At 69.6% G+C, this 45,849-nt stretch carries 42 protein-coding genes and 7 pseudogenes; 19 read left to right on the top strand and 30 right to left on the bottom strand.

All coding sequences use genetic code 11. The features are described from left to right. Nucleotides 1-11: 11 nt before the first annotated feature. Complete coding sequence (locus ACZ7OO_RS37150; RefSeq protein WP_471511886.1) at nt 12-296, top strand: hypothetical protein; 285 nt, start codon at nt 12-14, stop codon at nt 294-296. A gap of 17 nt (nt 297-313) precedes the next feature. Here ACZ7OO_RS37150 and cynS read toward each other — a convergent pair. Beyond that, nucleotides 314-693 (bottom strand): annotated as a pseudogene (cynS, locus tag ACZ7OO_RS37155) (cyanase); the annotation flags it as partial. A 42-nt stretch (nt 694-735) separates the two neighbouring features. Here cynS and ACZ7OO_RS37160 point away from each other — a divergent pair. After that, nucleotides 736-1,404, top strand: coding sequence for a LysR substrate-binding domain-containing protein (locus ACZ7OO_RS37160; protein ID WP_471511925.1), 669 nt, complete (start codon nt 736-738; stop codon nt 1,402-1,404). On the opposite strand, the gene ACZ7OO_RS37165 is transcribed toward ACZ7OO_RS37160, so the two are convergent. The 3 genes from ACZ7OO_RS37165 to ACZ7OO_RS37175 all read right to left on the bottom strand — a co-directional run bounded on the left by ACZ7OO_RS37165 (nt 1,295) and on the right by ACZ7OO_RS37175 (nt 2,989). Next, nucleotides 1,295-1,996 carry a DUF6924 domain-containing protein gene (locus ACZ7OO_RS37165; RefSeq protein ID WP_471511887.1) on the bottom strand — a complete coding sequence of 234 codons (702 nt, stop codon included), beginning with the start codon at nt 1,994-1,996 and terminating at the stop codon, nt 1,295-1,297. The genes ACZ7OO_RS37160 and ACZ7OO_RS37165 overlap by 110 nt on opposite strands. A gap of 28 nt (nt 1,997-2,024) precedes the next feature. Further along, on the bottom strand, nt 2,025-2,255 hold the full coding sequence (locus ACZ7OO_RS37170; RefSeq protein WP_471511888.1) for a hypothetical protein: 231 nt from the start codon (nt 2,253-2,255) through the stop codon (nt 2,025-2,027). 110 nt (nt 2,256-2,365) lie between these two features. After that, the gene (locus ACZ7OO_RS37175) at nt 2,366-2,989 is read right to left on the bottom strand and encodes a TetR/AcrR family transcriptional regulator (protein WP_471511926.1); all 624 of its coding nucleotides are present in this window, start codon (nt 2,987-2,989) and stop codon (nt 2,366-2,368) included. 418 nt (nt 2,990-3,407) lie between these two features. Here ACZ7OO_RS37175 and ACZ7OO_RS37180 point away from each other — a divergent pair, with 418 nt between their 5' ends. Together ACZ7OO_RS37180 and ACZ7OO_RS37185 are read left to right on the top strand one after the other, a co-directional pair. Further along, a complete protein-coding gene (locus tag ACZ7OO_RS37180; protein WP_471511889.1) occupies nt 3,408-4,031 on the top strand; it encodes an ester cyclase in 624 nt (207 codons plus the stop codon). Nucleotides 4,032-4,172: 141 nt separating this feature from the next. Continuing rightward, nucleotides 4,173-4,940 (top strand): SDR family NAD(P)-dependent oxidoreductase, encoded by a 768-nt coding sequence (locus ACZ7OO_RS37185; RefSeq protein WP_471511890.1) that lies wholly within the window; start codon nt 4,173-4,175, stop codon nt 4,938-4,940. Nucleotides 4,941-5,192: 252 nt separating this feature from the next. On the opposite strand, the pseudogene ACZ7OO_RS37190 reads toward ACZ7OO_RS37185, so the two are convergent. Together ACZ7OO_RS37190 and ACZ7OO_RS37195 are read right to left on the bottom strand one after the other, a co-directional pair. Further along, nucleotides 5,193-5,306: pseudogene (locus ACZ7OO_RS37190) on the bottom strand (IS5/IS1182 family transposase); the annotation flags it as partial. A 180-nt stretch (nt 5,307-5,486) separates the two neighbouring features. Then, nucleotides 5,487-6,032 carry a TetR/AcrR family transcriptional regulator gene (locus ACZ7OO_RS37195; protein ID WP_471511891.1) on the bottom strand — a complete coding sequence of 182 codons (546 nt, stop codon included), beginning with the start codon at nt 6,030-6,032 and terminating at the stop codon, nt 5,487-5,489. Between the two features lie 254 nt (nt 6,033-6,286). On the opposite strand from ACZ7OO_RS37195, the gene ACZ7OO_RS37200 reads away from it, so the two are divergent. Both ACZ7OO_RS37200 and ACZ7OO_RS37205 read left to right on the top strand, forming a co-directional pair. Then, nucleotides 6,287-7,036 (top strand): SDR family NAD(P)-dependent oxidoreductase, encoded by a 750-nt coding sequence (locus ACZ7OO_RS37200; RefSeq protein WP_471511892.1) that lies wholly within the window; start codon nt 6,287-6,289, stop codon nt 7,034-7,036. Nucleotides 7,037-7,318: 282 nt separating this feature from the next. Continuing rightward, nucleotides 7,319-8,770 carry an aldehyde dehydrogenase gene (locus ACZ7OO_RS37205; RefSeq protein WP_471511893.1) on the top strand — a complete coding sequence of 484 codons (1,452 nt, stop codon included), beginning with the start codon at nt 7,319-7,321 and terminating at the stop codon, nt 8,768-8,770. Nucleotides 8,771-9,223: 453 nt separating this feature from the next. Here the strand turns inward: ACZ7OO_RS37205 and ACZ7OO_RS37210 are convergent, their stop codons facing one another. Beyond that, nucleotides 9,224-9,466: a hypothetical protein gene (locus ACZ7OO_RS37210; protein WP_471511894.1), complete on the bottom strand. Its 243-nt coding sequence runs from the start codon at nt 9,464-9,466 to the stop codon at nt 9,224-9,226. Between the two features lie 78 nt (nt 9,467-9,544). On the opposite strand from ACZ7OO_RS37210, the gene ACZ7OO_RS37215 reads away from it, so the two are divergent. The 4 genes and pseudogenes from ACZ7OO_RS37215 to ACZ7OO_RS37230 form a co-directional block, all read left to right on the top strand. After that, a complete protein-coding gene (locus tag ACZ7OO_RS37215; RefSeq protein ID WP_471511895.1) occupies nt 9,545-9,826 on the top strand; it encodes a hypothetical protein in 282 nt (93 codons plus the stop codon). Between the two features lie 113 nt (nt 9,827-9,939). Further along, nucleotides 9,940-10,101: a hypothetical protein gene (locus ACZ7OO_RS37220; RefSeq protein WP_471511896.1), complete on the top strand. Its 162-nt coding sequence runs from the start codon at nt 9,940-9,942 to the stop codon at nt 10,099-10,101. Between the two features lie 679 nt (nt 10,102-10,780). Then, nucleotides 10,781-11,194 carry an ATP-binding protein gene (locus tag ACZ7OO_RS37225; protein ID WP_471511897.1) on the top strand — a complete coding sequence of 138 codons (414 nt, stop codon included), beginning with the start codon at nt 10,781-10,783 and terminating at the stop codon, nt 11,192-11,194. 907 nt (nt 11,195-12,101) lie between these two features. Next, nucleotides 12,102-12,814 (top strand): annotated as a pseudogene (locus ACZ7OO_RS37230) (IS3 family transposase); the annotation flags it as partial. A gap of 66 nt (nt 12,815-12,880) precedes the next feature. Here the strand turns inward: ACZ7OO_RS37230 and ACZ7OO_RS37235 are convergent. Both ACZ7OO_RS37235 and ACZ7OO_RS37240 read right to left on the bottom strand, forming a co-directional pair. Beyond that, nucleotides 12,881-14,164 carry a PP2C family protein-serine/threonine phosphatase gene (locus tag ACZ7OO_RS37235; RefSeq protein WP_471511898.1) on the bottom strand — a complete coding sequence of 428 codons (1,284 nt, stop codon included), beginning with the start codon at nt 14,162-14,164 and terminating at the stop codon, nt 12,881-12,883. Between the two features lie 110 nt (nt 14,165-14,274). Then, a protein-coding gene (locus ACZ7OO_RS37240; RefSeq protein ID WP_471511927.1) for an IS5 family transposase occupies nt 14,275-15,074 on the bottom strand; the annotation gives its coding sequence in 2 pieces (ribosomal slippage) (nt 14,275-14,735 and nt 14,735-15,074; 801 coding nt in all). 185 nt (nt 15,075-15,259) lie between these two features. On the opposite strand from ACZ7OO_RS37240, the gene ACZ7OO_RS37245 reads away from it, so the two are divergent. Continuing rightward, entirely contained in the window at nt 15,260-19,123 is a 3,864-nt protein-coding gene (locus ACZ7OO_RS37245) for a S8 family serine peptidase (RefSeq protein ID WP_471511899.1), read from the top strand. A 149-nt stretch (nt 19,124-19,272) separates the two neighbouring features. Continuing rightward, complete coding sequence (locus ACZ7OO_RS37250; RefSeq protein WP_471511900.1) at nt 19,273-20,274, top strand: helix-turn-helix domain-containing protein; 1,002 nt, start codon at nt 19,273-19,275, stop codon at nt 20,272-20,274. Nucleotides 20,275-20,810: 536 nt separating this feature from the next. On the opposite strand, the gene ACZ7OO_RS37255 is transcribed toward ACZ7OO_RS37250, so the two are convergent. Further along, a complete protein-coding gene (locus tag ACZ7OO_RS37255) occupies nt 20,811-21,080 on the bottom strand; it encodes a hypothetical protein (RefSeq protein ID WP_471511901.1) in 270 nt (89 codons plus the stop codon). A gap of 266 nt (nt 21,081-21,346) precedes the next feature. Between ACZ7OO_RS37255 and ACZ7OO_RS37260 the strand changes: the two are divergent. After that, nucleotides 21,347-21,472: pseudogene (locus tag ACZ7OO_RS37260) on the top strand (transposase); the annotation flags it as partial. Between the two features lie 66 nt (nt 21,473-21,538). Here ACZ7OO_RS37260 and ACZ7OO_RS37265 read toward each other — a convergent pair. The 3 genes from ACZ7OO_RS37265 to ACZ7OO_RS37275 all read right to left on the bottom strand — a co-directional run bounded on the left by ACZ7OO_RS37265 (nt 21,539) and on the right by ACZ7OO_RS37275 (nt 23,169). After that, nucleotides 21,539-22,378: a nuclear transport factor 2 family protein gene (locus tag ACZ7OO_RS37265; protein ID WP_471511902.1), complete on the bottom strand. Its 840-nt coding sequence runs from the start codon at nt 22,376-22,378 to the stop codon at nt 21,539-21,541. Between the two features lie 375 nt (nt 22,379-22,753). Beyond that, nucleotides 22,754-22,930: a hypothetical protein gene (locus ACZ7OO_RS37270; RefSeq protein WP_471511903.1), complete on the bottom strand. Its 177-nt coding sequence runs from the start codon at nt 22,928-22,930 to the stop codon at nt 22,754-22,756. 11 nt (nt 22,931-22,941) lie between these two features. Then, complete coding sequence (locus ACZ7OO_RS37275; protein WP_471511904.1) at nt 22,942-23,169, bottom strand: hypothetical protein; 228 nt, start codon at nt 23,167-23,169, stop codon at nt 22,942-22,944. A gap of 167 nt (nt 23,170-23,336) precedes the next feature. Here ACZ7OO_RS37275 and ACZ7OO_RS37280 point away from each other — a divergent pair, with 167 nt between their 5' ends. Together ACZ7OO_RS37280 and ACZ7OO_RS37285 are read left to right on the top strand one after the other, a co-directional pair. After that, on the top strand, nt 23,337-23,549 hold the full coding sequence (locus tag ACZ7OO_RS37280) for a hypothetical protein (protein WP_471511905.1): 213 nt from the start codon (nt 23,337-23,339) through the stop codon (nt 23,547-23,549). After that, nucleotides 23,510-23,776 (top strand): annotated as a pseudogene (locus ACZ7OO_RS37285) (IS3-like element IS987 family transposase); the annotation flags it as partial. The gene ACZ7OO_RS37280 and the pseudogene ACZ7OO_RS37285, both read left to right, overlap by 40 nt. A gap of 40 nt (nt 23,777-23,816) precedes the next feature. Here ACZ7OO_RS37285 and ACZ7OO_RS37290 read toward each other — a convergent pair. From ACZ7OO_RS37290 to ACZ7OO_RS37330, 9 genes and pseudogenes are all read right to left on the bottom strand, one after another. Next, nucleotides 23,817-25,136, bottom strand: a complete 1,320-nt coding sequence (locus tag ACZ7OO_RS37290; RefSeq protein ID WP_471511906.1) for a replication-relaxation family protein — start codon at nt 25,134-25,136, stop codon at nt 23,817-23,819. A gap of 812 nt (nt 25,137-25,948) precedes the next feature. Further along, nucleotides 25,949-26,725 carry a polysaccharide deacetylase family protein gene (locus ACZ7OO_RS37295; RefSeq protein ID WP_471511907.1) on the bottom strand — a complete coding sequence of 259 codons (777 nt, stop codon included), beginning with the start codon at nt 26,723-26,725 and terminating at the stop codon, nt 25,949-25,951. Nucleotides 26,726-27,236: 511 nt separating this feature from the next. Continuing rightward, nucleotides 27,237-27,425: pseudogene (locus ACZ7OO_RS37300) on the bottom strand (helix-turn-helix domain-containing protein); the annotation flags it as partial. A gap of 212 nt (nt 27,426-27,637) precedes the next feature. Next, on the bottom strand, nt 27,638-29,434 hold the full coding sequence (gene uppS / locus ACZ7OO_RS37305) for a polyprenyl diphosphate synthase (protein WP_471511908.1): 1,797 nt from the start codon (nt 29,432-29,434) through the stop codon (nt 27,638-27,640). Next, nucleotides 29,419-29,898, bottom strand: a complete 480-nt coding sequence (locus tag ACZ7OO_RS37310; RefSeq protein ID WP_471511909.1) for a DUF6114 domain-containing protein — start codon at nt 29,896-29,898, stop codon at nt 29,419-29,421. The genes uppS and ACZ7OO_RS37310 overlap by 16 nt, the downstream gene beginning before the upstream one ends. Beyond that, nucleotides 29,889-30,485, bottom strand: a complete 597-nt coding sequence (locus ACZ7OO_RS37315) for a DUF6230 family protein (RefSeq protein WP_471511910.1) — start codon at nt 30,483-30,485, stop codon at nt 29,889-29,891. Before ACZ7OO_RS37315 ends, ACZ7OO_RS37310 begins: the two co-directional genes overlap by 10 nt. A 50-nt stretch (nt 30,486-30,535) precedes the next feature. Next, nucleotides 30,536-31,267 (bottom strand): hypothetical protein, encoded by a 732-nt coding sequence (locus ACZ7OO_RS37320; RefSeq protein ID WP_471511911.1) that lies wholly within the window; start codon nt 31,265-31,267, stop codon nt 30,536-30,538. A gap of 404 nt (nt 31,268-31,671) precedes the next feature. Then, nucleotides 31,672-32,034: a nitroreductase/quinone reductase family protein gene (locus tag ACZ7OO_RS37325; RefSeq protein ID WP_471511912.1), complete on the bottom strand. Its 363-nt coding sequence runs from the start codon at nt 32,032-32,034 to the stop codon at nt 31,672-31,674. A 128-nt stretch (nt 32,035-32,162) separates the two neighbouring features. Beyond that, nucleotides 32,163-33,650: an FAD-dependent oxidoreductase gene (locus ACZ7OO_RS37330; protein ID WP_471511913.1), complete on the bottom strand. Its 1,488-nt coding sequence runs from the start codon at nt 33,648-33,650 to the stop codon at nt 32,163-32,165. Nucleotides 33,651-33,709: 59 nt separating this feature from the next. Here ACZ7OO_RS37330 and ACZ7OO_RS37335 point away from each other — a divergent pair, with 59 nt between their 5' ends. Continuing rightward, nucleotides 33,710-35,092, top strand: coding sequence for a cytochrome P450 (locus tag ACZ7OO_RS37335; RefSeq protein ID WP_471511914.1), 1,383 nt, complete (start codon nt 33,710-33,712; stop codon nt 35,090-35,092). Nucleotides 35,093-35,188: 96 nt separating this feature from the next. Here ACZ7OO_RS37335 and ACZ7OO_RS37340 read toward each other — a convergent pair. The 3 genes and pseudogenes from ACZ7OO_RS37340 to ACZ7OO_RS37350 all read right to left on the bottom strand — a co-directional run. Then, nucleotides 35,189-35,917, bottom strand: a pseudogene (locus ACZ7OO_RS37340) (NF041680 family putative transposase); the annotation flags it as partial. A 20-nt stretch (nt 35,918-35,937) separates the two neighbouring features. Further along, on the bottom strand, nt 35,938-36,111 hold the full coding sequence (locus ACZ7OO_RS37345; RefSeq protein WP_471511915.1) for an ATP-dependent DNA ligase: 174 nt from the start codon (nt 36,109-36,111) through the stop codon (nt 35,938-35,940). A 221-nt stretch (nt 36,112-36,332) separates the two neighbouring features. Next, complete coding sequence (locus ACZ7OO_RS37350; protein WP_471511916.1) at nt 36,333-37,016, bottom strand: ATP-dependent DNA ligase; 684 nt, start codon at nt 37,014-37,016, stop codon at nt 36,333-36,335. Between ACZ7OO_RS37350 and ACZ7OO_RS37355 the strand changes: the two genes are divergently transcribed. After that, nucleotides 36,945-37,505, top strand: coding sequence for a site-specific integrase (locus ACZ7OO_RS37355; RefSeq protein WP_471511928.1), 561 nt, complete (start codon nt 36,945-36,947; stop codon nt 37,503-37,505). The genes ACZ7OO_RS37350 and ACZ7OO_RS37355 overlap by 72 nt on opposite strands. Before the next feature lie 53 nt (nt 37,506-37,558). Then, entirely contained in the window at nt 37,559-37,993 is a 435-nt protein-coding gene (locus ACZ7OO_RS37360; protein WP_471511917.1) for a hypothetical protein, read from the top strand. A 127-nt stretch (nt 37,994-38,120) separates the two neighbouring features. On the opposite strand, the gene ACZ7OO_RS37365 is transcribed toward ACZ7OO_RS37360, so the two are convergent. Continuing rightward, nucleotides 38,121-38,966: a hypothetical protein gene (locus ACZ7OO_RS37365; RefSeq protein ID WP_471511918.1), complete on the bottom strand. Its 846-nt coding sequence runs from the start codon at nt 38,964-38,966 to the stop codon at nt 38,121-38,123. Here ACZ7OO_RS37365 and ACZ7OO_RS37370 point away from each other — a divergent pair. Then, on the top strand, nt 38,950-39,297 hold the full coding sequence (locus ACZ7OO_RS37370) for a hypothetical protein (RefSeq protein WP_471511919.1): 348 nt from the start codon (nt 38,950-38,952) through the stop codon (nt 39,295-39,297). The two genes, ACZ7OO_RS37365 and ACZ7OO_RS37370, sit on opposite strands and share 17 nt — an antisense overlap. 1,200 nt (nt 39,298-40,497) lie before the next feature. Here the strand turns inward: ACZ7OO_RS37370 and ACZ7OO_RS37375 are convergent. From ACZ7OO_RS37375 to ACZ7OO_RS37390, 4 genes are all read right to left on the bottom strand, one after another. After that, nucleotides 40,498-41,475, bottom strand: a complete 978-nt coding sequence (locus ACZ7OO_RS37375; RefSeq protein ID WP_471511920.1) for a helicase associated domain-containing protein — start codon at nt 41,473-41,475, stop codon at nt 40,498-40,500. Beyond that, nucleotides 41,472-42,326, bottom strand: coding sequence for a helicase-related protein (locus tag ACZ7OO_RS37380; RefSeq protein WP_471511921.1), 855 nt, complete (start codon nt 42,324-42,326; stop codon nt 41,472-41,474). Before ACZ7OO_RS37380 ends, ACZ7OO_RS37375 begins: the two co-directional genes overlap by 4 nt. A gap of 159 nt (nt 42,327-42,485) precedes the next feature. Continuing rightward, nucleotides 42,486-42,770 (bottom strand): hypothetical protein, encoded by a 285-nt coding sequence (locus ACZ7OO_RS37385; RefSeq protein ID WP_471511922.1) that lies wholly within the window; start codon nt 42,768-42,770, stop codon nt 42,486-42,488. Nucleotides 42,771-42,850: 80 nt separating this feature from the next. Next, nucleotides 42,851-45,766, bottom strand: coding sequence for an RHS repeat domain-containing protein (locus tag ACZ7OO_RS37390; protein ID WP_471511923.1), 2,916 nt, complete (start codon nt 45,764-45,766; stop codon nt 42,851-42,853). Nucleotides 45,767-45,849: the final 83 nt, after the last annotated feature.

Genomic DNA, 45,849 nt, shown 5'->3' on the forward strand with positions numbered 1-45,849 from the left:
GGATGAGGCGGGTGGCCACCAGCACGACCGATCTCTGGCATCACCACGGCCGCGCCCGCGCCGCCCGTGACCGCGCCGTCTCTCGGACCTCTTACGGGAACTGGAGCCAGAACGCCGGGCCCGGTCCGGAGAGCCGCCGGCAGCCCGAGACAGGGCAGACCGGCCGCCGTACGCGCAGGTGGACGACGACCTGGCGGCCGCCGACCGGAAACGGGCGGGGCGGGGCGGGACTGGACGGGCGGGGCGGGGCGGGGCGGAGGACTGTTTCCGGCCCGCTCGTCGCCGTCCATGTGTGACGCCGTATCGGCGCCGGTCAGAAGGGCTTGGTCGGCAGGTACTTGCCGTCCAGGGTGATGACGGCGCGCTCGCCGCCGTCAGGGTCGGCGACCTTCTTCACGTCGAGCTTGAAGTTGATTGCGGAGATGATGCCGTCACCGAACTGCTCGTGGACCAGAGCCTTGAGGGTCGTGCCGTAGACCTGGAGCATCTCGTAGAAGCGGTACATGGTCGGGTCGGTCGGGATCCGGTTCGGCATCGAACCGCGGACCGGGATGGTCTGCAGCAGCAGCGCCGCGTCGTCGTCCAGGCCAAGCAGCTCGGCAACCGCCGTGGCGGACTTCTCCGGCAGGGGGTGCTGGCCGAGAACGGCGGCGGTGGTGAAGGCCACCGACACCCGGAGGCGTCGGCGATCTGCACATCGACGCCTACCTCACCCGTCACCGGACCGCACCCCGCATCACGGTCGAGGCCAACTCCGTCCAGGCCCTCACCGAAATCGTCCAGCGCACCCAGCTGGCCACCGTCCTGCCCGACGCCATCACCCACGACCACCCCCGCCTCACCCCCGTCCCGCTCGACCCGCCCCTGCCCACCCGGACCGTCACCCTCCTGCACCGCGAGAACGCCTACCGCAGCGCCGCCACCCGCGCCTTCACCGACATCACCCACGGCCTCGTCCGGACCGCGGCTACACCCCGCCCCGGTAGACCGCCCGCCCCCGGGGGCGGTCCCCGCAACGGACCTCCGCCGACACGCAGCATGACGCCCGATGGACGTCGAACCTCGCCGTCGTACGCCAGTTCCACGCTCGCGAGGGACCGCGAACTGCGCAAGCACCGCGAGTCAGCCGTCATGCCCCCGTCGCCGAGACCGCGGCCGGCCAATGGGTGTGGCCGAGACCGCGTCGCGCAGCCTCGGCCGGGCCCAGGGCGACGTCTTTCCGGTGGGCGACGAGTGATCTCAGGCTTCCGCTTCGCTGGGCTCGTGATCCGTAGCGAACAGCTGTCGCCTGGGATCAGAAGCCTCGGAAGACACCGTCGTCATCGGCGGCATCGACGAAATCCTCCCAGTCCATGTTGCCGAGGGAGATGTTGCTCTGGATCGACCACAGTTCTTCGGCTATGACGCGCAGCTCGCCCTGGTCCTCCTCCGTTTCGTCGTCATCCTCCTCGTACGGCAGGACAGCGAGCAACGGCATCTTCGGAGCGGTGAGAGCGGTCTTGTCAGCCACGATCATCAGGAAGCCCCTGTCAGGAGCCAGCGACACGACCTGTTCGGTCGTCAGACCGTCGTAGACGGGATCGTCCACGATGTGAACGTACGCGAGGAAGCCGTCCTCGTTCGGCGTCGTGATCGCCGTGTGGAGGGCCTGCCAAGCCGCGTGGTCGGAAAAGTCGGTGCGGATCAGCAAGGTGTCGTCCGTCTGCGGCAGTCCCTTCAAGGGAATCGCAGTCCCGCGTGGCCTCATGCCAGCCGCAACAGTATGCGGGACAAGGCTCTGGAGGAGTTTTCGGGTGCCCCGGTGGGCGACGGAGGCGGCGAGCCGGGCCAGTTCGGCCGATGCCGCCTCGCCGTCCATACGCGACAGCGCTCTGACGCACGCGTGGGCGATCTTGGGATCGCCTCTCGCCGTGCGCAGAGACGCCTCGGTCAAGGTGCCCAGGCAGGCGGCCGCCCCGGGGTGTTGGGGCACCACGAACGCCGCCTCGACCACCACGCCCAGATGGTGTGGTGGGCCGCCGTGATCAGGCTGTCCCGGCGACTGGCCGGAGACGCTCCGCGCTGGCCGGAGAAACGCCCCGGCCGACGGCTGCGGGCGCGGGCATGAACCGTCCGTCCTCCGCCCGCACCAGCCAGCCCCGCTTCTCCAGCACGTAGGCACGGTGACGGATCTTCTCCACCTCGTTCTTGATCTCCGCTTCCCGGCCCACCGCCCGCGTCAGCTCCACCCCGTTCACCGGCCCCGAAGCAGCCACCGCAGCGGCGAACGCCTCCCGATACAGGCCGCTGAAGACCTCCTCCGAGAGCCCCGCTCAACTGTGGAACGCAGGTCAGGCAACGGCATTGTCTGCGCAGCCCCACGTGTTCAGCCGTCTTCAGAGTTCGGAGTCTCGCTGTGCGGTGGGGGGAGCAGGCCTCGCATGACGAGGCTGGAGAGCTGGTCGGCCAGTTCGTTCCGGTCGTGCCCGGCCGCCGGGGAGGCGGCGGGGTTCAACCGGTCCGCGATGGGGTCTTGCGCCAGAGCCAGCGCCGGACCGGTGACGGCGAAGTACAGGATGTGCGCCGGCACACGCGGAATGCGGCCGGCTGTCATGAGGCCGTCGACGATCGGCTCGATCCTGTCCCAGAAAGGCTGGACGAACCGCTGGTGGAGGTAGTCCAGGCGGGCGGAGTCGCGCGTTGACTCGTCACTGACCAACCGGTTCGCGTCCGAGGCATTTGCGGCCAGCCGGTAGAGCTCGACGATGACCCTCCTCAGGCGTTCACTGTCGTCACGGCACTCTGTCAGCAACCGGTCGAGTGCGGGCCCGGCGTCCCCGAGTGCGAAATCCACGACCGCGCGCCAGTAGTCCCACTTCGACCCGTAGCGCTCGTTGATGAAGTTGTGGCTGACGTCGAGCCGCCTGGCCAGCTCCCTCACGGTGGTCGCGGCGTAGCCGAGTTCGGCGAAGGTGTGCAGGCCCCGGCGGAGGATCTCGCTTTCGTCCATGCGCACGGGTGCGTACTTCCCGCGCGTTGTCTCCGGCGGTTCTTCCGCTGGTGTTCGCTCCGCCACAGCGGCATCGCTCCGTTCGGTACTGCTGCGCCCTGGGCGGATCGTTCGCACGACCCGCCGCACGTCGCACTCCTCGTTTCCTGCGCCGCCTGCCGCTCGCCGACGGATCGACGAGGCGCCCCGGGGGGGCCGCCGTCCAGATGCGCCACCCCGTGATCGCCGTGCCGGTTCGTCGCAGGTCACCAGGCTTTGCGAGCCCCCAGTCTTTCACGCCGGCCACAACCCGGGGCGGGACGTGGCGCACTCCACCAAACGAGACGCTTGACGGATGTCAAGCAGGGCATTAATCATTGACACGTCAAGTACATCGGTGTCATCAGGCACCGACAGATACGTCTTTGAGGAGCGCCCCATGTTCTTCAGTAGGACCCGTGAGCCCGCAGGCGCCCCTGCTGCCTCTGCCGCCACCTCCGCGTCCGCACGGCGCAGGAAGGTGATCGGCACTGTGGCCGGCATCGCCGCCGTTGCCCTGACCGCCGTCGCTGTACCGGCCTCGGCACAGAGCCAGGGATCGCACACCGGCTCGTCCAGTCACTCCCGTCACCACTACCTGTCGCCGCTGCAGGTCACCTCGGCGTACTACGCCAGCTACAACGGCGACCTGGCGGCCGGTTTCGACCGCTACATCTCCAAGGACCTGGTGCTCCACGGCTTCAACGGTCCGGAGAACCGTGAGGACTGGATCAACGGCGATCTGAACATCAAGGCGGGGCTGACCGGCTTCAAGATGACCGTCCTGGACCAGATCGTGGAGGGTGACAAGGTTGTCACACGGTGGAGCTTCGCGGGGCGCCACACCGGGACGATCTTCGGCATCCCGGCCTCTGGCCAGGACGTCCAGCTCAGCGGCATCTCCATCGACCGGGTGATCAACGGCCAGTCCGTGGAGCACTGGTCGGAGGGGAACTTCGGGGTGTTCCTGGACACGCTCCGCGGTAAGACGCCTCCCGGCAGCGCCCACCCCAGCTCCAAATAACCCGGCGCCGGCCTTGGCACGGGGTTGTGCCAGGGCCAGGTGACCGAGACACCCGGGCGCACCGTGCTCACGGTGCGCCCGGGGACCGGCTGCCGACACCGGCCGGGCTACTTGCACCATCGATTCGCAGGAGAACGTTCCATGACATCCCTTCTTGACGGCAAGGTCGTACTGATCACAGGCACCGGCGTAGGAATGGGTCGCGTCGCGGCGCAGGTGTTCGCCAGAGAGGGCGCGAAGATCGTCGGAGCCGACATCAGGGCCGACCCCAACGAGGAGACCGTCGCACTCGTCCGCCGCGCGGGCGGTGAGATGACCGGTATCGCGCCGGTCGACCTCACCGACCCCGACCAGGTGCGGCGCCTGGTCGAGGACGCGGCAGCGGCCTACGGCGGGCTGGACGTCGTCTACAACAACGCCGCCTCCATGCGCTTCGGCGCGATGCACGATTTCCCCGTCGAGGACTGGCGGGCGACCATCACCGGCGAGCTCGACATCCCCTTCTTCGTTTCGAAGTTCGCCTGGTCCCACCTCGTACAGCGCGGTGGCGGCGTCATCATCAACGTCGCGTCCATGGCGGGCATGATCGCCGGCGAGAACCCCCCGATGGTCGGGCACGCCGCGGCAAACGCCGGCGTCATCGGCATGACCCGGCAACTCGCTCTCGAAGGGGCACGCCACGGGATACGCAGCGTCGCGATCAGCCCCGGCCCCGTCCTGACCCCCGCCAGCGATCGCGACCTCGGCGACAACCAGGCCGTCCGTGACGCGATCACCAGCAAGACGCTGCTCAAGCGCTTCGCGCAGCCCGAGGAGATCGTCGAGTTGGCTGCCTTTCTCGCTTCCGACCGAGCCTCGTACATCACGGGCGCGAACTACGCGGTCGACGGCGGCGCGAGCGCCTGGTAGCGCCGAACACCGAGTAACGCACGGTTCCGAGAGGGTCTTCCTGGGCGGGACCGGGATCATCGGCGCGGAGCAGGAAAGCACATCGCCGTACGCCCTGCGTTCCACAGTTGAGCGGGGTTCTCGGGGTGCGGCATGGCATCGGTGCAGGTCAGGCGGTTGCACCTAGCGCGAAAGACCCAAAACGCCTAAAGCTGTCCCGCAATGGTCAATTGGCTCTGGCGGGTCGGGCTGGGGCGTCCACGTTCGGCCTGGCTATCCCGCGAGGGCAAGGTTGTGGAGGCGGGCGATGCCGAACATGGCGTGATGTACGCCGTCGCCTTTCGAGCGGCAGTCGCGAAGGATCTTCCAGCTCTTCATCCGTGCGAAGGGGTTTGCATCCACTCCGCCGTCGACGACCACCCCCGCCTGGCCTGCAGCGAGATCCACAGCGACGAGAAAGCCGCCGTCTGCGCCGCTTTCCTTGGCTGTGTCGGATGAAGGCGCCGCTTGGGCCGTGCCAGGGCGAGCGCCATCGGTGTGGAGGCGGCGGGACCGCCGGCGGGAGCTTCAGGCCGTGCCGACGCCCTCGAGGAAGGTACGCGCGACGACGTCGGCAGCGTGTGGTGCCTCCAGTTCGGGAAACCGGTGTGCCGCGGTGTCGACCAGTTCGTCCAGGACCGCACGCGCCCAGGCCGCGCCGACGTCGACGCGCAGATGCCCCTCGTCGATGGCTCGCTGGATGAACGCGTCCAGGCGCCTGCTCTGCTCCGTCCGGCGGGCGTTCGCCTCGGGGTCCTTCCGCATCATGCGGCGCGTGTCGACGGGCCACGTACGGCTGACGGGGATGATTCCCTCCAGGTAGCGGTGCAGGGCGACCGGAACGGGGGCCTCGGTGAGCCGGGCCTCGTCCAGAACGCGTTCCGCGGAGTCGAGCTTGGCCTGAAAGACGGCGCTGAGCAGGGCCTCACGGTTGGCGAAGCGGCGGTGGACGGTGGTGCGGTCCACCCCGGCGGCCACGGCGATGGCCGCCATGGAGGTGCCCGGATCCTCGGCGAGGAGCCGGGCTCCCGCGTGCAGGACGGCGTTCAGGTTGCGTGCGGCGTCGGCTCTCATGGTCCTCAGAATCTATCCCTGTGCTCCATTTACGCCATCGTCCGAGCGCTGTGAGATGCATTACAGATCATTAGTGCGACATTGATGATGCGTTTCTTGCAATTGTGTCTACATTGGTGTTGCTGTCCTGTGAGGCGTTGCAAGGATCGACGAGACGAGGAACGCACGATGTCACGCACTTGGCTGATCCCCGGCGGTTCGCAGGGGCTGGGCAAGGCCCTGGTGCTCGCGGTTTTGAGGCCGGGGACCAGGTCGTGGTCACCTCGCGCAAGCCGGAGGCACTCGCCTCGCTGCAGGCGGAGTACCCCGAGCGCCTGTCGGCCGTGGCTCTGGACGTCACCTCCCCGTCCGAGGCGCGCGAGGTCGTGGCCGCCGCGGTCGAGCGCTTCGGCTCGATCGACGTGGTCGTCAACAACGCCGGCTACGCCACCAGCGGCTCGATCGAGGACTTCCCCGAGGACGAGTTCCGCGCCCAGATCGAGGCCAACCTCTACGGCGTGGTCAACGTGACCCGTGCCGCGCTGCCGGTGCTGCGCGGTCAGCGGTCGGGCCACTTCGTGCAGATCTCCTCCATCGGCGGCCGCGTCGGCGGCACCCCGGGTCTGAGCGCCTACCAGACCGCCAAGTTCGCCGTCGAGGGCTTCTCCGAGGTCCTGGCGAACGAGGTCGCCCCCTTCGGCGTCAGGGTCACCATCGTCGAGCCGGGTGGCATCCGCACCGGCTGGGCCGCGGGTGCCGCCGAGCCGTCCGGCCCCGTCACTCCCGGCTACGAGGAGACGGTGGGCGCCTGGCTCGGCCGTTTCGCCGAGTACGCCGGCCACGAGCCCGGCGACCCCGCCCGCATGGCCCGCGCCATCATCGGCGCCGTCGACGCACCGCAGCCGCCGCGTCGCCTGCTTCTCGGCAGCGACGCGCTCGGCATCGCCATCAGCTCGGAGGAAAACCGTCTCGCCGAGGCCAAGGAGTGGGCCCAGGTCAGCCGTTCCACCGACTTCCCCGCCTGAACCCCGGGCTTGCCGAACTCGGGCCGTCCGCCTGACCCCACGGGCACTGACCCGGATGATCGCACTTCTCGCCTGATCGAACGAGGTCCCGCCCGATCCGCGCATCGCGGGTGACGTGCCCCGAGCATGCCACCACCGACCCGGTGGCGCCGCAGACGACGGCCGCACGGGCGGACACCCCCCGTCCGCCGGAGCGGCACCACACGCCACGCGCCGTCCCATCGGCGTGCCCCGGGACATCCCGGTCCCGCCACTTCCCCGCACGAAAGGACCCCTGGAACCATGACTGTCCGCGACAAGCTCTACATCGGCGGCGCCTGGGTCGCCCCCAGCGACCCCTCCCTGCAGCTCGACATCCACTCCCCGCACGACCAGTCGGTGCTGGGCAGCGTGGCCCAGGCTGCGCCCGCCGACGTCGACGCGGCCGTCGCCGCCGCCCGTAAGGCCTTCGACCAGGGCCCCTGGCCGCACACCACCCCCCAGGCGCGTCAGGCTGTCGTCCGCCGCTACGACGAACTGCGCGCCGCCCGCGCCGACGAGGTCGCCCACGCCATCTCCGTGGAGAACGGCTCGGCCGGCTGGTTCACCAAGGCCGGTCAGCCCTTCCTGACCCGCCAGGTGAAGGCGTACCTCAGGGCCGCCGAGGAATTCAGCTGGGAAGAGATCATCGAGCCCTCCGACGAGTCGGTCGCCTTCGACACCATCGTGCGCCGCGAGGCGATCGGCGTCGTGGCCGCGGTCATCCCGTGGAACTCGCCGTTCTCCGCCGCCACGGCGAAGCTGGTCCCGGCCCTGCTGGCCGGCAACACCGTCGTGCTGAAGGTGTCCCCGGAGAACTCCCTGAGCATGGCGCTCCTCGCCGACCTGTGGCACGAGGCCGGTCTGCCCGAGGGCGTCCTGTCCGTCCTGCCCGCCGACCGCGAGACCAGCGAGTACCTCGTCTCCCATCCCGGCATCGACAAGATCTCCTTCACCGGCTCCACCGGCGCCGGCCGCCGCATCGGCTCCATCGCCGGTGACCACCTCAAGCGCGTCGGCCTGGAGCTGGGCGGCAAGTCCGCCGCCGTCATCCTCGACGACGCCGACCTGGATATCGTCATGCAGGGCCTGCGCTTCGGCTCGCTCGGCAACAACGGCGAGGCCTGCATCCTGCAGACGCGTATCCTCGCCCCGCGCAGCCGGTACGAGGAGGTCGTCGAGGCCGTCAAGACGATGGTCGAGTCACTCAAGGTCGGCGATCCGGCCGCACCGGACACCTTCATCGGCCCGATGATCCGCCGCGACCAGCAGCAGCGCGTCATCGACTACATCAACATCGGGATCAAGGAGGGTGCCCGCCTGGTCACCGGCGGCCCGCAGATTCCCAAGGGCCTGGAGAAGGGCAACTACGTCACCCCCACCGTCTTCGCCGACGTCGACAACTCCATGCGCATCGCCCAGGAGGAGATCTTCGGCCCCGTACTCGCGGTCATCGCCTACGAGGACGAGGACGACGCGGTCCGCATCGCCAACGACTCGGAGTACGGCCTGTCCGGCGGTGTCTGGGGCACCGACACCGAGCGCGCCCTGGCGGTCGCCCGGCGGCTGCGCACCGGTGGCGTCATCATCAACGGCGCCGGCAACAGCTTCGACGGGCCGTTCGGCGGCTACAAGGCCAGCGGCATCGGCCGTGAGTACGGCAAGGTGGGTCTGACCGGCTACGTCGAGCACAAGACCATCACCCGCACCCGCTGACCGATCGCCGGCCGGGGTCACGAGTCCCGGCCGGCGATCCCGGCACCGGGGCTTTCAACGAGCGGCAGGCCTGCGGAGGGCCCGCGTCCGACCAGGACGGAACCGCCATGTCCGAGCGCGTGAGGGGACCAACCGCCGCGGCCACACCACGACGGTCCGACCGCGGGCTCCCCGGCGGCGTCGGTTCACTCCGCACGATCCGCGCCGCGCCTGCGCGACCCCCCACTACGAGCAGTGCAGGGACCTGCTCGACGTTCACCAGTTGTTGGGCCACCGGCATATCGCGCGAACTCGGGATCACCGGCGCGGTCCGCAGTAAACGGCTGATCACGACGAGCCTGGTGACGTGAGTGAAGTCGGCGACCCAGCAGCGGTTCGGGGCCAGGGCGACGAAGTCGCGGTCCACGAGCTCCGGGGCCCGTTCCGCGCTCGCGCCGGCGCCGCGGCCATCGCCTACGTCAGCCCTCTCTCACCTTCCTTGAGGACGCCTGGCGCCGCGCCGCCCTTACCGCCATCACATGAGGCGTTCGACGGTGCGGCAGGCCACCCCGACACCCTGGCGGTCAGCTCCCGCCAGATCTTCCTGGCGCCGCAGAGCCTGAGCCGGGTGTTGTCGAACCACGCGCCGAGTTTCACGGCTGCCCGCCCGCTGTCCCCGTTGCCGTCCCCGGTGATCTCGACGTGCTGCCGGGGCACCTTCAGGTGCCCTCCGCGGCGTGGAACTGGCGGGCGGCGGTGAGGTTGGCTGCCCATCGGGCGTCCTGCGACCGGAACGTGCCCGAGGCCGACGCCTCGCCCTCGGCCGCGGGCTCGATCCCGATGGCATCCGGGTCGCGGCGGGTGAAGAACGAGCAGGCAGAGGAACGAAACGTATGGACCGGTGACGGACAGCTGACGGCTGCACTGCTGCGGCTGCTGAACCTCACCCCGCTCCAACTGGCCAAGGCCGTCGAGCAGCCCGGCACACCGTGGCCGGATTTCTCGACGCCGCCGGAGCCGCCCCCGAGCCGCGTGCATTCACCGAGGTCGATCTGGTGGTCGCCGAGGGTGAAGTGACCCGAATGGCTTACACGCCCTCGCCTCGAGCATGCGGCCCCCACCCATTCAGCCCACACTGGGCCTGGTACTGCCGCGCCGTTCCCGTAATCACCGCTTCGTCGGGAGGCATCGTGGTCGTGCTAGCTCTGCTCGTGCCGGTGATGCTCCTGCTCCTGATGCTGACGCTGGGCCTCTTCGAAGACCTCCTGTTCCCCTCACCACCACCGCCCCCTCCGGATGACAAGCCCACGGAGCAGGTCGACAACCACGATCACGGACGGCGAGACAACTAGCGGTCAAAGCTCCCGGGTTGCTGAACCTCGAATCCGCAGGTGTCCCTTCTCATTCGGAACGGGAAGCAGGCTGGCCAGGTCGTTTCGCGTATCCAGGGCGTGCACCCAGACCAGCTGCTCGTCCCTTGCGGGATCCTTCACTTGCCGCGTCGATCAAGGAGGCAACGGGTGCTCCGCCTCGCCCGGGGAAGTCCAGCACCCGCATCGCGACCGCCTTCGTCCTGGCGGCGGCCACCAGGAGATTCTCAGGCACTGCTCCGCCGGCCTGCCCGGCGCTGTGGCCATCGCAGCGTTGAGGCAACGGATTGCACCGTCCAGTGTCAGAAGAGCCGCCGGGTCAGCCCCCCGAAGGGAGTTCGTCCGAGGCATCCATCTGTGACTCCCTGGCACATATCAAAACAGCCTCTTCAATATTTTCTCGCACTTTGCCGCGATGTGCCGAAAACGGCCGTGTCTGACCGCGTGCGCCGAGTGACGACGGCAGGGAACCCGCGGGAAACGGCAGACGGCCGCCCGCGGTCGGGGTCATGGTCGGGCCGGCCTCATCGTGGAGGGAACTACGCAGCGGTACGCGAAACAGCCCCGCCCAGGACGGAGCCCGCAGCACAGCCGGCCATGATGCGATCGGTTCGGGGAAGGCGCTTGAGATCTGGTGCCGAGCCGAGCGTCGGAGGCCGCGATGGCGTATCCACCCCAGGAGGACTACGGACCCCTGGACCACTCCCACATCCACACACCGGAACGCGCCAGAGAAGCGACCCGCAGGTTCTTGTCCGTCGTCGCGCCGAATGGCGGGAGCGGAGCGGACGCGGTGGTGCTGGTGGTGTCGGAGCTGGTCACCAACGCGGTGCGGCATGCCGGCGGGGTGACGGGGTTCCGGCTTGAAGAAGGCATGGGAACGGTGACGGTCGCGGTGCAGGACGCCAGCCCGGCCCCGCCACGGCCCCTCCCGATGGATACCCGTGAGCCGGGCGGGTTCGGCTGGCATCTGGTGCAGGAGCTGTCGGCTGACGTCCAGGTCTACGTCCACTCGACAGGAAAGACCGTGTGGGCGGCCGTGCCGCTGTCCCCCCGTTGTCACCCCGCAGGTTGAATCACCGGTTCTGACGCTGACATGAGCAGGATTTCCGGAGAGCTGGGCGTGGGCCGTGCGACACGCGTGCACGGTGTCAGTGGCCCCGATCCGCACCCCGGCCGGTCTGCACCATGCCCAGCTCGCTCCCACCCGCAACGGCGTCCGTTACCAAAGGACTCTCATCGGCGCAGCCCGCGGCCACCAGCAGGGACTTCGGCCTGAAGCCGCAAAGCTACGCTCCGGCCCGGGGCCGGGCTCCGCCCGGGGCGCCGATGACTCGCCACCCATACGGGTGAGCCTTGTCCGTGGCATGCAGGGTACGCGTAGCCGGTGACTGCCTCTCAGGAACGAGTGCCGCCTTCGGTGCAACGGATCATCGAGCACATCGCATTGGCCGTGCGTGACGGAGACGATGCCGCTCTGCCGGATCTACTCGGACGCTTCGCGCAAACGGCGGATCTCACGGCACTCTTCGCGCTGCGGCACAGGCTCCACCAAGACCTGAACAGCAGCACCCCCGAGACTGAGTGAAAGGCCGTTCACCAGGGCCTGCTACATCACTGGTAAGGACCTTCGTCTCGCCCGCGGTTGCCGCCGGGCGGCGGCTCGCCCCGGGGCGCGAGCAGCCGTAGGCGAGGGTGTCGTGGCCGTACGGCGTCAGGCGGGCCGCCCACCGCTCGGGCCGACCCTCCGCGTAGGTCGCTCTCGACCCAGGGCCGTAGACGACGAAGTTGCCCGGAACGCTTTGCGTGCCGGGCAGCCTGCGCGGGCGGCAGCCGCGAAGCTCCTGGGGGAGTCGCAGGTCTCGGCCGCCTCAGGCCGAGGCCGTCGGACTCGCCGATGGGTGCGGTTCTATGGGCGTTGTCCCTTGATCGTGGACACCCTGATCATTGGATCGTGGGGATCCATAGGACAGGAGTTCCCGGTGGGGACGTCGAAGTACTCGTCTGAGTTCCGGGCCGATGCCGTCGCGCTGTATCACTCGAGCCGGGGTGGGACGTACGCGTCGGTGGCCAAGGACCTGGGCGTCAACCACAAGACGGTCCGCACGTGGGTGCGGGATGCCGAGCAGGCCGCCCGGCCCGGTGCGGTGGAGGCCACCGCGATGGAGAAGGAGAACCGGCAGCTGCGGGCGCGGGTGAAGGAACTCGAGCTCGAGCGGGCGATCCTGAGGAGGGCCGCGAAGTATTTTACGGCGGAGACCAGCTGGTGAGCAGCCGCTTCCAGTTCGTCGAGGATCAACGTCGCGCCTTCGGCGTCAAGCGGCTGTGCCGGATACTCGCGGTCTCGCGTTCCGGCTTCTACCGGTGGCTGGCCGGCGCATCCGCGCGGGCCGGCCGGGCGAGGCCGGATGCCGAGCTCGCCGAGCACATCAACCGGATCCATCAGGAAACGGACGGCACCTATGGGGTTCCGCGTGTCACCGCCGAGCTGAAGGAGGCCGGGAGGCCGGTCAATCACAAGCGGGTCGAGCGCGTCATGCGCAAGTTCCACATCGTCGGGCTGCACCTGCGCAAAAAGGTCCGCACCACGATTCCCGAGCCGTCGGCGACACCGGTGCCGGACCTGCTCCAGCGGGACTTTGCTGCCCAGGAGCCGAACACCAAGTATGTGGGCGACATAACCTATCTACCGATCCCAGGTGTGACTGGTCGTTTCTACGGACGGTTCGCCACCTGTGACGTTCTGCTGGCTGTGCGCGGGTCATAGGCGGAGGACGATCAGGGCGATGTCGTCGCGGGCGCCGCTGCTGACGCCGAAATGCGCGAGCAGGGCGTCCGCGAGACGTTCGGGGCTGTGGCGGGCATGGCGGCCGAGCGCGTCGGTGAGGCGTTGCAGGCCGGCATCGATGTCCTCGCCGCGGCGCTCGATGAGACCGTCGGTGTAGAGCACGAAGGTATCGCCAGGGGTGTAGGGCAGGGCGGCCTGGAGGCGGGGGACATGTTTGGGGCGGGCCCCCAGCGGAGGGTCGGTGGCCTGGTCGAGAAGATCGCAGGTGCCGTCTTCGTGGAGCAGGGCGGGCGGCGGGTGGCCGGCGCTGCTGTACATGATGCGGCGAGCGCGGGTGTCGACGACGGCTTGGACGACGGTGGTGGCCAGCGCACCCTCGACGTAGCGTGCATACAGGCCAAGGACGTCCAGGGCCCTCGCGGGCCCTTCGACGGCCCGGATGACAGCGGACAAGGCGCTGCGGAGCATGCCCATGACGGCGGCGGCCTCCAGGCCGTGTCCGACGACGTCGCCGACCGCGACGGCGAATCTGCTCTCGGACAGGTCGACCACCTCGTACCAGTCGCCGCACACGTTCAGTGAACCGGCAGCGGGCAAGTAGCGCACTGCGGTGTCGCGGTGCCGGGACAGGTGGGGCGAATGGAGCATGGCCTCCTGCAAGGTGACGGCGACCTGGCGTTCCCGGGCGTGGGCTTGGCGCAGTTCTTCGTTCAGCCGTTTGAGTTCGCGCGCCCGCGCGAACAACTCGACTTCCATCGCCTCCACGTCGCTGAGCGCCCTGTCTCCTTGCGGGCGAGGGTGGGAGAGGACGAACGAGGTCACGTCCTCCCCCCGGTGGATGATCCACTCCACCTGCCCGTCCGGCCCGAGTACCGGTGTGTTGATCGCGGACCACCAACGACCCTCGTACCTGCCGGGCTGGTCTGCCACGGGGATGTCGTACTTCATCGGCGCCATGATGTCCGGCTCCTTCGAGCGCAGGACCCAGTGCAGGGAAGCGTGCAGGTTCCGTACGCCGTCAGCATCCGGGTCCGCCGGATTTTCCGGGAAGGCGTCGAAGATGTACCGCCCGAGCAGATCTTCCCGCGTACGGCCGGTCGCCCGGCAGGCCGCCTCATTGACGTCGGCGAGCACCAGATCCGGGCCCAGCACCATGTAGGGGCTGGGGGTGACCGCGAAGAGCGCCTGGTAGTCGATCCCCGGCCTCGCCGCACGCTGTGGCTGGGCATCGTCAGCAGGGCTGCTCTCGTCCCTCACCCTTCCGTTCTACCGTTCGTGTGCGTCCTCGGCACCTGGGCACATCGCCTGCCCTCGCCTCGTGAGCATCTGCCACGTGCCCTCATGGCGAAGGCCTCTAAGAAGTCATCTCATTTGGCGAGTCTGCGATAGCAGATGAGGGTGCAGGCGATGCTGGTGAAGGCCAGGAAGTGGGCGGCCTTGCGTTGGTAGCGGCGGTGCAGCCGACGGCACCCGGCGAGCCAGGCCATGGTCCGTTCGATGGTCCAACGGTGGCGCCCCAGGCGCTTGGAGGACTCGATGCCTTTGCGTGCGATGCGGTGCCCGATGCCTCGCTGGCGTAACCATCGGCGCAGGTGGTCGTAGTCGTAGCCCTTGTCACCGTGGAGCTTGGCCGGCCTTCGCCGGCGGGGGCCGCGACGGGAGCGGATGGGCGGGATGCCCCGCACGAGCGGTTCGAGGGCCTGGCTGTCGTGCAGGTTCGCGCCGGAGATCCCGACAGACAGGGGCAGTCCGGTCCGCTCGGTGATCAAGTGGATCTTCGAGCCGTACTTACCCCGGTCTACCGGATTCGGACCTGTCAGGTCCCCCTTTTCAGGGCCCGCATGTTCACCGAATCGATCGCGCAGCGCGACCAGTCCAGTTCACCACGGGAGCCGAGTTCATCGAGGACCAGGCGATGGAGCTTCGCCCACACTCGGGCCTTCGACCACTCGGCGAAGCGACGGTGGGCCGTGGCTCCCGACGGCCCGAACGAGGCGGAGGGCAGTTGCTGCCACGTGCAGCCCGACGTCGCCACGAACACGATCGCAGCCAGCACCTCCCGGTCGCCATGTCGGCGTCGGCCGCCTCCCTGAGGCCGGGTCGGCGCTTCCGGGACCACGCGTTGGAACAGCTCCCACAGCTCATCCGGCACCAGCCGCTCAACGATTCCCACGCCAGCAGATTATCGAACACACCAAATGAGATGACCTCTTACGCGGGCCATGGCCGCACCCCGTGGCGCCGTTGAGACATGTCGCAGGTGTGACACCCGAGGCCAGTGACATGCTCACCGCCACAGCAGATTCTGTCGGACAGCGCGTGACTCCCAGCTGTACGAGAGGTGCTTGGCTGATGGCATGGATCCGCCTGACGGCGGCGATATCGACAGGATTGCTGCTGGCCGCCGGAGGCGTACCGGCCGCCTCCGCCCGGACGCCCCAGGACACCGCGGCGCGACCCGCCGACGGCCAGGGCGCGCCGCCCGTGACCGTACGCCTGGTGACCGGCGACCGCGTGACGGTGACGCCGGGGGCCGACGGCCGCCGCGCCGCCTCGGTCGAGCCGGGACCCGGCCGTGAGGGCATCGTCTTCCGCACGTACCAGGAGGACGGCGGCGACCTGACGGTGCTGCCGTCGGATGCCGCGGACCTGGTCTCCGCCGGGACGCTGGACCGGCATCTGTTCGACGTCTCCACCCTGATCGCCCAGGGCTACGACGAGGCCGGCACCTCCGCGCTGCCGCTGATCGTCTCCGCCTCCCCGCGCGGCGGCGTGGCCCGGACGACCGCGAAGAGCGAGAAGGCCGCGGCCGCCGTCGCGGACCGGGTCGCCGCGTTCAACGAGGCATCGGCCCCGGCGCGGACCCTTTCCAGTATCGGCGCGCGGTCGCTGCGCGTCGCGGACGACGACCTCGGCGCCTTCTGGAAGGCCTTGAACCCGGGCGACGCCGAGGGCACCGCCCGCGCCGCCGCGACCCCGCGGGTGTGGCTGGACGGCCGGGTCGCGCCGGTGCTGGACCGCAGCACGGCGCAGATCAACGCGCCTGCGGCGTGGAAGGCCGGGTACGAGGGCCAGGGCGTGAAGGTGGCCGTGCTGGACACCGGTGTGGACGCCACCCACCCCGATCTGGCGGGCCGGATCGCGGAGTCGAAGGACTTCTCGGGCAGCGGGAACACCGTGGACCACTTCGGGCACGGCACGCACGTGGCGTCGATCGTCGGCGGTACGGGCGCGGCGTCCTCCGGTTCCCGCAAGGGTGTGGCGCCGAAGGCGGAGCTGCTGATCGGCAAGGTGCTCGGCGACGACGGCTACGGCTCGGAGTCGCAGGTCATCGACGGCATGGAGTGGGCGGCCGCCGAGCACGCCAAGGTCGTCAACATGAGCCTCGGCTCCGACGAGCCGACCGACGGAACCGACCCGATGAGCCAGGCCCTCGACACGCTGTCCGCCTCTGGCGACACCCTCTTCGTCGTCGCGGCGGGCAACGCGGGCCAGAGCGGGGACTCCACGATCGGTTCGCCCGGTGCGGCCGACGCCGCGCTGACGGTGGGCGCTGTGGACCGCGACGACTCCCTCGCCTCCTTCTCCAGCCGCGGTCCGCGCCTCGGCGACAAGGCCGTCAAGCCCGACGTGACCGCCCCCGGCGTCGGTATCGTCGCCGCGCGCGCGTCCGGCACCACCATGGGCGACCCGGTCGACGCGAACTACACGGCGGCGTCCGGCACCTCGATGGCGACCCCGCACGTGGCGGGTGCCGTCGCGCTGATCGCACAGCAGCACCCCGGCTGGACCGGCCAGCAGTTGAAGGACGCGCTGATCAGCACCGCGCACACCGTGCCGGGCACGAAGGTGACCGAGCAGGGCGGCGGCCGGATCGACGTCGCCGCGGCCATGGGCGCGGTCACGGCCACCGGCAGCGTGCTGCTGCCCGCCGTCCAGGTGGGAGGCGACAAGCAGCAGTCGGCGACCCTGCACTACACCAACACCGGTGACAGGGCAGTGGACCTGAAGCTGAGCGTGGCCCTGGCCAACTCCGACGGCGTGGCCCTGACGGCCGGTGTCGTCGCGCCCGGTGCGAGCACCGTCCACCTCGCCCCCGGCGCCTCCGCCGACGTGCCGCTGAGCACCGACCCGAAGGACGCCAAGCGCGGCGCCTACTACGGCTACGCCACCGCGACCGGCGCGGACGGCAGCGTCCTCGCCCACACCACGCTCTCCCTGGTCGTGCACGCGCCGCTGCACCGGCTCACCGTGATCGCCCGCGACCGCGCGGGCAAGGTGCTGCAGGGCTGGCTGCCGACGATCTGGGGCCAGGACGGCTTCGTCTCGTACACCAGTGCCGACCCCGCGGTCGCCGTCGTCGAGGAGGGCACCTACCAGGTCGACTTCAGCACTCTGGACAAAGCCTCGGACGGCCAGGAACTGGTCGAGGTGATCAACCCGCAGGTGAAGGTCTCCAAGGACACCACGGTGACGCTGGACGCCTCCAAGGTCACCCAGGTGCAGATCCGCACGCCCGAGCCCGCCGAGCAGCGCGGGATCCTCAGCTACCAGACGTACCGGCGCATCGAGGGACACGGCCTGATCCAGGGCGTCATGTTCTTCGACGTCGCCAAGCGCATCTACGTCAGCCCGACCGCGCAGGTCACCGACGGCACCTTCGAGTTCGCCTCGCGCTGGCAGATGACGGCCCCGCAGTTGCGGGCGAAGGTGTCCGGCACCTCGGCGCCCTTCGCCCCGTACTACCTGCCGACCTCTCCGGTCTTCGACGACAAGGGCCTCCGGCTGACCGCGGTGGACGCCGGAGCGGGCACCGCCGCGGACCTCAAGGCCGCCCACGTGCGCGGGAAGCTCGCTGTCGTCCGCTACGACTTCGGCAACGACACCGAGCTGGCGAAGGCCGCCGCGGACGCCGGGGCCAAGGCGCTGATGCTCGTCATGCCCGAGGGCTTCTTCCCCTGGACGCGCTGGCAGCCGGAGGGCGACCGCCTCGCGCTGCCGATCATGCGCGCCGGCGCGACGGAGGGCACCGACCTGCTGAAGCGCGCCGGTGAGCACCCCACCACGGTGGACTTCTCCGGCACGGTGAAGAGCCCCTACCTGTACGACGTGATGCAGGTGTCCCAGCAGCGGGTTCCCGAGAAGCTGGTGTACACGGTCAGCGAACGCAACAGCGCGGTGGTGAAGGCCGCCTACACCCGCACCGGCGCCTCGGCCTGGGCGAGCGAGCAGCGTTTCGGCTGGCGCCCCTACCAGGAGTTCGCCTGGAACCAGTACACCCGTGACGTGCCGGTGGGACAGCAGCGCACCGAGTACGTGACGGCCGGTGACACATTGTGGAGCCACACCGTGCACCACGACACCGTCATGGACCGCGACCTCGCGCTGGGCGTCGGCATGCAGGACGCCGCCCGCACCTACCGGCCCGGGCAGCACGCCGCGGAGAAGTGGTTCGCGGGGCCGGTGCGCCCGTCGATCCCGCACGGCGTGACGGGCTGGCCCGGCTCGGTGCGCAACGGCGACACCTTGTCCCTGTACATCCCGGAATTCACCGACTCCCAGTCCGGCCACTGGTCGTTCGCGGAGGCCAGCTCGCTGGGTGGCGGTGTAGGCACCGGTGCCGCGGCGTCCGCGGTGGGCGACCCGAGCGACGTGGCCCACGCCGAGGTGTACCGCAACGGCCGGCTCGTGACGCAGTCCGGCACCGGGGCCTGGGGCGCATTCGAGGTGCCCGCGGGCAAGGCCAGCTACCGGCTGGACCTCACCACCGCCCGTACCTCCGCCGACTGGCAGTTCGGCACCGGCACCAGGACGTCCTGGACGTTCACCTCGGACACCGCGGCGACGGCCACGCTGCTGCCGCTGCTCCAGGTCGACTACAGCGCGCCGGTGGACCTCCGCAACGCGGTGGGTCCGCGCCGGTCGCACACGCTGGGTCTGAACGTACGGATGCCCGACGGCCTGGCCGCCCCGCGCGGGGTTACGCTCAAGGTCGAGGCGTCGTACGACGACGGCCGTACCTGGCACACCGCGCACACCGCCCGCACCGCGCGGCACGGCGGCACGCGGTTCACCGCCGCGGTCGAACGGCCGTCGGGGGTGCATGGGGACGCGTACGTCAGCCTGCGGGTGACCGCTGTGGACGCCGCGGGGAACACCGTGCGGCAGACGGTCGACCGCGCCTACCTGCACCGCGGCCCCTCCTCGGGGCGGTGACGGCGGCCCCGCGCAACGGCTGAACGACGGCGGGTGCCCGGGCGGAAGCCCTGGCACCCGCCGTTTGCTTGCCCGGTGGTGGCTCGCGGTGCAAACTTCAACGGGCCGTTCCGCTCTCGGGGCCGGCCGCGGCGAGGGAGGGGCACGGCATGCTGGAGGCGGCAGGTCTCACAGCGATCGAGGAGACGGTCTACCGGTTCCTGGTCGGGACCGCGACCGCGTCGGCCGAGGAGGTCGCCGACCGGACCGGGCTCCCGCGCGACTCCGTCGAGGCCGTGCTCGCGGCGCTGCGCGGCAAGGGCCTCGCCAGCCACACCGACCGCGATCCGCTGCACTACGCCGCCGTACCGCCCGACGTGGCGCTGCTGCCGCGGTTGCAGCGTAACGCCGACGCGCTCGACAAGGCCCGTACCGCCGTCACCGACCTCCTCGACAGCTACCGCAGTACGCGCCGCAGGCACGACCCCGGCCAGCTCATCGAGGTCATCACCGGAGCGGAGGCGCTGCGCCAGCACCTGCGGCAGATGCAGGACAACGCGTGCCACGAGATGCTCTGGTTCTGCAAGGCGCAGTACGTGGCGATGCCCTCGGGCAGCAACCGCGCCGAGTACGACGCCCTCGCCCGCGGGGTGCGCTACCGCGTCCTGTACGAGCAGGCCTTCTTCGACGACGAGGGCACCGTCGACAACGTCGTGGAAGGTGTGCGCGCCGGTGAGGTGGCCCGCTCGGTCCCGCACCTGCCGCTGCGCCTGGCCGTGGCCGACCGCGCCATCGCCATCTGCCCGCTGGTCCCCGGTGGGCCCCAGGGCAGTCCCCAGGTGGCGACGGCCGCCCTGGTGCGAGGCAGCAGCCTGCTGGAGGCGCTCATCTCGCTCTTCGAGCGCTACTGGGAGACCGCGGTCCCGCTGAACGTCAGCGCGTCCGGCGGGGTGGAGGGCACCGGCGGGGTCGTCGACGCCGACCCGCTGACCGAGACCGACCGCCGGCTGCTCTCGCTGCTCGTGGCGGGTGTCGCCGACAAGGCCATCGCGAGTCAGATGGGGCTGAGCAGGCGCACCGTGCAGCGCCACATCCAGCACATGATGACGCTCGCCGGCGCCGACACGCGGATGCAGCTCGCCTGGCAGGCCGCTCGCCGCGGCTGGCTCTGAGTCCCGCCGCTCCCAGGCGAACTGACTGCTCGTCAGTCCTGGTGGGTCACCGTCCGATGCGGGGCCGGCCCGGCGCGGCCGAGCCCGTACGGACCGGTCGCGGCGGCCGGGCGGCGGGCCCGGTGGCATCGGCCGGCGGCGACCAGGCGGGCATGCTCGCCGGGGATTCCCGCTGACAGGGCCGGTTCTCACCGTCACCGGGAGTCACCATGCAGGGAGCCAACCCTGTCCCACCCATCGCAGCACTTAGTAGGTGGCTACTTTAATTGCCGCCGTCGGTGAATGGTTGTAGCGAGGGCCGCGAGATCACCGATAGGCGTTACGTGGCGTTGATACGGCGACCTGCACCCCTTATTCGGGTTCTGCAATGCGAAGAACCCCGCTCCTACGAGGAGCGGGGTTGGTCCGCGCACCGCGGAGCCGACCGCGGGTACCGTTCTGGTCCTCGAAGCAGAACTAGGAGCCAGTATGCACGCTCTGCCCGAAGACCACACTGGGGCACGTATCGCGCGACTTCGTCGTGAACGTGGCCTCACTCACGAGCCCTCGCAGACCTCTCGGGAGTCCCCTACAACAACACGCTGATCAAGGTCGAACGCGGCGCTCTCAGCGCCACTCCTCACGTTGTTGCCCGCTGCGCGCGTGCCATGCGTGTGGAAGTGGCCACCGTCGTCGGTCAGCCATACGAGTCGGATCTTCGAGCTGACAAGCTCGACGTCCTGATAGCTCCCATCCGGGAAGCTCTCGACGTCTACGACCTCGGTGCGGACCCCGACATCACCGCGCGCACCCTCACGCAACTCCACGACGAAGCTGAAGCCCTTTGTGCTGCGGGTACGTAAGGGCGAGATTAAGCAGGCGGCTTCCAACGTCGCAGGCCTGATCGAGGAGGCAACCACAGCAGCGCACGCCGCTGGAACCACCGACGGCTGGTTGGTCCTCGCGTCCCTCTGTCGCACTGGTTACGACGTGGCCACCAAGCTCGGATACGCGGACTTGGCGCAACGAGGGGCCACGAAGTTTCCGGACAGGCACCCAATAGGGTTGTCCTGAACAAGGAGACGAGGAAGAAGTGGCGCCACCCAGTAAGTACTCGCCGGAGTTCCGCGAGGAAGCCGTCCAGATCGCGTTGAGGTCAAGCAAGACGATCTCCGAAGTCGCCCGGGAGCTTGAGCTGAACTCGGAGACGCTACGCGGCTGGGTGAAGAAGTACCAGAAGCAGCAGGAACCGGCCCCCGATGCGGAACTGACGGTGAACGAGCGCCTAGTACCAATACCGGGGAGCGTGGAGATTGGCCAGGCCCTGGGCGACGGTCTGAATGTTGCGGATCTGGTTGTCGGCGTAATGCTGAAGACCTTGGCGCAGCTCGGCCGGACGCGGGCTGATCAGGCCGTTGGTGACGAACACCGCCCGGCCCTGGTGAAGCAGCCAGACTTCGTAAAATTCCACGTCGAGCCGCACATCTGGGCCGAAGCCGAGGTTCGCGATGCCTTCGACCGCGAGCGCGTCCGGGCCCTCGACGAAGGATGACAAGCTCTTGAGCTGCGGAGGGCCGACCTGCCGCCAGCGCTGCCGGAGGCTGTCCGTGATCACCTGGCCGCCGCGCATGGTGCCGGCCACGGAGGCGTGCACGGCGTCGGGGGCGTAGAGACTCGTGAGCGTCGCGGCGTCCTGCATACTGATGGCGTCCCAGAGCCGCCGGAAAAACGCCTGGCCCGGGGCGGCGGGATCCTGGGCTGGTAACGCGGCGGGCGAGCGTGGGAAGATCGAGCCACCGGCGTGGAAGCGGGCGCGGCCGCCGTCAAGGGCGAAGACGTCGTAGGACGTGGCCTGCGCGAAGCCGGTCGACTGCGTGGACTCCGCGACGAACGAGGTGCCGAGGTCGATGAAATTCTCGACTCCCGTCGTGTTGATAGCGCCGGCGATGCCGAAGAACTCCGCGAAACCAGCCGCGATCGCTTCCGCACCGAGCAGCGTGCGGCCGGTGCCCACCGACAGTTGCACCGCGTCGGCATGGTAGAACTCACGCAGCGCGGCCGTGTCCTGGGCGGCCAGCGCCGCGCACCATCGGTGATGGAATACCTGTGCAGACGTCAGCTGCATCGTCCGCCCTCGCCGCTACGCAGGAAAACCTTCACCTGACTGTACAAGTCTGCTCGCGGGGTGTCGACGGCGAACCAGCCCTGCCAGCGCGGTCAATTTCGTCCTGGTCTGCGTCGGCGTTGAAGAACTTCGAGGTGGACACTTTGTCTGGCTGGCGCACAACTGACGCCAGCCTCAGCGGAAGAACCGTTGTGCTCGCTGGCCAGGACAAGCCCGTGTCCTTCGAGACCGACGAAATCCTCCCCAGTTGGACCAGGGCTTCGGCGTAGTCGGATGCTGTCCGGTTTGTGTTCATCCATGGCCGAGGCGTGCGAGTGATCGTCGGGGTCGCAGGCGTTGCGGCGAGGTCGGCGACAGTGTCCGGCTGTGGTTGAGTCAGCTCGTGGTGTGGCGCCTCCCCGTAGGCCGGCCTGGTGACGCGGTTGCATCCAGGAAGAGTCGGACCAGGGCGAGCACGGTCTCGGGAGTTGGGAGTTCAGTGGCCAGGCCGTGGGGGAAGGCGGCGTGGAAGAGCGGCAGGAAGTGCTCGGCGCGCAGGGTCCGGTCCTGCATGCCCCATACGGTCAGAGCGGGTAGGTGTGCGGCTGCCTTCCTGGCCTGGGGCGAGGGGGATGCGAAGCGGTGCGTGCGAGGGCGAAGCCTTTGGCCCAGCCGAGTGCTCCCAGGGTTTGTTCCCGGGTCGGGAAGGCGGTCGCGTAGGCCCTGAGCCAGGCCGGGGTGATCACGGTGTTGTCCTGGAAGCCGTTGAGCTTCAGGGTGCTCAGCGTGTTGTAGCCAAGGGCGCCGAGCACGTCGTCCAGCGTGCCGTCGGCCTGGGCGCGGGCGATCCAGCTGAACCAGGGGGAGCGCGCGGTGTTCTCGGCCAGTGTTTGGGGCAGTTCGGGCTGGCCGAAAGGTGAATCGCCCCGGGTTTGATGGAGACATCGAAAACCCGGAAGGATGCCGAAGGATGCCGATCATGGCTGCTCCCCGTAAGTACTCCGACGAGCTACGCGAGCGCGCGACGCGTCTGGCGGTGGAGGCCCGCAAGGACGCCGTCGGCCGGACCGGCGCGATCCGCCGCATCGCCGACCAGCTCGACGTCCATCCGCCACCAGCCTCTACACCGACCTCGCCCTGGATGCCCTGGACATGGCCGTCTGGAGACGCCGCCGCGTCGGTGCCGACCTGACCGGCCTGATCCACCACTTCGACAGGGGCGTCCAATGCCGAGCCATCCGTTACACCGAACGACTCGACGAGGCCGAGGCCGTGGCCTCCGTCGGTTCCAAGGGCGACTCCTACGACAACGCCCTGGCCGAAGCGTTCAACAGCCTCTTCAAGGCCGAGCTGATCCGCAACAAGGGCCCCTGGACCGGCATCAACGATGTCGAGATCTCCGTCGCCGAGTACATCGACTGGTTCAACCGGCGACGCCTCCACGGCGAGCTCGGGCACGTCACCCCCACCGAACACGAAGCCGCCCACCACCTGACGGCCGAACCCCCAGCATCACTGCAGAAAATCTTCGGTCCGGCGCTGCTTCTCGATTGCCTGGTGCTTGCAGTCGTCGCACAGGTGCGGGTGGCTGTCCCCGCGCCCCCAGTCGACCGCGATGCTGGCCTTCCACCGGTCGTCGGTAAACTTGGCCCCGCATCCGGCGCACACTGGACGCTGAGCCTCGCGTTCGGCTGCTTCCTGCGCTTGGCGGCGCCGGCGGGCGAGGGCTGCATCCCGGCGGGGGTTGCCGATCGCGTCCCAGAGGTTCTGGTTGTCGTTGCGGCCGGAACGCGGGCCCGGCCGGGCCGTGCTCGCGCAGCTGCTCCAGCGTGGTCGCCACGATCGGCACCTGCTCGTCGTAGATGCGGAAGCCGCTTTCGGTCCACTGGCCCTGCCAGTGCTCGCGGGTGAGTTCGGCGACTCGCTCCATCCGCTGAAGCGCGGGCCGCGGTCCGACTTGGTGGAAGACGAGCAGGACCGGCGGGTGCGTCGCGTCGCCCCACCGGGGAGCGGGGGCGGACCAGCGGGTGCGCCACATCGGTTTGTCCTGGCCGTCGGTGTCCTTCACCTTCCGGTGGAAGTGGCGCATGTACTTGTCGAACTTGGCCGCGATGATCGGGGCTTCCTCGGTGCAGTTGTCGGCCTCGATGAACAGCAGCGGCAGCCCGGCCTCGGGGGCGGTGAGGACGATGTCGGCCCACGCACATCCCACGCCGGGGTTCTTCCACGTGCCCGTCGCCGGGAGGGCGACCTCGGTGGCGTAGGAGGTGATGCTGCCGATCCCGTCGGGCGCGTCGACACAGGCCTGGGCGGCCGCGATGGCTTCGGCCGGCTCACCGGCCACCAAGGCCAGGTCGGGCTTCGGCCGGATCATCGCGATGATCGTCTCGTTGACCGTCATCGCGTGCGAGGCACCAGAGCGGCCCGCGCTCTTGGGCATGCCGCCCATCTCCTCCGGCCCCCGGTCCAACTCGAGTCCGGCGGCGGCCAGCCCGTCCTTGGTGAGCAGGCGCACCTCCTCCCCGCCGCGGGTGCGGCCGCCGTCGACGGACAGGCCGTGTCTGCGCAGATCGTTGAGCGCGCCGCGATGGGAGGCGGTGCGCGGCTCCTTCCGCTCGGCTGCCGTCTCCTTGAGGGTGCGCCGGTAGGTCAGGTGCGGTGAGGACAGCCGCTGGATCTGGTCCGCCGTCGCGGCCTTGAGCACACCGAGCACGCGCAGCGCATCGGCGCGATGCCCGGTGCACGATCCCGCCTCGTTGGTCTTGCGTTTGCCCGCCATCAGATGCGCCCTCCCGTCGTCTGCGTCCGGCCACCGGCCGGGCGCCGGCCCCGCCCGGCCGCAGAGGGCACCAGGCGCGCCCTGAACCCGATGATCGCCTCCACCACTGACACCCCACCCCCACCTATTTCCCAGGGCTTGGTCAGTGAGAGGAGGAGAGAAGAGGGTGGGTGACGACGCTCCGGGGCGGCGGAAAGCCGTGGTGTGCTGGGGAAATGCGGTCCGCTCTCGTGCCGGGCACGGAAGTGGGTACGGCAGTGGGATCGCAAGCGCCGGCGGCAGGAGACTACGGCGGCTTGCCCGGCCGACCAGCCCTCCCGGCGTGTGGCGCGCGGCTCGCTGGTCGGCGTCACGGTCGGGGTACGGCGGGCGCCTGTGTTCGGTCATCATCCCGGGTTGCTCCCTTGTGCGTTGGCGTCCTCCACCGGCCCTGTGAAGGCCGGTGGCGCGCCCGCGCGAGGGAAGCCGCCCCGATCTCGGTGACCGCTGCATGCCCCTCCTGCGGGCGCGTGGCGGCCATCGTGAACCCCCACCCCTTGTCCGCGACCTGACGGCGGCCGGTAGCGGAGTCGGTCAAGGAGAAACGCCCGCTCGTAGCGGCCCGCGCCGCGTCGGACAAGGGGTCCGTGGTCGGCCCGACCACGATCGGACAAGGGGTCGTGGTCGGCCCGACCAGACTCGACAAGGGTGCCCGGTTCAACCAAACAGTCCTAGTCCATCCCGGTTCCGTCGCCTCGGGTGACCAGAGTTCGGCGGTACTGGTGCCGTGGTGGCGAGGGACCCATGAGGCGGACGCTTCGCATGTCAGTCAGTCACTTGTAGATCTTGCCGGGCTCGGCCTTGGCCGGAGCGAGCAGCTGGGAGACAGTCACGAAGGTGTAGCCCTGCTTGCTGAGCGCCTTCAGGATGGAAGGCATGGCTGGCACGGTGCCCTTGTGCAGCGGGTGGAGGAGGATGATCCCGTCGCGGCCGGCGCCGTCGAGCACGCGCTTGGTGATCAGCGCCGTGTCGTCCGTCTCGTAGTCCTTCGCGGTCACTGTCCACAGCACCTGCGCCATCCCCAGTTCTTTCGCGACCTTGGAGACGCGGTCGTCGGTGCGGCCCTGGGGCGGCCGCATCAGCGTCGGCTCGCTGCCGGTGATGCCGGAGATGGCCCGTGCCGTGCGGCGAAGCTCGTCGCGGATCTGCGCATCAGAGACATCGGTCAGCACCGCGTGCGTCCAGGTGTGGTCCCCGATCTCGTGGCCGTCCTTGGCGATCCGCCGCACCACATCCGGGAACTTGTGGATGCGCCGGCCCTCAAGGAAGAACGTCGACGGCGCCTTGTACTTCTTCAGGAGGTCCATCAACCGGTCTGTGGGTTCGCCCGGGTTGCCGTCGAAGGTGAGCGCGATGCACTTGATCTTGCGGCAGTCCACCGGTCCCGACGGTACGCCTGCTCCAGACGCGGCCCGGTCACGTTCCTCGCGCGGGGAGAGCGTCTCCATCTTGTTCGCCTGGATGACCATGACGACGGTCACCGTCACGGCCGCCACCACGGCCAGGGTCAGGAGTATGAGCAGGCGAGGCCGCCTCTTGAAGATCTTCACCTCAAGGAGAAGCTTTCAGCACCGGAAGGGTTGCCCAGCGGCCTCGGTAGTGAGGCAGGACACGTGCGTGCAGCGCTTTCAAGCGAGCTGCGACGCGACCTCGGCTGTGATCCGCTCCAGCGCCTCTTCGACGTGCTCGGCCGCCGACGGTGGCGCTGATGTGCCTCGCGCCGGGCAACGGCCCGGTGCTACAGCCGCCGCCAGGCGGGCCCCCTCGACTTCCGCCTCCGCGAGTTCCTTGCCTATAACTGCTCGCCCCGGTCCGTCGGCACGACCCGCCGCTGAGTCACCCACGTCAGCACCGCAGCCACCCGCCGCCTCCGTCTCCCGCCCCGTGAACTCCCGTGATCCCGTGGACAGTAGACGGCACGGACGCCCCGCGGCCGCAGTTCCGGCGAATCACTCCATGACCAGACGATCACCTGCTAACGATCACGCCACCGACCAGCATGAGCACCCCCATGACCGGCCACACCAGCCCCGTGACCTGTAACTTCAGGATGAAACGATCTCATTGCCCGTCCTTGGTACCGGCGGTGCGGTATTCGCTGGGAGACATGCCGGTGGCGGTGCGGAAGGCGCGGGTGAAGTCGGACGGCCTGGGGTAGCCCCAGCGCATTGCTATGGCGGCGATGGGGACGGTGTACTGGGCGGGGTCGGCCAGGTCGCGTCGGCAGCGGGCGAGGCGCTGCTGCCGGATGGATGGTGTCGCCGACCGTGGTGCCATGCTGCTGAAAGATGCGGTGACCCGGGGCGATTCAATGTGTCCTCCGCGGCCTGGACCCGTCACGCTGCGGTCCGACCGAGGAGCACGGGCACGGCGGGTTCCTCGCCGTGCTTGCAGAGCCCTGCTGACACTTTCTTGATAGCCCATGCGGCTGGTCTGGGCGACACGTGTGCTGTGAGTGCGGTTCAGTGACAAGCCCTATGGGCGACCGTCCCGTCTTTGCTTGAGTCTGCGGCAGGTGCGGCGCCGTGGCGGCGCTGGCGGACGCTGTATTCGGTGATGGCCTGCCACAGGTCGCGGCGGTCGATGTCGGGCCAGTTGGTGTCGGTGAAGTGGAGTTCGGCGTAGGCGGCTTGCCAGAGCAGGAAGTTGGAGATGCGGCGTTCGCCGCCGGTGCGCCAGAGCAGGTCGACGTCCGGCGTGTCGGGCCAGGTCAGGTGGCGGGCGAGGTCGGTATCGCTGACGTGGTCGGGGTCGAGGTCACCAGCGGCGGCGGCCCTGGCCAGTTGGGCGGCGGCACGGGTGAGTTCGTCGCGGCCGCCGTAGTTGATGCAGATCGTCACGCACAAGCCGGTGCGGTGGCGGGTTCTCAGCTCGGCTTGGAGGAGTTCCTCGATCAGGTCTTGGGGCAGTCCCATGGCGCTGCCGGCCCAGCGGATACGGATGCCGAGCTCTTCCTTGTCGTTGGCGTAGGTGCGTAGTTGATTGCGAATGCTTTCGAAGAGGAAGGCGATCTCTTCGGTGTCCCGTTTCCAGTTCTCGGTGGAGAAGGCGTACAGGGTCAGGTGGGCCAGGCCGATCTCGGCGGCTCCGCAGATGACGTCGCGTGTGGCGCCCTCAGCGCCGGCCCGGTGGCCTTCGTGGCGGGGGAGGCCGCGCTGGGTGGCCCAGCGTCCGTTGCCGTCCATGATGACGGCGACGTGGCGGGGCATCCGGCTCGCTGGAATGGTCGGCGGGCGGGCTCCGCTGGGGTGAGGGGCCGGTGGCTGGAACTTGCTGGGGGGACGGGTTTGGCGGGGTAGGGCATAGCCTGGGCTGCTGCCGTGCGGCGTTGCGGAAAGCGGGGTGAGGCGCCAGGCAAGGGCGCCTCTGGTGCGGGCGGGGGCCAGGATGCGCCAGCGCACAAAAGGTGCGGGCACCGCCGGGCGGGACAGCAGGGCGGGCCCGGCCGCCTGGACGGCATCGAGGCGGGCGTGGAAAAGGCGGGTGGCGGTGCTCAGCAGTTCGGCCGGGCCGGGATGGAGGGTGCCGGTCAGGCCGGGCTGATCGAGCCAGCGGCGGGCCTGCCCGGTCAGGTGGGCGATCAGCGCGCCAGCGGCGGGGCTCCAGTGTCGCGCTGTCAGGTGGTCGGCGGCGTCAGGGAACTGGTCGAGGACCTGGGTGGGCAGGTTCAGTTCGCCGCGGGTCAGGTCCTGGGCGAGGTCGGTGAGGGTGTCGGTGAGGTACAACCCGTCGAGGTAGCGCTGGTAGGTGTCTTTGCGACGCAGCCACACGGGAACCGGGACGCCGGCCCGGGCGAGCAGGGTCATGCTCTGTGTGGCCCAGGAGAGGTTGGAGTCGCCGACCCAAACGCTCCACTGCTCCCAGGTGTGCAGGTGGCGGCCGCAAGTGTCGCCGTCCAGGGTGGCGAAGGAGAGCCGCAGGTCGGCCAGGTCCAGGCGCCAGCGGTGCATGGTGTCGATCAGGGCGCGGCGGACCGGGTCGTCGCTGTGTCCTGCGGTGAGTTCGTCTTCCAGGGCGGTGGTCCACGCCTTCAGCTGCGCAGTGCGGGTGGCGCTCGTGCTGGCCGGGGCGTCGGCGAGGTCGTCGGCGGCGCTGAAGGCGGCCCACATCGCCCAGCAGGCCGGGCGCAGTAGCGGCGGCATCAGCTGCATGATCGAGTATTCGACGGGGTCGTCCCGCCGGACAGTGCGCCGGCAGTGGAGGTAGGCGGCTCGCAGGGCGGGGTCGTCGATGGCGGCCTGGGTCAGGATGCCGGGCACCGGGGCGCCTCCGTTTCGTGAAGGGTCTGCTGCGGCACAGTGCTGTGGGCGGCGCCGGGTTGGTCGGGGAGGACGGCCGGTTGGTGCATTGCGGACGCAGGAGCCCAGGCGAAGGCGAGGGAGCCGCCCACCATCCCGAGCGCGCTGCCGGCGAGGAGTCCGCCGAGGTTGCAGGTGATCAGGGCGAGCACGGCCAGGGCGACGGCGGCGACGCCGGCCAGGGCGTGCAGTTGCGGCAAGCGCAGCAGAACGAGGCCCGCCAGGAAGAGCGGGAGGCTGACGCCGAGGCCGGCGGCGTCCGCTACGCCGGGGCGCAGGATGGCGGCGGGGGCGCCGAGGAAGGGCAGCAGCATCATTTCCGCGCCGGCGGTACAGACCAGGAGGGCGGCGGTCAGCGGGCGTTGCCGGCTCCACCGGCGGGTGCGGCCGGGATGCGGGTGGGCGCGGCGATAGGTCAGTAGCATTCGTGGGCTCCCGGTGTGATGCGCATGCTCAGGCCGTTCAGGCGGAAGGAGCCGGCGGTGCCCTGCCATCCGGTGAAGCGGGGGTGGTGCACGGTCACTCGTGCGGTGCGGGCGAGGAAGCCGCCCGAGGAGCCGCCTTCGGAGCGGGCCAGTACGTCGGTGAAGTTGATGTCGCCGTGCAGTTGGTCGCTGTCGACGACCAGTCCGGTGGCGGCCACCGGCTCCTCACTGCCGGCGTGGACGCGGACGGTCACCGGGCCCAGGGGGGTTTTCACGAGGATGCTGACGCACAGGTTCGCTAGTTCTGCCTCTTGTGCTGTGACGACCAGGACCGGATGGCGGGCACCGGTCTTGGGATCGACGTTCATCCCCGGCAGGGCGGTGAAGCCGCTGCCGCTGAGCCTGTCACCGGAGACCTTGAACGCCTCGCCGGAGGCAGCGACGGAGGCGGCCAGTGCCCCGGTGCCCATCGCGAGCAGCACGCCGCCCGCTGCGAGCGAGGCCGGTGCCATCAGCAGCCAGAACCGCAGCCAACGCCGCCGAGTCGGGGGTGGTTTCGGTTTGATGTTCTGGTGTGCGGCGTTCATGCTCTGACAACGCCCGCTCCGTGATCACGACACGGTCGGCGCGAGTCGCTTCACTCCTGTTGCCGCCGGTTGCGTCTCGCAAGGGGCGGGCAGGGCCCGCTTCCGGGAACCGGCTGTGCCAGCCCCTGGTGGCGATCTGCCTGTTTCGCCGGCGGCAGGGTTCGCAGGGAATGTGCGGGCGGCTCCGTGGCGCGGCCGTGGTGGTTTCTTGCTGAGCGGTAGCGGCGACGTACCCGGTACAGGAGGGTCGCCGTCAGCAGGGCTGCAAAATCGACGAGGGCGTAGCCGCCGGGAAGGCCGGCGGGTGGATTGCCCATGAGGAGCAGTCCGGTGATGTCGTGGTGCCGGTAGCTGTAGAGGCCGAAGTGGGTGCCGGCAAACTCCGCCGGAGCGGTCACCGCGATGATCCACGGAAGGCGAGTCCGCATCACAGGATTTCGGTGGAGGGTGGCGATGGCAAGGAGGTTGAAGGCGCCGCTGTAGTCGGGGCGTTGGGCCTGCAGGAGGCCCCACAGTGACCACGCCGCCAGACTCGTATACGCCGTGTGACGGAGCCAACGCGGTGCTGGGGTGCGAGCACTGATGATGCTGAGGAGAAAGAGGGCTGCGTGGCCGGCGGGGACCCAGGCGGGCAGATTGCCGAGCCGGTAGTCCCACCACTGCATGACGTGGGTGCCGATGTATTCCACCGTGCAGGCCACCGTCACGGCACACAGAGTCTGTGCCCGCACCCATGGGCTTTCGTGCCATGCCAGGAATCCCGTCAGGCTGGCGAGGACCATTCCCAGGCCCAGTTGTCCTCGTGGCCCTATTCCAGGTTCGCTGAGGCAGCCCGCGAGAATAGCTCCGTAGATCAGAAGCCATGCGAGCCGGTGTTCTGAGTAGCGCGACATGCAGTGCGCGCCCAGGCCGCGGGGAGCAGCATCTTCCCGTCGCTGCCTATGGGTCGCTTCCCGCACAAGAGCGTGCAGGAACGGAACGTTTACTCGTGGTGTTGGCGCGGCGTTAACGGTCATGCCAGGGGAACGACCCGACCGGGCGGTGTGGCTGGCGGTTCACCGGATCGTGTCTCGTGCCAGTCGCTCCAGCGCTGCCGCCGATTCCTCCTGCAATCGTGGGGGCAGGGCATGCACCTTCCAGTGAGCAAAAGGTGGCGCGCCTGGGGACAGGACCGCGGACGTGGACGTCATGAGGGAGGCGTTGGGGTGAGCAGGAAGATGCGGAGGTCGCGTCGGGCTCGGGCCGCATAGGAGTCGAACACGGGCAGGGCAGCGAGGATTCGGGCGCGGTGCTCGGCCTGCTCGTGCGGGGTGAGGAGCCGGGCCGTCACTGGCTGGGCGGGTCCGCCGTGAGCGATGGCGGCGTGGGGGTGGTGCAGGAGGTTGGTGCTCCAGGCGGGGTGGTGAGGGCGACCGAAGTTGCTGGCGACGATCAGCCACGTGCCGTCCACAGTGGCGTGGTGAGCGCAGATCGGGGTGTGGCGGGGCAGGCCGGTGCGGTGGCCCGTGGTGGTGAGCTGGATGACGGGCAGGAAGAGGCGGCTGGGCATCCACCGGCCTCGGGTCAGGCGGTGAACGAAGCGGTCGCAGCGTGGCAGCAGGTGCGGGGCGAGGTGGAGGAAGAGCCGTGTCTGGCCCAGGCGGACTGTCCACCGCGGCACGGGGCGGGTGCGGTGGTTCATGCGTCCGGCCAGTGGGACATGGCGCGTTCCGCCATGGCGGTGATGGTGAGGGAAGGGTTGACACCGAGGTTGGCGGTGATGACGGAGGCGTCACTGAGGTGCAGGGTCGGGTAGCGGTGTACGCGATGCTGCAGGTCGGCGACCGATGTCTGCGGGTCTTCGCCGAGGGGGCAGCCGCCCAGCTGGTGGACGGTGACGGGCATGCGCAGCAGTCGACTGGGCCACCAGGTATAGGCGCGGCCGCCGATCTGGGAGGCGTAGGCGCGGGCTACGTCTTCGGCTGCGGGCATGCGCAGGCTCGTCGGCTTCGTGCTGTCGGGGGTGGTGAAGGTCAGGCGGCCGCGCCGGTAACGGCTGGTGAGGACGGAGTTGCTGCGTTCCATGGCGAAGAGCAGGGCGGTGTGCTGCTCGAAGCGGCGTGCGGGTGGCGTTTGCCCCGGTCCGGGCGGGCCGGTGAGGGAGGCGAAGGCGGCGGCGAGCGGGGCTGTGCCGGGGCCGACGCGGCACAGCTGCACCAGGGTGGAGGGGGTGGGGCGTACGGCGGAGCTGATGGCGATGCCGGGTCCGACGTCGAAGTGGGGGGCGGCGGCTGCCAGGGGGACGCCGCGGTTGGTGCACACCCGTGTTCCCAACGCCAGTGAGAGATCGGGGAGGGCACCGGCGGCGCGGGCGCGGTGGAGCAGTTCGGTGGTGCCCCAGGCGCCGGCGGCCAGGACGACGTGGTCGGCGCTCAACGTTTCGCCACGGCGCCTGCCGGGGGTGGAGGGGGCGGTGCGGACCGTCCAGCCGCCGCCGGGGCGCGGCGACAGGGCGGTGACGGTGGTCATCGGGCGTAGACGTGCGCCGAGTTGTTCGGCGAGGTGGAGGTAATTCTTGGTGAGAGTGTTCTTGGCACCTTGGCGGCAGCCGGTGACACAGCTCCCGCACAGCGTGCAGCCGGTACGGGCGGGGCCCTGGCCGGCGAAGTAGGGGTCGGCCAGCATCTGTTGCGGCGGACCGAAGTGGATGCCGGCCCGGACCGGGTGCGCCCGGGCGCCGAGGGCCTCGCCGATCTCGTGCAGCACCCGCTCTCCAGCGCCCGGCCGGGCCTGCCCAGGCACGGTGGTGGTTCCCAGCATGCGTTCGGCCACATCGAAGTACGGGGCGAGTTCGCTGGCCCAGTCGACTCCCGCGGGCCAGCCCGGCTCCTGGAAGGCGTCCTCGTCGGGCCGGTAATGCACGCCCGCGTAAGCCAGCGAGCCGCCGCCCAGGCCGGCCCCGCTGATGGCCAGCAGGTTGCGGCGCAGCCGGATGCGCAGGATGCCGTGCAGGCCGAGGCGCGGCGCCCAGAGCATGCGGTGCAACTGCCAGGGGCGGGAGGCGAACTCCTCGTCGGCGAAGCGGCGTCCGGTCTCCAGGACGGTGACCCGGTAGCCCTTCTGCGCCAGGCGCAGCGCGGCCACGCTCCCGCCGAACCCCGACCCGATCACAATTACCTCTGACATGGTGACGCAGCGTACAGTCTCAACTCCGTTTCGTGTCCAGCAGAAGAGGGCGAGGCTCCATGTCCGCAACCGTCCCGACCATGCCCGGCGCTCTCCCGTTCATCGGACACGGACTGCAGCTGCTGCGCGACCCGCTGCCGCTGATGAGGAAGGCCAACACGCTCGCCCCGGTAGTCCGGCTCAAAGGGCCCGGGCCGGACGTCTATCTGGTCACCGACCCCGATCTGCTGCATCGCATGCTGGTCACCGACACCCGCGACTACGCCAAGGGACGGATCACCGACGGCGCCGCGCCCCAGTTCGGGCCCAGCCTGCTGATGGACATCCACTTCGACGGGCTGACGTTGTTCGAAGCCCACCGCCGGCACCGCCGCGCCCTCCAGCCCGCCTTCCACCCCCGCCGCATCGCCGCCCAGGTACCGCAGGTACGGGAGCTCACCCAAACGCACTGCCGACACTGGCAGGCCGGACAGACGCTCCGCCTGGACCAGGACCTGGCTCGCCTTGCCTACGACGTCACCGCCCGCACCTTCTGCGCAGCCACGGACTCCATGGCCAGCGCGCTGGCCGCGCTCACCGCCTCCACCACGACCGGGGTGTACTGGCGCGTGGCCCTGCCCCGGCTCGGCCGGCTCTCCGGTGTGCCCGGAACCGGTTCTTTCAAGCGAGCGGCGGCTCGTCTGCGCGCGGCCGTCACCGGCGCCATCGACCAGCACCGGGCCGATCCCCGGGACCGTGGTGACGTGCTGTCCGCACTGCTGTCCGCCCGCTACCACGACACCGGCGAAGCCATGAGCGACGAGCAGATCGTCAACGAGATCACGTTCTACATGTTCGCCGCCGTCCACGGTATCGCCGACGTCCTGCCCCACGTCTTCCTCGAGCTGTCCCGCCACCCCGACGCGGAAGAGCGCCTGCACGCCGAACTCGACACCGTCCTGTCCGGCCGCCCCGTGCAGGCCGAGGACCTGCCCCGCCTGCACTACACGCGGCGCCTACTCACCGAAGTGATGCGCCTGCACCCCACTGTGTGGCTGCTGGCCCGCCGCACCCTGCGCACCGTCCGCCTCGGCACCACCGACTTCCCCGCCGGAACCGAGATCGCCTACGGCGCCTACGCCGCCCACCACCATCCCGGCATCCACCACGACCCCCTGCGCTTCGACCCCGACCGCTGGCTGCCCGAACGCACCCGCGCCCTGCACAAAGTCGCCCAGCTCACCTTCGGTACCGGCCCCCGCAAATGCATCGGCGACCAACTCGCCACCACCCACATGCTCACCGCACTCGCCACCATCACCCAGCACTGGCGACTCCACACCCCGCCCGGACACCGCCACCGCCCCACCCCCCGGCTCTTCCTGCGCCCCGGCACCCTGCCCGCCCTCATCACCCAGCGCACCCCGATGCGAACGACCAGCGCCGCACCCGCCCAGTCCTGAGCGCCGCGAACGACCCGAGAGGTCGGATGACAGCGCTGCTATCTGCTCGCCCCCGCGCACGCCAAGGCCAGCGGCGCCTTCCCGCTAGCTTGATCTTTAACCCGTGCGGCGTGGTCGTGGGGTAGTCGACTTTTTCGTTCGCTGTTTCACTTCCGGTGTTTTGCGGGGTGTGTGCACGTCGTGGCGGGGTGCGGGCCGGTTGTTCCTTTGGCCCGGTGGTCGTCCGGGGCCCGGACGAGAAGGTTTCGGCGCTTGGGCCGGACAGGCCGCTTGTGGGCGGATGTGCCGAAAGTCGCGGCGGACGCGGGCGGGAGTGAGCCTGTCCGGCGGGCTGGGTTTCTCCCAGGGCCGGCGCCGGTCGGCCGCCAGCGGCCGGGCGAGCCGCAGTTGGGTGTAGGCGGCAAGGATCAGCCAGGTCCAGCGGTCGGCCGCCTCGGGGGTACGGATCTTCGGGCAGGTCCAGTCGAGCGTCTGCTTGAACAGGCGGAAGGTGTGCTCGATGTCGAAGCGTCGCAGGTAGGCCTGCCAGAGGCGGTCGGCGTCGGCGTCGGTGGCGTCGGTGCCCGACCACCACAGCCAGACCTGCTTTGGGGTGGCTCCGCTGGGCAGGTGGTCGATGTCCAGGCGGATCACCGTGCCCTCGACGATCGGAAGGGTGCCGTCGGCGGCCGCCCAGGAGGAGCGGTGGGTCAGTTTGGGATGCAGCCGGTTCCAGGAGCGGGCGAGGGCGGTGCCGTAGAGCCGGGTGTCGGTGACGGTCTCGGTGTCCGGGGTGCCCCAGGTGTCGGGCTGGCCGAAGACGAACTCGCCTCCGTGCCGGGACGGGAGTCAGTGCGGCGGTGACGTCAGGCAGGGGACGTCGGCGGGGGAGAGGTCAGGCAGGGGACGTCGGCGGGGGAGAGGTCGGGGCGGGCGCGGTGCCAGCGCGCGGGATGCCGCGACCGGCCGGAGGCGTCACGGGCGACGTCGACGCCGACTTCCACCACCAGCTCGGGTTCCACCAGCGTGACGTTCAGCATCTCCCGGCTGCCCCAACCCGGCGGAGAACGACCAGCCTGTCCACGGATGACCGCGCCGCCCCGGAGCGAGCAGGCCGGCGACCGCAGCACCTGCCGCCCGGGCGAGGGTGGTGGTGCGGCCGACGTACTGAAGGCGGCCGTCGGTGTCGTACCTGCCGAGCAACAGCGTGCGGGGAGCAACCAGGGAACCGGTGATCGCGCCGACGATCGCCTCGCTCGTCTCACGGACCTTGTATTTCTCCCAGCCCCTCGCCGACGGCCGGTAAACGTCGTTCAGCCTCTTGAAGACCACCCCCTCCATCCCGACTGACGCCCACGTCAGCCACTCGCGCACGACGTCGGCCTCCGGTGGTCGACGGACACAGCGTCCACGGCGCGATGAGCCGGCGGGCGGTGAACACGGACTCCAGCGCGGCCCTGCGCCGCCGGTACGGCCACCCGGTCGTGTCGGTCCCGGCCAGCCGCAGCAGATCGAACGCGACGAAGTGTGCCGGCCACTCCTCCGCCGCCCGGGCCGCCCCGGCACCACGCCGGGCAAGCCGGTTCTGCAACCGCTCGAACGCGAGGCGGCCCGCGGCGTCCCACACGACCAGCTCGCCGTTTATGTGGGCTACCACATCTGTCTCATCAACGGTCTTCACTCGACGGCAGATCACCAGCGTGAGTGGTTCCGAGGTGCGGGGAAGGCCCTCGTGCCTCAGCTCCGGGATGGTTGGTGGAGCCGGACTCAATGTGGTGATCGAAGCGGACGGGGCGGTGTTGTGATCACGGATCTGTGCGCGACGAGCCGGTACCGGTTGGAGAGCTGCCCGGGTGCGGCTGGCCCGGTGGCCGTGCTCGACCGCGTAGGTGTCCGCGACGGTCAGCCGTTCATTCTGGGAGGGGACGGATCGTATGACCTGCAACTGAACCGGTTTCTGCGTGAGTTGCCGAATTGGGGTGTGCGTGCCGAGAACAGCGTGCTGGGTTACGCCCGGGACGTGATGCTTTTCGTCCGGTTCTTGGAGACCTCGCGGTATGGCAAGCCGATCTGGGCGTGCGACGGCGATGACCTGCGGGCTTACAAGCGGGTGCGGTTGTGGTGTGGCGGGTCGGGTGCTGTGTCGGTGGGGACGTGGAACCGGTCGGTGGCGGCGCTTGACAAGTGGGTGGCGTGGTCACTGGATGCCGGGTTGTTGCAGCGGGCGCCGTTTCGGTACGTTGACAAGACGGTGATGACGCCTGCCGGCACGCTGCGTACGCCGAGGACCTCGATCCCCTCGATCTCGCGGCCCGGGCCGAAGTCGCTCTCCAACTCGTCAACGGGGAGACCGGGCTCTCGGTCGTTAACCTGCTGGAACCCGTCTGACGGCAGGCGCCGAAGCCGCACTCGGCGAAGCCACCTCTTGGAGTGAGCAGTCCCCCGTACGGCGGCCTGTTGACGCGGGTGCGGCTCTGCGATGCCGAGATGGCTTCCTACGCGAAGGACCGTCGCTGCACCGCCATGGCCGAGGCCCTCGTCCCGTTGCTGCGCCGTTCCTGCCCCGAGGACGCCGGCGGCCACGGCGGCTCGTACCAGGTGAACCTGGACGATGAGGAAGCAGTCGGCCTGGGCGGGGTCGAACTGATCAGGGCCGCGATGCGCAAGGCAGCACATCAGCTCGGATGGAAGGTCACCACGATCGGGCGGATCGGCACCCGCTTCGGCACGATGGTCGCCGTCCAAGACACCAGTGACGTCCCCCAGGAGTACCGGCCGGCGGTCGACGCGGCGATGGAGCAGCGCATGGGTGCGGCGCTGGCCAAAGTGTGGGGCGAGCCGGGCGAAGCGCCGGTTCAGCGCGGCTCGGTGGCCCTGATGACGCAGGAGTTCCGTGCGGCGGTCGCCGCGGTGGAAGTCTGACCGAACAGGCCTACGAGGCACATGTTCGGCTTGAGAGAGCGGCCGGCACCCGTATCACGGGTTCCGGCCGCTCTCGTTGGAGGGTGGTCTGGTGTCCGGGGCTGTGAACGGCAGTCCTGGACACGCTCTACTTCAGCTGGCCAGTCAGTGGACTGATCCCTTCTCGGAGCTGGCGCACCGCCAACCGCGGTACCCGGGCGCGGATGGCGACCTCGCTGTCGCTGCGGCCCCAGCCGATTGCCGCGGCGACCAGCCGAGTACACTCGGCGCACCTCAGCTCCAGCTGTTTCTCCGCGCGAGATCCACTGAGAGGTCCACTACGAGCAGCCAGCCTCATGCAGCGGTCGCGCTGGGCCCAGGCTCCGGACCGAATCGGCGGGCGGTACACCTTCGGGAAGCGGGCCACGATGTCGCCGTAGTCAGCCAGGTCGCCGTCGGCGTCGGCGGGGGCGGCCTGGCGGTGGCGCGAGCACAGGCGGCGGATGTTGCGGCCGGCCCGGGCGGAGGCTGCCGACCAGTCGAGGTCACCGCCGGCGTCGAACAGGTTGTCCATCAGCTCCTGCGCGTACGGGGTCAGCTCCTGAAGCAACGCGTTGGCGGCGTCGACGTCCAGGTAGGGCAGCTCCTCCACGCCCGAGTCGATCGTCCAGGACAGTAACTCCGGCACCTCCTCGAACCAGTCGTGCGGCCCGACGCCGGAGAAGAACGTGCCGGGGTGCCACCGCTTCCAGATCTCGCGCGGCACGTCGTTGATCGCCTTCCAGGCCGGGCTCCACGGCTCCCAGGACTGCGGGTTCTCGTGGAACTTCAGCTCGCCGGTCCGGATGTTCAGCAGCACGTTCTGGTAGTGGCCCGACCAGCGGTCGTGGAGCGGCTTGGCCGTGATCACGTCCGTCACGGGCGTGATGTGCACCCGCGGGGCCGTGTACCGGGCCACCTGGACCTCGGGTACGGGCATGGTCTCGTGCGTCATCTACGTCTCCCTCGTGGGTTGGGTTGTGGGGCGATTGGCCGGCGAGCGCGGGCCGGACAGAGGCGAGCCCCCGGCGGGGCCAGGGGCTCAGGGGGCGGCTACCAGGTGGCGGGAGTGCGGTCCGCGATCCTCTCCGAGCCTGGCCGAGATCGTCCTCGACGTCCTCGGTGACCGCGACATCCCGGTCCTGGGCAACGTCGAAGTCGGACACGCAGGCCCGAATCTGCCGATGCCGGTCGGCATCCGCGCCGCCCTTGATGCAGAGGAGCGAACGTTGTCGCTGCTCGAACCGGCGGTACGGCCGCACGCGATGACGGGACCGGTCGGCTGAGCGACGCGCATGAGTGAGCAGACGGCCTCGGCAGCAGCCCAGGGGCTGATTCATGCGTCGATGCCCGTTGCCTTGGGTCGTCAGGAAGGGCCGTTCATGAACACCTGGTGGCTCATGTTGACCAGCCTGTCCAGGAGTGATTCGGCGACGACCGGGTGTGGGAACAGCAAATACCCAGCCCTGGGGCGCCCGGTTGGATGTGATCACGATCGAGCGGCTCGCGGCGATGCGCCGGGAGATCACCTCGTAGAGAGTCGTCGGCTTGAGTGATTCCTATGCCAACGCCCGACCAGGATCGTTAGGCAAGGTCCTGTTACGAGCTCTATGCACCTGCGCGGAGTGCTCGGGGCATGCCACAGCGCGGAGCGCGGGGGCGAGGGCGCCACGGAGTGGCGGTCTCGCCCAGGGCGGAGCCCCTGGGGCGCGGCGGCCGGTGCCCCGCCCCGCCCCGAAATAGAGGCTTGCGCTGCGCCCTGAGCGGCCGCCAGCCGACCCGCTTCATCGTCAAACGACCCGCCAGCGCCTCAGAACCCATTCAGTGAAGCGTCCGCGCCGAGGTCGCCGTCGGCGCGGGATCGGTACCGCTCGACGGCATCTTGTCTCCACTGCCCACGCCCATCAGCACGGCCAGTACGCCAGCCACGGCCGCCGCCGTCATGACCGCCGCACCAAGGTCGCCCCGGGTGGGGGAGCCGTCGTGGCTGTGTGAGGAGTACTTGAAGACTGCAACCCCGTCACACAGCTAATGATCAGGATCAGGGCGACTTCCGCCGAGATGTGTACGGTCATATTTGGGCCTTCTGGCTCGGGGGCCTGCCCGTCGCGACCGCCAGATCCAGCGGACAGGCCCTCTCTCCTGGACCCCGCGGACACGGGGCCCCTACACCCCTTCAGAGGAGTCACAGGGCCTCAAACAGCAAAAAGACCCAACTCTCCTTAAGGAGTTGGGCCGAACTCGGGGGGAGGCAAGAGACACACCCCACCCGCTTCGCGGGATGCTAACGCACCACTTCCCGGTTGGTCCCACACTTCCGGTGTTTGGCGGTCTGCGCGCAGGAATGTGACATGCCCTCAGGATGGGGCAGGGGCAGGGGCAGGCGGTCCGTAGACTGGGGGTGGATCCCTTAGGGGCTTTCGGTGGGCGGCGCCCTTGCCACCCGCTCACGCGGATTGGGCGCCGGCCTTTCAACGTCCGGGCTCCTACCAGCGCATGCCGAGGGCGTTGAGTGCGCTGCGCCGTTCTTCGCTCAGCTTGGCGGCCCGGCGGCGGGCGTTGTCGAGCCAGGCCCCCAGCTTCACGGCCGCCTGGTCGCCGTCGCCGTTGCTGTCTGGGGTGATCTCGACATGCTGGCGGGGGACCTGGAGGTGGCCCTCGCGGGCGTGGAACTGGCGGGCGGCGGCGAGGTTGGCCGTCCATCGGGCGTCTTGCGAGCGGGGCGCGCCCGGTGTCGGTGCGCTGTCGTCTGCGGGCTCGATCCGGGCCGACTCCAGGAGCCACTGCTGTGCGGGCATGAGCTTGTCCCACCCGGCGCGCTGCGCGGCGGTCCAGGCTCCCAAGTCATCGCCCTGCACGATGAGTTCGCCCGGCCGGGCCGGAACGCTGCCCCCGGCCTTGAGGTGCGCCAGGATGAGCCGGTAGGCGCGCTGCCAGCTGATCTCCCATACCGGGCACCATCCCGGATCCAGGTCCGCCAGCGCCTCCGTACGGGCCTCTGACAGCTCTCCGGCGTAGGAGATGTCCGTTTCCCCGGCCTCCCGTCGCCGGGCGTTCTCGGCGGCCTTCCGGGCGGCTGCACGCTGGTTCTTGAGCCATACCCCGATGGGGAAGTTGTCGCCGCCGAAGACGGCCGTGGTGGGCGGGAGCAGGTGGCCGTGCGCGTTGGCGTAGGAGCGGGCGACGGCGAGGCCGGCGTCCCACGCGGACGCCTGTACCGACCAGACCATGCCGAGCGTCTCCAACTGCTGCACGCGGGAGGCTTCCAGGGTCCCGGCCGCGTAGTAGCGGCGCTGATCTGCCACCCACACCCCGAGCGGGTGCCCGCCGGCCGCGCCCCAGTCCGCGTCTGTGGGCGCCACGAATGTGTAGGGGACGCGCAGTTCGCGGTTGCCGGTCTCGCGCAGCCACCGCGTGGCCGCCTCGATGCCGCGCAGCCAGTAGGCGCCCTCCGGGTCGATCACCCGGAGCTGGACGAACGCGGCCAGAGCAGCAGGGTCGCGTTCCTCGCTGAACTTGAGTACCCCGGCAGCCGCCGCCCCGATACGAGCGGCGTCCTGGTCGTCGGTGTCGACGTCGGTGTCGACGTCGTCCTGGTCGGCGTCGTCGGCCGCCGGGCGGGCGTTGCGAACACGGGATCTGCCAACGCCCCGATGGTGTCGGAGTCGTGAGCCCGGAGCGCGCCCAAAATCTTGCTGAGGTTGCCGTACGCGTCCGAGGTGAGCAGTGCGTTGGCGTCTTCGTCCTCGCCGAGGAACACGGGAACGACCAGGGTGGCGAGTTTCCCGACGCCCGGCCGCATGCGCAGGGCGCGGCCGACCATCTGCACGATGTCCACCATCGAGCCGCGGGCGTCCGCGAACAGGACCGCGTCGCACTCGGCAGTGTCGACGCCTTCACCCAGCACCCGGACCGAGGACAGCACCCGCAGTTCCGCGCGCACGTCCCGGCCTTCCCCTGCGGGTGCGCCGAGGAAGTCGGAGGCGAACTCTTCGAGGACCTGGTGGCGGTGGGCGGGCGGGTGCTCGCCGTAGAGCCACTGTGCCCAGACCTGGTCGGCCGGCGGGAAGGTGGCCGGCTCGTCCTCGGCGAGGCGGGCCGCCGTCACGGGGACGGCGGCCGCCATCGCCTCCGCCTCACTGACGCGGCTGTGGAAGGACAGCACCCGCCTAAACCGCTCTTCCACCGCGGCGCGCATGAGGCCGGTCTGTACGGCCGCCAGGCGGGCGCCGCGTGCGGCGTCGGAGCCGGTCGCTTCGGTGGTGAGCGCGGCGTAGAGGTCGGGGTCGCGGATGTCCAGGCGTGGGACCTTCAACGAGCCCAATACCCCGCCGTGCTCGCAGGCCCGAGGACGTCACATCCTGCGTTCTGCGTCCCCCTGCTGTCGTCACCGACGTCCTGCTCGCCACCGGCGCCACCGGCTTTCCCGGCGGTGTGGTTGACCGAGCGGCCGGTCGTCTCAACGCGTGCGGTGTCAGGCAACCCAGCCGATGAGGACGCCGCTCAACAGGCAGGCGACTCCGGCCAACCATAGCGGCCGTTCTTGCTCGGACCTCCAGCGGTCTATCGCGATGGTGACGAACACGGCGATGCACAGTCTGAAGAAGGTGTCGGCCAGTCCGTCGTCGCGCCCGGTGAGGATCTGGCTCGCAGTGAACCCCACCGCGGTCCATACCGCCAGGGGCTTCATGGCGGATCTGCCGTCGGTGACGAGCAGAGCCATGATGAACACCGCCTGCACCACTTCAATGATCAACATGGGTACCTCTCGTAGGTCGGGGAAGGCGGCGGGATGGAGGGTGATCCCCCCTCCCGCCACCCTTTCAGCTTTCGGCCGACTTACTTACAGCCGTTCTTCTTGCCCCAGTAGGTGTAGGGGATCAGTCCCGGGTACACCCAAGGCCAGCGCAGTTCGAGGCAGTGGTGAACCTTGTTGGCCCACTTCGCCTTGCGCTCGATCACCACGGCGTCCAGCGTGAAGAAGTCAAGCCAGGCGTTCTTTCCCAGCCCGACGACCGCGGCGAAACCGACCGCGTGGTCGGCCCACCAGGCGTAGTTCTCGGCGTGGAACGTCTCGCTCTTGTTGAGCCGGAATCGGATGCCGTAGTAGTGCGTAGACCACGTCCACTGGCCCGTCAGATCCAGGTCGTTCACCGGGTCGCTCGGGTAGGTGTAGGCATCAGAGTTGCCGCCGTAGACAGAGTCCGTGCTGAGGAAGCGGCCGACGGCCGGCGCGTAGAGGCGGACACCCATCAGGACAGCGCCGCTGAGGGTGCCCGACGGACGCTGGTAGCCTCCGAGCCACCCGTAGGTGCCGCCGGCGGTGCTGTCCAGCGCGTTGCCGTACTCGTCGTAGTGCTGGACGGTGCTGGCGACGGACGTGTCCAGCGGCTGGTGCACGGTGACGTCCCCGTGGATGTTGGTCAACTGGAGGACGATGTTCCCGCTTGCCGACGTCGTGGCCCCCAGATCACCCGTGACGTCACGAACATCCCGGCTGAGGGTACTGCCGGTCTTGCTCCAGGTCGGGCTGTCGCAGCCGCACCCGTAGTGGTTGGTGACCGAAGCGGTGTCAGTCCAGGTGCCGTCAGCCCCCTGGGTCTGGGTGGTCTGCGTGCCGAGACGGTAAGCGGCGTCAAGGCTCCAGTTGTTGCGTGTGGATCCGACGGTCTCCGAAGCCACCAGGTCGTTGGTGTAGTAGGACAGGGCGGTGGTGCCGTCGGTGGTGGTGCGGCCAAGGGCGTCGTATGCGTAGCCGCTGTTGACCAGGCGATCTGCCGAGTCGTAGGTGTAAGGCGTGGTGATCGTGGTGGTGTTGTCGGTGCTGCTGTTGCAGTCGTCCGAGCTGGTCTTCAGCTGGGTGCGGTTGCTGTTGCTGTCGAACGTGTAGGCGCGGGTGGTGCAGCCGCTGGCGGTGGTGTCGGCGGCCTGGGTGAGGCGGCCGGCACTGTCGTAGGTGTAGGCGGTGTCGACGCTTGGCCCGTCGGTCTGAGTGTCGCCGAGTTGCTGTCCGTCCGCCGAGTACGCGGCTGTGTCTGCGGCGACGGTTGTGCCGTCGCTCGCCGTGTACTGCCGGCCGGTCTCGTTGCCCGCCGTGTCGGTGCTGACCGCCAGGCTGTACCCGCCCGGCAGACTCTGCGACGTGAGGATGCCGTCGGCGTCGTACGCGCTGGTGAACGTGCCGGCGACCGAGTCCGCCAGGCTCTTCACGTTGCCCGCCGTGTCGTACGCGTATGTCACGGTGGAAGGAGCCGAGTCGGTGGTCTTCACCGTCCGGTCGAGGGCGTCATAGGCCCGGGTCGTGGTGTTGCCCGTGCCGTCGTCGTAGGTCAGGAGCCGTCCGAGAGCGTCGTAGGTGTAGGCGACGGTCTGGCTGCCTGAGGACTGGGAGGCGATCTGCCCGTTGTCCTTGTCGTAGGCGAAGCTGGTGTTGGGGGTCGTCTTGCCGGTGCCGCCGGTGACCTCGCTCTTGACGGTCCGGCCTGCGGTGTCCGTGGTGATGGTGGTGGTGCGGGTCACGCCGTTGGCGGTCTCCGCCTTGGTGGTGGCCTGACCCCAACGGTTGTAGGTGTAGGCGGTGGTGACCGCCTCAGTCGGGTTACTGCCGCCACCGGTGATCGCGGCCGCGGGCGCGGTACGGCACAGCAGCCCGGCCCATTCGGGGCGGCTACCGCAGGTGCCCGAGCCGTCTGCGGTGTAGTAGGTGTAGTTCAGCGTGTCCGCGTCCGAGCCGGAGGAGCCGGCGGTGCGGGTGGTGGCCACCCTGCCGGCGTCGTCGTAGGCCGTCACGGTGTTGGTGGTGGCGCCGCCGTCGACTGCCAGTTGCTGGCCTGTCGACCAGTCGTAGGTGGTGGTGATGGTGCGGGTGTCGCCGTCTGCGGAGTATCCAGCGACGGAGGCTCCGGTCTGCGTGGTGGTTACCAGGTCCGAGACCGCCGCATCACCGGGGCGGTTCTGGTCGTAGGTGTACGAGGTGTGCGACCGGGCGGGAACCACCGAGCCTGCGGGCAGCGTGCCGCCGTCTCCCTTGAGTTCGCCGGTGAGGGTGACCTCGTGCAGCGGGCCGTACTCGTCCAAGAGCCGCACGCCGTCAGTGGAGTACTCGGAGACGGTGGCGAGCTGCCGGGCGCGGTCAGCGGTAGACAGGTCGGTCAGTCCGAGTCCGGCCAGTTCGCTGGAGGCACCACTGGAAGTACCCAACGCGAGCGCGCGGTTGGCGGCCGTCAGGCTGCTGATCTCGTGTCCGTACACGTCGTGGTCGGTGGCGGTGATGGCGCCGCCCGGCGCCGCCGAGTCGCTTTCCCGGCCGTCGGCGCTGATGTAGGTGATGGTGGCGCGGCCGTAGTCGCCGGACGCCAGGTCCCTTCCGGTGTGGGACGACGGCACGGAGTCGGCCGGGAAGACGGCCGTCGCGTCGGTCGGGGCGTCTTGCTGGGCCCAGCTTGCGACCGTGTCGGCATCCATGGCGTAGGGCGCGTTACCGTCGCTGAGCGGGACGTCGTAGACAACGCTGGTGGTCGCCGTGCCCGACGTGGTGCTCGCGCTGCCCTCGGCCAGGGCCGCGTGGGAGGCGCTCAGCAGCATTCCCGCGCCTGCGGTCGCGGCGGAGCCGGCCTTGCCATAAGCGAAGGTCCACGGCAGCTCACCGGGCTGGGTGAGGGTGCTGACGCGGCCGTCGGAGTCGTACGCGTACCGAGTTTTCAGCGTGGGGCTGATGCGCGGGTCCCACACCTCACGCAGCCGGCAGGTAGTCACGGTTCGCGCGGGAGCCGTACGCCTTGTCGGCACGAACCTTGTCCGGCCGGGTGCGTGGGCGGCCCGGCCCGAGCCGGGGCACC

The organism is Streptomyces sp. NPDC111744, from assembly GCF_055634995.1.

What these genes read in the sequence shown, in the direction of transcription:
- ACZ7OO_RS37205 (WP_471511893.1), top strand. Translation starts at nt 7,319, where the DNA reads ATGACTGTCCGCGACAAGCTCTACATCGGCGGCGCCTGGGTCGCCCCC.
- ACZ7OO_RS37245 (WP_471511899.1), top strand. Translation starts at nt 15,260, where the DNA reads ATGGCATGGATCCGCCTGACGGCGGCGATATCGACAGGATTGCTGCTG.
- ACZ7OO_RS37310 (WP_471511909.1), bottom strand. Translation starts at nt 29,898, where the DNA reads ATGCTACTGACCTATCGCCGCGCCCACCCGCATCCCGGCCGCACCCGC.
- ACZ7OO_RS37335 (WP_471511914.1), top strand. Translation starts at nt 33,710, where the DNA reads ATGTCCGCAACCGTCCCGACCATGCCCGGCGCTCTCCCGTTCATCGGA.
- ACZ7OO_RS37370 (WP_471511919.1), top strand. Translation starts at nt 38,950, where the DNA reads ATGGTCTCGTGCGTCATCTACGTCTCCCTCGTGGGTTGGGTTGTGGGG.
- ACZ7OO_RS37185 (WP_471511890.1), top strand. Translation starts at nt 4,173, where the DNA reads ATGACATCCCTTCTTGACGGCAAGGTCGTACTGATCACAGGCACCGGC.
- ACZ7OO_RS37180 (WP_471511889.1), top strand. Translation starts at nt 3,408, where the DNA reads ATGTTCTTCAGTAGGACCCGTGAGCCCGCAGGCGCCCCTGCTGCCTCT.
- ACZ7OO_RS37315 (WP_471511910.1), bottom strand. Translation starts at nt 30,485, where the DNA reads ATGAACGCCGCACACCAGAACATCAAACCGAAACCACCCCCGACTCGG.
- ACZ7OO_RS37250 (WP_471511900.1), top strand. Translation starts at nt 19,273, where the DNA reads ATGCTGGAGGCGGCAGGTCTCACAGCGATCGAGGAGACGGTCTACCGG.
- ACZ7OO_RS37330 (WP_471511913.1), bottom strand. Translation starts at nt 33,650, where the DNA reads ATGTCAGAGGTAATTGTGATCGGGTCGGGGTTCGGCGGGAGCGTGGCC.
- ACZ7OO_RS37385 (WP_471511922.1), bottom strand. Translation starts at nt 42,770, where the DNA reads ATGTTGATCATTGAAGTGGTGCAGGCGGTGTTCATCATGGCTCTGCTC.
- ACZ7OO_RS37320 (WP_471511911.1), bottom strand. Translation starts at nt 31,267, where the DNA reads ATGGTCCTCGCCAGCCTGACGGGATTCCTGGCATGGCACGAAAGCCCA.
- ACZ7OO_RS37345 (WP_471511915.1), bottom strand. Translation starts at nt 36,111, where the DNA reads ATGCTGAACGTCACGCTGGTGGAACCCGAGCTGGTGGTGGAAGTCGGC.
- ACZ7OO_RS37195 (WP_471511891.1), bottom strand. Translation starts at nt 6,032, where the DNA reads ATGAGAGCCGACGCCGCACGCAACCTGAACGCCGTCCTGCACGCGGGA.
- ACZ7OO_RS37265 (WP_471511902.1), bottom strand. Translation starts at nt 22,378, where the DNA reads ATGCAGCTGACGTCTGCACAGGTATTCCATCACCGATGGTGCGCGGCG.
- ACZ7OO_RS37270 (WP_471511903.1), bottom strand. Translation starts at nt 22,930, where the DNA reads ATGCAGGACCGGACCCTGCGCGCCGAGCACTTCCTGCCGCTCTTCCAC.
- ACZ7OO_RS37290 (WP_471511906.1), bottom strand. Translation starts at nt 25,136, where the DNA reads ATGGCGGGCAAACGCAAGACCAACGAGGCGGGATCGTGCACCGGGCAT.
- ACZ7OO_RS37360 (WP_471511917.1), top strand. Translation starts at nt 37,559, where the DNA reads ATGGCTTCCTACGCGAAGGACCGTCGCTGCACCGCCATGGCCGAGGCC.
- ACZ7OO_RS37365 (WP_471511918.1), bottom strand. Translation starts at nt 38,966, where the DNA reads ATGACGCACGAGACCATGCCCGTACCCGAGGTCCAGGTGGCCCGGTAC.
- ACZ7OO_RS37325 (WP_471511912.1), bottom strand. Translation starts at nt 32,034, where the DNA reads ATGCCCAGCCGCCTCTTCCTGCCCGTCATCCAGCTCACCACCACGGGC.
- ACZ7OO_RS37225 (WP_471511897.1), top strand. Translation starts at nt 10,781, where the DNA reads ATGGCGTATCCACCCCAGGAGGACTACGGACCCCTGGACCACTCCCAC.
- ACZ7OO_RS37280 (WP_471511905.1), top strand. Translation starts at nt 23,337, where the DNA reads ATGGCTGCTCCCCGTAAGTACTCCGACGAGCTACGCGAGCGCGCGACG.
- ACZ7OO_RS37175 (WP_471511926.1), bottom strand. Translation starts at nt 2,989, where the DNA reads ATGGACGAAAGCGAGATCCTCCGCCGGGGCCTGCACACCTTCGCCGAA.